The sequence below is a fragment of the Duganella violaceipulchra genome (assembly GCF_019166075.1).
GTDB classification, from domain to species: Bacteria; Pseudomonadota; Gammaproteobacteria; order Burkholderiales; family Burkholderiaceae_D; genus Rugamonas; species Rugamonas violaceipulchra.
The window spans coordinates 279992-337264 of sequence record NZ_JAHTGR010000006.1 but is presented as its reverse complement, the minus strand read 5'-3'; the positions used below and the strand labels follow the sequence as shown (position 1 = coordinate 337264).

Here is a 57273-nt window from a genome sequence, read left to right as displayed (position 1 = left end):
GTGGGCCTGAGCATGGCGACCATGGGCGCGCTGGCCGCGCTGGCGATGTTCTGGTCGCTGCCGTCCGCCTTCCTCGGCAGCGCGGCGGCGGCCGGCGGCCTGGCGCTGATCAACTCGCTCGGCCAGATCGCCGGCTTCGTCAGCCCCTTCCTGGTCGGCTGGATCAAGGACGCCACCCAGAGCACCGATACGGCGCTGTATATTTTGTCCAGCGTGCTGCTGCTTGGTGCGATACTGGTGCTGCGCGTACCCGCCAAACTGGTCAACCGTTGATAGAGTTCTGATGAAAATAGTCATTGCGCCCGATTCGTTTAAAGAGAGCCTGACCGCGCTGGCGGTCGCCAACGAAATCGAGGCCGGCTTCCGCGAGTTCTTCCCCGACGCGCAATACGTCAAGCTGCCGGTGGCCGACGGCGGCGAAGGCACGGTGCAGGCGATGATCGACGCCAGCGGCGGCCGCCGCGTGGAACTGCAAGTGTCCGGTCCGCTGGGCGAGCCAGTGGCCGCGTTCTACGGCCTGATGGGCGACGGCGCGACGGCGGTGATCGAGATGGCCGCCGCCAGCGGCCTGGAGTTGGTGCCCACGGCGCAGCGCGATCCGCTGCGCACCAGCAGCCACGGCACCGGCCAGTTGATCCGCGACGCGCTGGATGCCGGCGCCCGCCGCTTCGTGCTGGGCGTGGGCGGCAGCGCCACCAACGACGGCGGCGCCGGCATGCTGCAGGCGCTGGGCGGACGCCTGCTGGACGCGGCCGGCCGCGACCTGCCACCCGGCGGCGGCGCGCTGGATGGCTTGCAGCACATCGACCTGTCCGGCCTGGACGCCCGCATCAAGGACTGCGTGTTCGAGATCGCCTGCGATGTCAGCAATCCGCTGGTGGGGCCGCAGGGCGCCTCGCATATCTTTGGCCCGCAAAAGGGCGCCACCCCGGCGATGGTCGAACAGCTGGACGCCAACCTGCGCCATTACGCCGACGTCATCGCCCGCGAACTGGGCCGGCAGGTGGCCGACGTGCCGGGCGCCGGCGCGGGCGGCGGCATCGGCGCGGCGATGCTGGTGTTCCTGGGCGGTAGCTTGCGTCCCGGTAGTGAGATCGTCGCGGCGGCGGTGGGCCTGGACGCGGCCGTGGCCGACGCCGACCTGGTCATCACCGGCGAAGGCCGGATCGACAGCCAATCGATCCACGGCAAGACGCCGATCGGCGTGGCGCGCGTGGCGCAGCGGCACGGCAAGCCGGTGATCGCGATCGCGGGCTGCCTGGCGCCGGGGGCGGCGGTGGTGCACCAGCATGGCATCGATGCGGTGTTCGGCGCGGTCAGCCGGCCGTGCACGGTCGAGCAGGCGCTGGCCGAGGCGGCGCGGAACGTGCGCAGCGCCGCCCGCAATATCGCCGCCGTGCTCAGCCTGGGCGCCAGGCTGTAGAACAGGCGGCTAGGGGCCGTCCATCTGTGCTAGAGTCATTCTCGTCCCAGCCAACGACACCGAGAATGAAGCCAGTAGTCCGCCGCCCCCTGCCATCGATCCGAGCGCAAATCTACACACTGGTGTGGGCCTGCGCTCTGCCGGCCGTGGTCGGAGTCGGATTGTTGGCGCATCATTTTTATCAGCGGGAACGAGCCCAAATCCAGCAAGGAACGCTGGTCACGGCACGCGCATTGATCCAGGCGGTCGACCGCGACCTCAATACCGGCATCACCATGGCGAAGGCGCTGGCCAATGCGCCCAGCCTTGACAGTGGCGACCTGGCAGGCTTCTACACCTTGGCCAGCAAGGCCCTGCGCCCCGAATTCCCCGGTTTTAATTTCGTGTTGAGCGACCGTGATTCGGTCCAGTTGCTCAACACCGCGCGTCCTTTCGGTCCAACGATCGCCGATCCCGCCAGCCGGGAGCGCATCCACCAAGTGTTCGACACCGGCCGGGCGGTGATCTCCGACGTCTTCATCGGCGGCGCCTTGAAGCGGCCGCTGGTCGCGGTGCATGTACCGGTGATCAGGGAAGGCAAGGTGATTTACTGCCTGTCGGTGGGGTTTGTGCCCGAGCGCCTGGGCATGGTGCTGCGGGAGCAGAACCTGCCCGGCGACCGCGTGGCCGGCATCTTCGATTCGCGCGGGGTGATTGTGGCGCGCTCGAAGGATGCGGAACAATATGTGGGCCAGCCGGCGTCAGCCACCTTGCGGGCCAGGATGTCCGGTGGCGGCGAGGCGGCGTTTGAGTCGGTCACGCTGGACGGCACCCCGGTGTACTCGATGTACAGCCAGTCGAAGGTGTCCGGCTGGACGGTGGCGATCGGCGTGCCGCGCAGTACCATGCTGTCGGAAATGCTGGCTTCGATCCGGTGGATCATCATCGTCGTGGCCGGGCTGCTCGCCCTTGGCATGGGCGTCGCCTGGTATTTCGCCCGCCGCATCAATGGCTCGGTCGGCGCGTTGTCGCGCGCCGCCAGCGCCCTTGGCAAGGATGGCGACCTGCGGCTGGAGGGCATGAAGCCGGCGTTCCGCGAAGTCGACGACGCCATCCGCACCTTGCAGGCGGTGGAGTCCGAGCTGCAGCAGTATCGCAACCGCCTGGAGAGCGCGATCGAAGAGCGCACCCTGCAGCTGCAATCGGCGCAGCGCGAAGCGATCAACAAGGAGCTGCGCACCCGCACCGTGATGGACAATATCGGCGACGGCATCATCACCATCAATGCCGACGGGGTTATCGAAGCCTTCAACCACGCCGCCTGCGGCATCTTCGGCTACACGCCGGAAGAGGCAATCGGCGCCAACATCATGCGCATGATGCCGGCCAGTTTGCGCGGCGCCCACCATGCCGGCATGGGGCGCTACCTGGCCGGCGGCCTGCCCAAGGTGGTGGGCAAGAACAACGTCGAGCTGCAGGGGCTGCGCAAGGATGGCACCACGTTTGTCCTGGAGCTGTCGATCCGCGCGCTGCTGGTCGAAGGCCAGCATCTGTTCGTCGGCATCGTGCGCGACGTCACGGAACGCAAGCGGGCCGAGAGGGAGCTGCGGCTGGCGATGGAGCAGGTGCAGATCGCCAGCGCCGCCAAGGATGTCTTTGTGGCGAACATGAGCCACGAACTGCGCACGCCGATGAACGCGGTGCTGGGCATGGCGCACCTGCTCAACACCACCGGCTTGTCGCCGGAGCAGGGCCGCTATCTGGAGATGATACGGGCCTCGGGACAAAGCCTGCTCGGCATACTGAACGACATCCTCGATTTCTCCAAGATGGAAGCCGGCAAGATCGAAGTGCATCCGGTGCGCTTCCTGCTGGAGGACGTGCTGCATTCGCTGGCCAGCATCATGAGCGTGACGGTCGGCGAGAAGAATCTGGAGCTGTGCCTGGGCGTGGAGCAGGACGTGCCGCGCGCGCTGGTCGGCGACGCGCTGCGCCTGCAGCAGATACTGGTCAACCTGGCCGGCAACGCCATCAAGTTCACCGAGCAGGGCGAAGTCTCGGTGCTGGTGGAGCGCGCGGGCGGCGAGGGCGCGGCGCTGCTGCTGCGCTTTACGGTGCGCGATACCGGCATCGGCATGAATGACGAACAATTGGCGCGGTTGTTTTCGCCGTTCACGCAGGCCGACCTGTCCACCACGCGCCGCTACGGCGGCACCGGATTGGGGCTGACCATCTCCAAGGGGCTGATCGAACTGCTGGGTGGCGCCATCGAAGTGCGCAGCGCGGTCGGCGCGGGCAGCATGTTCTCCTTCACGCTGCCGATGAAACAGGCCGACCAGGCCGAGGCGCCGAGGACCGGTCGCCGCCGCCACCTGCTGGTGGTGGATGATAACGCCACCAGCCGCGACTTCCTCGGCAAGACCATCGAAGCCTGGAACTGGCGCTGCGACGTGGTCGCCTCGGGGGCGGAAGCGCTGGCGCTGATACGCTCCGGCCGCGTCTACGATGCGGCGCTGGTGGACTGGCAAATGCCGGGCATGGACGGCCCGGCCACCATGCGCACCTTGCAGGAGGAATCCGGCATGCCGGTGATCTGCATGGTCAACGCCTACGGTCGCAGCAAGCTGGTACAGGACATGGCCGGCGTCAGCGCGCCGGTGTTCCTGACCAAGCCGGTGACGGCGTCCAGCCTGTATGACGCGGTGCAGACCGCGCTGGCCCATCGCCAGGAAGATGTCGCCGATGTTCCTGCGCTGGCGGACGCCAAGGCGCTGGCTGGCGTGCACGTGCTGCTGGTGGAGGACAATCCTATCAACCAGCAGGTGGCGAAAGGCATATTGGAGCTGGCCGGCGCCACGGTCACGCTGGCGGAACATGGCGAGAAGGCGCTTCAACTGCTGCGTGGCGATCTGCGCTGCGACCTGGTGCTGATGGATGTGCAGATGCCGGTGATGGACGGCTTTACCGCCACCCGCGCGATCCGCGATGAACTGCGCTTGACGCTGCCGGTGATCGCGATGACGGCCGGCGTGATGGAGTCCGAGCGGGAACAATGCATCGCCGCCGGCATGGACGATTTCATCGGCAAGCCGGTGGACGTGGAGCAGATGTTCGCCACCATCGCCAAGCACCTGCGTACCATGGACGGCTAGAAGAAGGTGTTGACCGCGCCGCGCACCTTGTAGTCGTCGTCCACGGTCAGCAGCAGCGGCCATTTGTCGAATGTGGTGCAGGGGTGGGAGATGCCGCAGCCTATCAGGTCGCCGACCGCCAGTTCGCCGCTGATGGCATGCCCCGCCGGCAGCCGCAGGTAGGCATGCTGGTCGTTCATCTTCTCGATGCTGCACCCGTCCGGCAGCGCCGCAGGCGCGCTGGCGCCGGGACGGTGCGACACCAACGCGCGCGGCAGCTCCATGTCATACGAAGCGTCGCGCTTGCCCATGCCGAGAATGGCCAGCGTGGGTTCGGGCCGCGACAGCACCATGCTCCAGACTTCCAGCGCCGGCCGCAGGCCCTGGCCAGGCTCCAGGCCTTCGCGCGCGTTCAGTTGCTCGATCAGGCCGTGATAGAAGCCGTGGTCATTGGTCAGGTAGCAGCCGCTGCGCAGCACCGGCAGCACCGGGCGGGACAAATTCTTCACCTGGGCGAAGCCGCTGGCGACAAAATCGAAATAGGCCGAACCGCCGGCCGATAGCAGGATCTCGCCGCGCTTGAACAGCTGCTCGGCGTCGGCCTGGCGCAGGAGGTCGGACAGCTGGGTGACGAAGTGGCGGACCGCCTCGTGGTCCTGGTCGCGGTCCGGACCGACCAGCAGGCCTTCGTAGCCTTCGATGCCGGCCAGTTCCAGTCCCGGCGCGGCGGCGACTTCGCGCGCCAGCGCCAGTGCGTCGTCCATGCTGCGGCAGCCGGCCCGTTTGCCGGCCAGGCCCAACTCCACCAGCAGCGGCAGCCGCCTTTCCATGCGCTGCTGTTGCGCCGCCTGCGACAGGCGCGCCACGCCGGCGCTGGAATCGACCAGCGCGTAGAACTCGAACGAAGGATCGCGGTGCATCAACGTCAGCACGGCCTTGATGTCGGCCGGCGCCACCAGCTGGTTCGCCAGCAGCACGCGGCGCACGCCGTAGCGGTAGGCGATCTGCACCTGCGCCGCCGTCGCCAGCGTCATGCCCCAGGCGCCGTTGGCCAGTTGGGCGTCGAACAATTGGGGACTCATAGTGGTCTTCCCGTGTGGCGCCAGCTGCACGCCGTATCGCTCGCAGAAGCCGCGCATCCACTGCAGGTTGTGCTCCAGCGCGGACGCCTTCAACAGCGCGACCGGAAAACTGGTGTCGGCGTGCAGCACGCTCCACTGGCGGGCGCCGATGTCGCCCTGGCGCAGCGGCTGCGTGATCGGCAGGCCCTTGACTCCGGGGTGCAGTAGTTGGTCTTCCAGTTTCATCATGGCGGCGGTGCGATTCAAGTGTGGCTCCTGCTGTCGAAAGTGTGTAACGTGGCGCCCAGCGCCTGGAGGCGGTCGTGGCGCAGCATGCCGTAATTGTAGAATCCGAAATGGCGGATGCGCAGTTCCCGCAAGCCCTGTAACGCTTGCGGCAATTGCGCGCCATCGGTCAGGTCCGGCGGGCCGGGACGCAAGATGGCGCGGATGCGGTCCGGCGCGCCGATGCGGCGGATGCAGTCCCAGGCATCGCTGCGGGCGGCGGCGGCATCGGCTTCGTAGAACGGTATCTCCAGCCAGTCCGCAACACTGGACAGTGCGCGCAGGTCGGTGCCTTCCAGCCAACCCTGGGCGGTAGGACGCTGCACCGTCGCCACCACGGACAACTGTACCTGTGGCGGCATGGCGGCGCGGATGGCGCCGACCAGTTGCGTGACGCGGCGCCGCCGCAGGCGGTTCAGGGCGGCCAGGTCGTCGTCTTCCAGCAGGTCGGCGGCCAGCCACGCCGCGGCCTGGGTGGGCGTGGCGTCGACGGGCGCGTCGAGATAATTGTCGATGTCGCGGCGGATGCGGCTGCGCAGGCCGTCCATGTCGATGTCCGCCGCTTTGCCTGCGGCCATGCAGGCGTCGCAGAAGCACAGGCCAAGCAGGGAGTCGAGCCAGAGGTTGCCGCGGACCTGGGCGAATTCGTGATGGTAGCCGTGGACGTAGGGCAGCCAACCCGGTGTTTCGATCACCACGCTGGCGACGCCGCGTGTGGCCACGTCGGCGCTCAGCGCCACCGCGAAGTCGAATACCGGCTGCTGCATCGGGCAAAGGCTGTACAGATAGCCGTCGCCATAGGCGTTGCGCGCGGTGTACCGGGGATGTGCCGCGCCAAGGCGGCTGTTGTGCAGCAGTACCGTCCAGGCGTGTACCGCGACGCCGCCGTTGGCGACCAGCTGCGGCAGCACCGCGCGCATCGCCGGTTCGGAATGGGCTTGCGGTTTGAGCTCGCCGTAGCGCGCCAGGTCCGGTTCGAAATAGACCACGCCATCCTCGGGGAAGATGACGCGCGGTCCCTTGGCCGCGCGCGGACGCAGGAATTTTCCGGCATGGTAGCTGACGGCGAGCGTCGCACCGTTCATGCCCAGGCTGCGCGCATGGTCTACAAATTGATCCACATCCGCGACATCCCACGGATAGCAATACAGCGAAGTATGGTTGGGAGAATTCATGCGCGCCATTCTAGCCTATGCATCGCCGGTCGGTGCTATATTGAGCCCACCAGATCGCCGACAGGAGTACGCATGCTCACACGCCGCAGTTTTTTTCATGTTGCCGCCGGGGTCGCCGGCGGATCGCTCATCTCGCCGGCCGCGATGGCCGAGCTGCCGCCGCTCGCCGAGGCGCTGCCGCGCAATGAAGCCTACTGGGCCAAGGTCGCCGCGCAGTACGATCCGGCGCCGGACTTCATCAATCTGGAGCAAGGCTACTTTGGCATGATGGCGCGCCCGGTGGCGGAGGACTACAAGCGCAATATCGATTACCTGAACGCGCACAGCTCGCGCTTCCTGCGCCAGCAATTCGACGGCGCGGGCATCGACGCGATACGGGCGCAGATCGCCGCAGCGGTCGGCGCCGATGTGTCGGAGATCGCCATCACGCGCGGCGCCACGGAATCGCTGCAAAACCTGATCGTCAACTACAAGCAGGTCAAGGCCGGCGATACCATCATGTATGCCGACCTGGATTACGACGCAACCCAATACGCGATGAACGAGCTGGCCTTGCGGCGCGGCGCCGACGTGGCCGTGGTGCGCATCCCCGAGCCGCCCAGCCGCCAGGCCATCCTCGACGCCTACGCCCAGGCGATGCAGCGCCATCCGCGCACGCGCTTGCTGCTGCTGACCCACATCAGCCACCGCACCGGCCTGACCTTGCCGGTGGCGGAACTGGTGCAGATGGCGCGCCAGCGCGGCATCGACGTCATCGCCGACGCCGCCCAGTCATGGGGGCAGACCGACTTCATGGTGGCCGACCTGAAGGCGGACTTCATCGGCTTCAATCTGCACAAGTGGCTGGGCGCGCCGTTGGGTGTGGGCTTTATGTACATCCGCAAGGCGCGGCTGGCGGATATCGGCGTGCACATGTCGGACCAGGATTATGCGGCCACCGACATCCGCTCGCGGGTCCATTCGGGAACAGTCAACACGGCCAACGTCATGACGGTGCCGGCGGCGTTCCGCTTCCATGAGCAGATCGGCGTGGCCAACAAATCCGCCCGGCTCAAGTACCTGCGCAGCTACTGGGTTGAGCGCGTGCGCCACGTCAAGGGCTTGCAAATACTGACGCCGGACGACCCGGCAATGTACGGCGCCAGCACCTCGTTCCGATTCGCCGGCAAGACCAGCAAGGAAGACAACCAGCGCCTGGCCAAACGGCTGATGGATGAACATGGAATTTTTACGGTGTCGCGCAACGGTCCGTTGGGCGGCAGTTGCGTGCGTGTGACGCCAGCGCTATTCACCCAGCCGCGCCAGCTGGACCGGCTGGCGCAAGCTATCGCAACGCTCGCACAGGGGTAGCCCCGCGCGAGCGTTACGGAGCAGGCCTCATCAGGCGGTGACGGCCTTCTTCTGGCGCACCAGGTAGCCCGCGCCCAACGCCGCCAGCCACACCGGTATCAGGTAGACCGACAGTTGCAGGTCCGGCGTCATGTACATCACCACCAGGATGCCGGCCAGGAAGGCCAGGCACAGATAATTGGTCAGCGGGTAGGCCAGGCTGCGGAACGCCGTGGTCTTGCCCTCGGCTTTTTTCTGTGCGCGGAAGCGCAGGTGTATCCAGCTGATCATGGCCCAGTTGATGATCAGCGCCGAGACGACAAGGCCCATCAGGAAGCCGAAGGCTTTGCCCGGCATGAAGTAGTTGACGACCACGCAGACGCCGGTCGCCAGCGCCGAGACGCCCAGCGCGGCCAGCGGTACGCCGCGCCGGTTCACCGTCAACAGCACCTGCGGCGCATTGCCTTGCTTGGCCAGACCGTACAACATGCGGGTGTTGGAATAGACGCAGCTGTTATACACGGACAGCGCGGCGGTCAGCACCACGGCGTTCAGTACGTGCGCAACCAGATCGCTGTTCAAGGCGTGGAAAATCAGCACGAACGGGCTGCCGCCGGTGACCACCTTCTGCCACGGGTACAGCGACAGCAGGATGCCCAGCGCACCGATGTAGAAAATCAGGATGCGGTAGATGGCCTGGTTGGTGGCCTTGGGGATGGTGCGCGATGGTTCGTCCGCCTCGGCGGCGGTGATGCCGATCAGTTCCAGGCCGCCGAAGGAGAACATGATGACGGCCATCGCCATCACCAAGCCGCCAAAGCCGTTGGGGAAAAAGCCGCCGTGCTGCCACAGGTTGGCGACGGTCGCTTCCGGGCCGGCATGGCCGGAGACCAGCAGCCAGGCGCCAAATCCGATCATGCCGACGATGGCGACCACCTTGATGATGGCGAACCAGAATTCCATCTCGCCGAAGGCCTTGACGTTGGACAGGCTGATGCCGTTGATGATGACGAAGAACGCCAGCGCGGACATCCAGGTCGGTATCGCCGGCCACCAGTACTGCACGTAGATGCCGACCGCCGACAGCTCGGCCATGCTGACCAATACGTACAGCACCCAGTAGTTCCAGCCCGACATGAAGCCTGCCAAGTGGCCGCAGTACTTGTCGGCGAAGTAGCTGAACGAGCCGGCGACCGGTTCGTCCACCACCATTTCGCCCAGCTGGCGCATGATGAAGAAGGCGATCATCCCGGCCACGCCGTAGCCGAGCAGCACCGACGGCCCGGCCATCTGGATGGTCTGCGCGATGCCGAGGAACAGGCCGGTGCCGATGGCGCCACCGAGCGCGATCAGCTGGATGTGCCGGCTCTTCAGGCCGCGTTTGAGTTCATTCTTCCCATCTGCCATCTGGTCCCCTGAGTGGTAAGCAAAGACGACGATTCTAAAGCAAAAGCGGCGCGATGGAACAGAAAATCGTGCTTACCGGCGCGGTGCGTACGCCATGCATTCCACCTCCACTTCGCCGCCCAGCGCCAGGCCGTTGGCGCCCAATGCGCTGCGGGCCGGCAGGCGTTCGGGCTTGAAATAGGTGACGTAGACCTTGTTGAAATCCTCCCACCTGGCCATGTCGGCGATCATGATGGTGCACTTGACCACGTCGTTCATGCCCAGGTTGTAGCCTTTGAGGATGGCCGCGATATTGTCCATGGCCTGGCGCGATTGCGCGTCGAAGCCTTTGACCAGGCCGGTGGTGACGGTGCCCAGCTGCCCGGAGACGAACACATAGTCCCCGGCGCGCACCGCCAGCGAGAACGGGCGTCCCGGCTCGTTGCCCTTGTTGTAGTAGTCGATGGCGGCGGCGGCGCCGGAAGCGGTGATGAACAGTGTCAATGCCAGTTTTTTAAGGTGCATGCGCGTCATAAGCAAGTTTCCGGGAAGGTGGCTCAATGATCAGTGGGGCAGGCGACGGTGTTCTGCATGACATGCTGCTGCACTTGCTGCAACAAGTCTTTCAGTTGCGCCACGATGGCGAGGGCGGCCGCCAGCTCGCTGGCCGCCTCCGTCTGCGCGAGTTGCTCCAGATCCTCGCACAGATCGGCCATGCGGAAAGCGCCGACGCTGCGCGCCGCCGACTTGATGCGATGGCCCAGATCCCGCGCCCGCTGCACCTCGCCGTGCGCCAGCGCCGCCTCTATTTCGCGCATGCCTTCCTGCGTACTGAGCAGGAATTTAAAGGCGAATTTACGTACCTTCTGCGGGTCGTAGCCGAGCAGCGCGGCCAGCACCGACAAGTCGATCACCGCCGAGTCGTCGCCGGCAGGGGCCTGGATGACTGGCTCCGCCGGTTGCGGCGGCGGCTGCGGCGGTTGCGGCCCCGCCGACGGCGCGCGCGGCCGCAGCCAATTGGCGACGGTCTGGTACATCAGGGCGGGCTGGACCGGCTTCGAAATGAAATCGTTCATGCCCGCATCGATGCAGCGCATCCGTGCTTCGGTGGTGGCGGTGGCCGTCATCGCCAGCACCGGAAGGTGGGTCAGCCGCGGGTCGTCGCGGATGCGGCGGGTCGCCTCCAACCCATCCATGTGCGGCATTTGCAAGTCCATTAAAACGCAGTCGAAATCGGACCTGCTCAGCAGTTCCAGCGCGTCCGCGCCATTGCTGGCGAGGCAAACCGTGACGCCCGCGTCTTCCAGCATTTCCTGCGCAATTTGCTGGTTGAAGATATTGTCTTCGACCAGCAGAATGCGGGCCTCCCGCAGTGCCGCCATCATGGCCGACGTCTTGGCGCTGGCGAGCAGCTCGCCGGCGGCGTCGCCGATCTGCTTGATCAGCGCGGGCATGGTCTTGTACGATACGCCGAGATGGGCCGTGAACCAAAACGTGCTGCCTATGCCGGACTGGCTGTGGACGCCGACATCGCCGCCCATCAGCTGGGCCAGCTCCTTGCAGATAGCCAGGCCGAGGCCGGTGCCGCCGAATTCTCGCGTGGTCGAGGTGTCGGCCTGCTGGAACGACACAAATAATTTGGCCATTTCCGCCCGGGACAGGCCGATGCCCTGGTCGCTCACCTCGAAACGCAGCAGGCAATCGTTGGCGTCGCCGACCATCTTGCGCACGCGGATCTCTATCCTGCCTTGCTCGCTGAACTTGATGGCGTTGTTGGCGTAGTTGATCAGCACCTGTCCCAGCCGCAGCGGATCGCCCACCAGCACCGGCGGCAACGTGGGGTCGAGGTCGAACAGCAGTTCCAGGTTGCGGGTGGCGGCCTTCGGCGCCACCACCGTGGTCACCGTCTGCACCACCTGGTCGAGTGAAAAGTCGATGTGCTGGATATCCATCTTGCCAGCCTCGATCTTGGAAATGTCGAGGATGTCGTCGATGATGCCCAGCAGGTGCTCGCCGGCGAAGCGGATTTTTTCCAGATAGTCGCGCTGGCGAGGGTCCAGCTCGGTCTTCATGGCCAAATAGGCCATGCCGATGACGCAGTTGAGCGGTGTGCGGATTTCGTGGCTCATATTGGACAGGAACTGTCCCTTGGCCATGCTCGCCGCCTCGGCCAGTTGCTTGGCCTGCTGCAGTTCCTTGTTCTTGGCCTCGAGCTGTTCCTCGTAGTGCTTTTCAGAAGTCACGTCGTGATAGATCGTGACGAAACCACTGACCGCCCCATCGATGCCATAGATGGGGCGACCAATGATATTCAGGACGACGCCATCCACCCGGGCGCGCGTGAAATTATGGGGCTGGAACTTCTTGCAGAGTTCGACCCGGGAGGCCACCAGCGGGTCGATATCGCCTGGCCCATAGTCACCGCGCAAGGCGATGTAACGGAACACTTCGGCCATGGTGACACCGGCATGCATCACCTCAACCGGAAACGCCTGCAATTGACAAAAGGCGGGGTTCCAGAAGCGGATGGTCAGGTCGCAATCAACAATGGTGACGCCAACCGGCATGTACTCCAGTGCCGCCGCCAGCCTGGGAAAATTCAACCTGATGAATTCTTCACTTTGAACTGTCGATTCCATAGGTCGATCATCCATGAGCGGGATCAAGAGAAAACTCTAACCCATCTGACAACGGTTGTCAGGTCAATTCGAAGGCTTGTGGTGCAGGTCGCCAGCGGCGCTGTCCCGATGAAACGCTGGAAACCATGACAAACCTCCTGGTTGATTTTATATTATGTTAATCGAATTTCCTTGTAACTTCCAGTCGAGTGAAAATAGGATTCCATAATCGCTGAAAATGTAAGTATGCTTACGGTCTTTCGGATGTGGGAGAGCTGGATGACAAGCAGTAGATCAGGAAGCAAGGCACGATCGTCGTCGGCGGATGTGGCGTTTGCGCAGTCGCCGTTGGGCCATGTGCTGTCCGGCGTCCTGGCCGAAGGATCGGCGTCGAATCGCAGCATCGCCGATTTCGTCCTGCGCAATCCCATGCGGGTGACGGCCCTGAAGATAGACGAAATGGCCGAAGGCTGTCAGGTCTCCACCGCGACGATCAGCCGTTTTGCGCGCGATATCGGCTTCGCCAACTACGGCGCGATGCGCAGCGCCGTCGCTGAGACGCTGCACTCCGAGATGCAGCCGGTGGACAAGCTGCGTCACACCATTGAGAACCGCGAGGGCTCCGTGTGGCCGGGAGACCAGAGCATGGAATACGCGCTGGCCAATATCAGCGCGACCCGCAACGCGCAATCCCAGGCGGAGATGGAGCACGTGGTGGCCAAGTTGAGCAAGGCGCGCACCGTCTATGTGCTGGGTTTCGGATTGTCGTCCTACCTGGCGGGTTTGCTGTCGCTGCATTTGCAGCCGTTTTGCCCGCACGTGGTGGAAGTGGCGGGCCAGGGCGGCACCGAAGTGGCGGCAGGCCATCTGGCGACGGTCGGCCCGAACGATTTGCTGGTGGTGATATCCTTCCCGCGCTATGCTCTGGATGTGATACGGCTGGCGAAATTTGCGCGCGACCATGGCGCCTGCGTGATCTCGATCACCGACGCTCCGGCTTCGCCGCTGGTCGAAGTATCCGAACATGTGCTGTACGCGAATAGCGGCCATGCCGTACTACCGAGCAGCGCGACGGCGGCGGTGGCGGTGATCGAGGCCCTGGCGGTGTCGCTGATGGTTTCGAACAAGGACAATGTGGCAAAGGCCGCGCGGCTGACAGAGGCTATTTCCGCCTATCTGTATGGCCCGGAAACGAAGAAGCGCAAAGCTGCGAAGGGAAGTAAGATATGAAACGTATGGTTGGGTTGTTGTTGGCTGGCCTGCTCTGGTGCGCGCAGGCTTGCGCTGCGGACGTTGCGCCGCAAGGCTCGCTGGTCATCGTCGGTGGCGCGCTGCGGGCGGATAACGCCGTGGTCTGGCAGCGCGTGGTGCAGTTGGCGGGCGGCGCGGGTGCGCGTATCGCGGTGCTACCTTGCGCCGCGGCCAATCCTGGGCGATCCGGCACCAACCTGGCCGGCTACCTGAATCGTTACGGCGCATCCGCGTTTGTGGTGCCGGTCTCGGTCAACCTGAAGGATCGCGACTATCGGCGCGATGCCGAGGATGCCGCGTTGGCCGGGGCGATCCGCGCCGCCGGCGGCGTCTACTTCACCGGTGGCGACCAGGCGCTGATCACGCAGGCGCTGGTGCGCCCGGACGGCAGCCGTACCGCGGTGTTGGAGGCGATCTGGGATGTCTACCGGCGCGGCGGCGTCATCGCCGGCAGCAGCGCTGGCGCGGCGATCATGAGCAGCACCATGTACTACGACGCCAAAACCGTGTTCGGCACGCTCGCGCAGGGCGTCAACGACGGCCGCGAATTGACGCCAGGACTGGGTTTCATCGGCGCCGATGTCTTCGTCGACCAGCACCTGCTGGCCCGCGGCCGCTTTGCCCGCATGCTGCCGGCCATGCTGAAGAAGGGCTACAAGCAGGGCCTGGGCATCGACGAGAATACCGCGATGGTGATCAATCCGGCGCGGGAGGTGGAGGTGCTGGGCTATCAGGGCGCGCTGCTGCTCGACCTGTCGCAGGCGACCAGCGATGGCGGCAAGGACTTCAATATCTCCAATGTGCGCATCAGCTATCTGGATCGCGGCGACCGCTACAACCTGCGGACACGCCGGTTCACGCCGTCGGCCGACAAGGTTGACGGCAAGGTCGATCCGCAAAAGCCCGCGATCGCGGAGCCGGTCTACTCCGCCGACATCCTTGGCCACAATGCCGTGCTGGTGATGATGGAAAAGCTGATCGACAATACGCAGGCCGAGGCGATCGGCATCGCCACCGCGGCGCCGGGCCAGCCACGCCAGGATCTGGGCTTCGAGTTCAAGTTCAGCCGCCTGGTGGACAGCGTCGGCTACGCGTCCGCCAGCTCGGAGGGCTATTCGATTCTGAACCTGCGGCTTGATGTGCGGCCGCTGCAAATCACACGGCCCTGGTACAAATAGGGCGTTTGTTTAGCGGATACACTAAACAAGTGGCTTGCATGAAGCCATGCGGTTGACCGGTGCGGCGTCCGGGGCTATAAAGTTGGATCGCCCCTACTTTCGGAAGCCGTATGCACGCCACTAAACTGATACCTGCCGGCGCACTGGCGCTGGCGTTGGCCCTTCCTGCCATCGCTGCGGAGCCGGCCAGTCCTGCCGCCGCCGTCGACGTGTTTATCGGCACCGGCGGCGACGGCCATACCTTCCCCGGCGCGGCGCGGCCGTTCGGCATGATCCAGCTGAGTCCCGATACGCAGGTGCGGCCGTTCCGACTAAGCTATCCATGGGCCGCCGGCTACCGCTACGAGGACGACAGCACCCTGGGCTTCTCGCATACCCACTTCTCCGGCACCGGCCACTCCGACCTGGGCGACCTGCTGCTGATGCCATACAGCGGCGAGACCAAGCTGGAACCGGGCTATCCCGAGCGTCCCTTCAGCGGCTACCGCTCGCGCTTCAAACACCAGGATGAACACGCGGAGCCGGGCTACTACGCCGTCAGGCTGATGGACAACGAGGTCGATGTCGAGCTGACCGCCAGCGAACGCGTGGGCCTGCATCGCTACCGTTATGCCAAGGGCGCGGAAGCCAAGGTCATATTGGACCTGCGCAGCAGCATCTACGACTACAAGGCCAAGAACCTGTGGTCGCGCCTGCGCGTGCGCGACAACACGCTGATCACCGGCATGCGCGAAACGCGCGGCTGGGCGGCGGGCCGCCAGCTGTACTTCGCCATCGCGTTCTCGCATCCGCTGACGTCGCGCGCCTTGCGCAATATGGAGGCGGACGTCGAGTACAAGGGCTTCGCCGGTCCGGGCAGCGGTCCCGGCGACAAGGCCATGGTCGAGGGCAAGGCGCTGGTCGGGGCGCTGGACTTCGGCGTGCCGGCGGATGGCCAGCTGGAAGTGAAGGTGGCAATTTCCGCCGTCAGCGAGGAGGGCGCGATCGCCAATCTGGGCGAGATGCCGGGCTGGGATTTCGACGCCGAGCGGGCCAAGGCTTCCGCCGCGTGGAACGAGGCACTCGGCGCGGTGGCCATCGAAGCCGCTCCGGACATGCGCAAGATGGTCTACACGGCGCTGTATCACAGCATGCTGGCCCCGAGCCTGTTCATGGACCGCGATGGCCGCTACCGTGGTCCGGACAATGAAGTGCATCAGGCGCAGGGCTTCCGCTTCCATTCCACCTTCTCGCTGTGGGACACGTATCGCGCGCTGCATCCTTTGCTGACGCTGATCCAGCCGGAGCAGCGCAATGTGGACTTCGTGCGCTCGCTGATCGAATCGCGGAAAGCCAGCCCTTACGGCATCCTGCCGGTGTGGCAGTTCCACGGCCTTGAGACCTGGTGCATGATCGGCTATCACGCCGTGCCGGTGATCGCCGACGCCTACATGAAGGGCCTGAAGGGTTTCGACGCCGAGGAAGCCTTGAAGGCGATGACCAGCAGCGCGGAATATGGCCCGTATGGCGGCCTTCAGCACTACATGAAGCTGGGCTACGTGCCGATCGACCTGGAGCCCGAGGCGGCGTCGAAGACGGTGGAATACGCCTTCGACGACTGGACCATCGCCCGCATGGCGGAGAAGATGGGCAAGAAGGACATCGCTACGCGCTACTACAAGCGGGCGCAGAACTACCGCAATTCCTTCGACACCAAGACCGGCTTCCTGCGCGCGAAGAGGTCCGACGGCACCTTCCGCGAGCCGTTCGATCCGGTGCTGTCCAACTTCGGCAGCGACTACACCGAAGGCAGCGCGTGGCAGTATTCCTGGTATATGCCGCACGATAACGCGGGCCTGATCAAGATGCTGGGCGGCGATGCCGGCTTGCAGAACAAGATAGACATGATGTTCGACGCCAAGGTGGACGAGAAGGTGTATGCGCACATGGAAGACATCTCCGGCCTGATCGGCCACTACGCGCATGGCAACGAGCCGTCGCATCACGTGGCCTACCTATACAACTACGCCGGCGCGCCGTGGAAGACGCAGAAGCGTTTGACGCAGGTGGTGGCGTCGCAGTACAACACGACGCCGGCCGGCTTGTCGGGCAATGACGACCTGGGACAGATGTCGGCGTGGCTGGCCTTTACGGCGCTGGGCTTCTATCCGGTGGCGCCGGGCAGTAACGAGTACGTGATCGGCCGTCCGTTCCTGGACAAGGCGGTGATGAACCTGCCGAACGGGAAGGTCTTCACGATCCGCAGCGTCGGCCTGAGCGCGCAGAACGTGTACGTCGCCGGCGTGACGCTGAACGGTAAGCCGCTGGCGCAAAGCTTCCTGCGCCATGAGCAGATCACGGCGGGCGGCGAGCTGGTATTCACCATGTCGGCCAAGCCCAATGCCGAATGGGGCAAGGGCGGCGCGGCGCGTCCCTACACGCAAACGCCGTATTAAGTCCGGTTGGCGGCGCCCTGAGCGCCGCTAAAAAACACTGTTTTGATAGCGCTAACATAGCGTGGCAGGATTTTCAACTGTGTTGGCTGGAAAACTGACAGCTTGCCCGCCAACGTCCAAGCGCAACCACACTTGCTGCGCCGCAGCATGGAATCTCCTTTACATCGACTCATGAATCGCTACACTACACAACATGTTAGCGCTAACAACAAAGAGGTGAGTATGAACAGTAGTGCGGTGAGTCGGTGGGTTGTCATGGGTGTCAGTGGTTGCGGGAAGAGCGAAATCGGTTCGCGCCTGGCCGCTGAGCTTGGCCTGCCATTCCTTGAGGGCGACAGTTTCCATCCGGCGGAGAACGTCGCCAAGATGTCGGCCGGTATTCCGCTCAATGACGACGACCGCGCCGGCTGGCTGTTGACGCTGCAAGCAGAAATCAGTGAAGCGAAGCAGCGGGGCGAGGGGCTGGTGTTGTCGTGTTCGTCGCTCAAGCGCCGCTACCGCGACGTGCTGCGCCAAGGCGATCCCGACCTGCGCTTCGCCCACCTGAGCGGCGAACGCGCCGTCATCGAAGGCCGGATGCAAGCGCGTGCCGGCCATTACATGCCACCCAGTCTGCTCGACAGCCAGTTGCGCGACCTTGAACCATTGCAGGCCGATGAAGCCGGCCTGCGGCTGGACCTGACCTTGCCGCCACAGCAGCTGGTCAGTCTTATTTTGCAGTACCCATAGCCGCAGCAATAGCGGGCAATCCAACACTTATCTGGAGATACCATGAAAACAACAATGACCACAAAGATTCCAAAACGGCGCTGGGGCATAGGCGCGCTGCTGGGCGTAGGCGTCCTGATCAACTACATCGACCGTATCGGCCTGTCCGTGGCCGCGCCGCAGATCAAGGAGCTGTTCAACCTCACGCCTGTCGAACTGGGCCTGCTGTTCAGCGCCTTCGCCTGGTCCTACTCGCTGCTGCAGATTCCGGTCGGCATGGTGATGGACCGCTTCGGTCCCACCCGCGTCGGTCGCTGGGGCGCTTTCCTGTGGGGACTGGCCGCGACCATCACCGCGTTTTCCAGCGGCTTTGCCGGCATCTTCGCCGCGCGCATCCTGCTCGGCATCGCCGAAGCGCCGGCGTTTCCGGTCAGCGCCAAGGCCACCGGCTACTGGTTCCCGCGCCATGAACGCGGCATGGCCACGGCGATCTTCGACGCCGCCGCCAAGTTCTCCAACGTGATCGGCGTGCCGCTGCTGGCGCTGACCATCGTTACCTTCGGCTGGCGTTGGGGCTTCGGCTTGACCGCCGTGCTCAGCTTCAGCTACTTCATCGCGTTCTATGTGCTGTACCGCGATCCCAGCGCCGATCCCAAGTTGAGCAAGGAAGAGCTGCGCTACATCCAGGAAGGCGGCGCTGCGCCGGAAGGCCCGTCCGAAACCGGCGCGCTGAACATGCTGGGTTATCTGCTGACCAAATCCAAGATCTGGGGCCTGACCATCGGCTTCGCGGCGTATGGCTATTCGTTCTACCTGTTCCTGACCTGGTTGCCTGGCTACCTGGTGCAGACCATGCACATGAGTATTCTGAAGTCGGCCGGTTTCGCCGCGATCCCCTGGCTGGTGGCGACGGTGGCCGATCTGTTTGTCGGCGGCTGGCTGATCGATCACCTGATCTCGCGGGGCAAAAACGAATCGATGGTGCGCAAAGGCGTGCTGGTATGCGGCATGGTGCTGGGCCTGGCGGTGTTTGGCGCCACCCAGACCACTGATCCGGTGTGGGCGATTTTCTGGATCTCGATCGCGCTGGGCGGCCTGGCTTCTGCGGCGCCGGTGGGCTGGTCCTTGCCTTCGCTGATCGCACCGAAGGGCGGCGCCGGCACCATCGGCGGCATCATGAACTTCGCCAACAACCTGATGGGCGCGGCGGCACCGATCGTGACCGGCATGATCGTCGGCGCCACCAACTCCTTCACCAACGCCTTCATGGTCGCCGGCGTTATTCTGCTGGTTGGCATCATCTCGTTTGTATTCGTGCTCGGCAAGATCGAAGCGATTCCCGACCCGGAACCACGCGCCGCCGCACGTCCTTAAATCCCCGGAGACAAAAAAATGAAAAAACGCATATATGCGCTGGGTGCGCTCGTCCTTACCACTTGCAACGGCGCCGCTTTCGCGCAAAGCAACGTGACTTTTTACGGGGTGATGGACATGGGTATCTCCCAGGACCGCGGCGGCATCGCCGGCACTTCCACCCGCGCCACCAGCGGCATGGCGACCCAAAGCCGCTGGGGCTTCCGTGGCAATGAGGACCTGGGCGGCGGCATGTCGGCCTTCTTCGTGATCGAAGGCGGTATCCACGCCGACAATGGCAGCTCGACCCAGAACAACACGCTGTTCGGACGTACCAGCATCGTCGGCCTGGGCAGCAAGTACGGCGCCGTTTCCATTGGCTTGCAGGATACGCCGCTGTTCACGACCCTCAATACGATCGTCGATCCGCTGCGTAACGGCGTAGCGCGCTCCAATAATTTGATGGCGTCGACGGGTTTCCGCGCTGGGAACTCGGTGTTGTACCGCACGCCGACCATCAACGGCTTCAGCGTCGACGCCATGTATGTGGCAGGCGAGGTGGCGGGCGACCAGAGCGCCAATCGCGCACTGGGCGGCTCCTTCGGCTACAGCAATGGTCCGCTGAATGTGCGGCTGGCCTACCACAACAAGAACAACGACACGGCGACGCTGAAAAACACCAGCACGGCGCGCAACACGCTGTTGGGGGCGAATTACGACTTCGGTCCGGCCAAGGCCTTTTTCGGCTACGGAGTCGACCAGGGCCTGAACAGCGCGCCGCTGAATAGTTCGATCATTAATTTCGCAGGTCCGGCGCCGGTCGCGTCCACCGATAGTACCGATATGCTGCTAGGCGTATCGGCGCCGTTCGGCGTCAGCACCGTCGTGGCGACCTACATCCGCAAGAACGACCGCACGGTACGCAACCAGGATGCGCAGCAATACGCGCTGGCCTATATGTACGCGTTCTCGCGCCGCACCGACATCTACACCTCGTACGCGCTGATACGGAACCACAACGGCGGCGGCTACACGGAAGGCAACAGCGAGGAGCCGGGCATCGGCAATCGCCAGTTCGCCGTCGGCTTGCGTCACCGCTTCTAGGCGTTACAGCAGGTCGATGCCGAATCGACGCACCAGTAGCGCAAACAAGCCGAAGCAGACGATCGTGATGACGATGCAGGCCAGCAGGGTCGGCCAGAAGCCTATCCGTGGCAGCAGCACCGGAAACGCCAGGAACATCGGCAGCGTGGGCACCACATACCAGAAGGTGTACCACGCGTGATTGGCGATCTTCTGCTCGGGTTGTTTTTCAATGTACAGCCAGATCAGCGCAAGCAGCGTGACCAGCGGCAGCGCGGCGATCAGGCCGCCGAGCCGGTCGCTGCGCTTGGCGAACTCGGAGACGCCCACCACCACGGCGGACGTCAACAGATATTTGATGATGAGCCAGGCCATATGCCTTGCCTTCCTTTAGTTGTAATGATGCCAGGCACCCGATCAATAGCGCCAGCTTACGCATCGCCGTCTGTGGAGACGAAGGTCAGCCGGTTGCCGGATGGGTCGCTGATCGACATTTCGCGGCTGCCCCAAGGCTTGTCGTCGACGCCAGGGCGGGCGAACTTGAACTGCTTGGCGATCAACTCGGCATGGAACTCGTCCAGCCCGTCGGTGGCGATGCGGATAGCGCCGCCGGGATTGCAGTCGCCGAAATGTTCGGTCAGGTGCAGCGTGCAGTCGCCCTTGGAAACCTGCATGTAAAGCGGGAGGCCAGGCTCGAAGCGGTGTTCCCAGTCGATTTTGAAGCCGAGGAAGTCGACATAGAATTCGCGCGTTTGTGCTTCGTTGCAGCTCCGCAGGACAGGCGTGACGTGGCCGAGGGTCATATCGATGGTTCCTTTATGCCTTGCGGCGTGTTGATGTGGGCGACCAGTTGTGGCCGGTCGCCATGCCGGCACTCCTACAGGTGCTGGTCGATCAGGACGGGATTGCCGTCCGGGTCGGTGAGGATGATGCTGGCGGGGCCGGTGGTGCTTTCGTCCGCCTCGCTGTCCAGGCCAACACCCTGCGCCTTGAGCTGGCGCTGGATCTCGCGCACGTCGGTGAAGCCGTCCAGCGCCTTGGCATTCTGGTCCCAGCCGGGATTGAAGGTCAGCATATTCTTCTCGAACATGCCCTGGAACAGGCCGATGATATGGTCACCGTTCTTCAGGATCAGCCAGTTCTGCGCGGGGTTGCCGCCGAACTCCTTGAAGCCCAGTTTTTCATAGAAAGCCCGCGAGGCGGCCAAGTCTTTGACCGCCAGGCTGACGGAAAATGCGCCGAGTTGCATGTCGATCTCCTTGTATGGTCGATCGGACAACTTTAGCACACAGTACGATCTCAGTACACTTCCGGCACGATGATTTCCTCTGGCACCGGGCGGCGCACATAGTCGTCGTGGTATTCGCGTTCCGGCAGCTGGATCGCCGGATGCTCGACTTCCACATACGGCATCTGTTGCAGCAGATGGTGGATGCAGTTCAGGCGCGCCTTCTTTTTGTCCACGCCTTGCACCACCCACCACGGCGCTTCCGGAATGTGGGTGCGCTCCAGCATGATCTCCTTGGCCTTGGTGTACTCCTCCCAGCGGCGACGCGATTCCAGGTCCATCGGACTCAGTTTCCACTGCTTGAGCGGATCGTGGATGCGGCCCAGGAAGCGCGCGTTCTGCTCCTCGTCCGAGATCGAGAACCAGTACTTGATCAGCTGGATACCGGAACGCGCCAGCATGCGCTCGAACTCGGGCACGGTTTGGAAGAACTCCTCGTACTGGTCGTCGGTGCAGAAGCCCATCACGCGTTCGACGCCGGCGCGGTTGTACCAGCTGCGGTCGAACAGCACGATCTCGCCGGCGGCCGGCAGGTGCGAAGCGTAGCGCTGGAAGTACCATTGCGTGCGTTCGCGGTTGTTCGGCGCCGGCAGAGCGGCCACGCGGCACACGCGCGGATTCAGGCGCTGCACGATGCGCTTGATCACGCCGCCTTTGCCAGCTGCATCGCGGCCCTCGAACAGGATCACCACCTTGTGGCCGGTGTGGACCACCCAGTCCTGCAGCTTGACCAGCTCCGCCTGCAGGCGGAACAGCTCCCGGAAGTATTGGCGGCGGGCTTCCTTGGCTTCTTCGCTGCGTTCGCTCACCAGCACTTCACGCGTGACCGGATCGATCTCGCGGTCTTCCAGTTCCATCTCCAGCTCTTCGTCATAGCTGTCGGTCAGTTCGCGCTGGACGCGCTCCATCAAATCGGTTTCATTCAGTCGCATGGTGCATCCTTGGTTCAGAAAATGTGGGAGAACAGCCAGAACAGCGAGCCCGATAACAGGATCGCGACCGGCAGCGTCGGTACCCAGGCCATGGCCAGGTTGCGGACGGTGGACCATTGCCGGCCGGAGCGGTTGGTCGCCATCGTGCCGGCCACGCCGGACGACAGCACGTGCGTGGTCGATACCGGTATGCCGTACATGTCGGTCGCGCCGATGGTCAGCATCGCCACCAGTTCGGCTGATGCGCCCTGGGCGTAGGTCAGGTGGGATTTGCCGCCGGTGCAGATGAGGGGCAGCAGGCCGCGGATGTACCAGGGTTGCGGCGTATTGCCGACCGGCGCTTCATACAGTTCGCGGCTCTTGACGAAAGCGCGCAGCGCCAGCAGCAGCAAGGCGGCGCAGCCGAAGCCGACCATCGGCGACAGCAGCAGAGAGTAGCCGACCTTGGACGCTTGCGCCCAATCGACGCCGCCGGTGCCGTCGCGGCCATGCATCATTGCGTTGGCGGTGTCGTGGAAGCCGTTGACGAATTCGAAGCCGAGGGCGATCAGCAGGGCCAGGCCGAGCAGCATGTAAGGGAGCCAATTGGTTGCGACCGGGCCGGCTTCGGTGACGTCGGCGCGCAGGCTGTAGGCGCCGAACAGCAGGCCCGCCAGCAGCAGCACGACGAAGATCAGGGCGGTGATGGGGGTGTTCTTGCTATCTGCGGGACTGATGCGCGCGGGTTGGGCGACCGTATTCATGGCATTCAGCTCCAGTGTGAAAGTGGTAGCTGAATGTACTTGTCGAATATGACAGAGGTATGACGACAGTTATGGCGATAGTGTCTAAGGTGACAATACGTGACTAAGTTTATTCGACGCCGCTGTATAGTTCTTCAATGTTTTCCTACCGACGATTTTTACATGAACTCCAGCCCTCTCACCAATTTGTTGTTTGCTTCCGGCCTTCCGACCGAAGGCTATGATTTTCGCGTCGTGTCGTCGTTAGAGCTTCAGCAAATGCGGGACGAAATTGTCGCTATTTCTGACGCGAGCACTTCAGATGGACCGAACTTGACTTTTGTAGAGCTCGAGGCCGAGAAAACCATATGGCTCATTACGCGCGAAGGGCATTTTGCGCATCCATCGATGTTGAAGCGGAGTTTGCTGAAGCACGGAACAACAAGGATTGTTCAGGTATCCGGGGTCACAGCAGGCAGTCCTGAAGTGATGCGGGTCTGGATGGGACAGTTTCGGGAGCAGGATGCGCACATCTCCCGTGGGTTCTCATGATGCAGGCTTCCGATATCGCGAAGATCGAACAGACGACGGCGAAGTGGCTTGCTCATCCGATGGAGTATGCCGGAACTGCCCCCGCCGCCGCCGCGCCGCCGCCGCGCCGCCGGACCCCGCCGCCTGGAACTGACCCTGATGTCCCTTCAGCGGGACGCAGCCAATCTGGCATTTGCTAGCTCAGCGTCGGCAGCTTCCTCCGGCGTTTCCGCCGGCGCTGCTCGGGTGGCCAGCTCCAGTTCTTCGAAGGCGTCGTAGGTCAGCGTCATCAGGCGCTCCGGGTCGGGCACCAGGTCGGTGTCGACGAACAGGGCGAGCTGGATCTGGCCCGCATACGAGATGAACGCCAGGCCCACACCCAGCTTGCCCGCCTGCGGCACCCAGCAGATCAGGTCCGTCATGCGCGATCCGGCCAGGTAGCGGCGGCTGCCGGGACCTTCGATATTGGTCAGCACTACCGAGCCCTTGGACGTGAACAGGTTCAGCGCAAAGTGCTGCAGGGCGGTCGGCAGGCAGCCGGCGATCGACAGGAAGGCCATCGTGGCGCGCGGCTGGTGCGAGCGCTTGATGGCCGTCATGCGCTCGCTGGACTGGCGCAGGCGCACGCAGGGATCGTCCACATTGGTCGGCAGGTCCACCGCCACCAGACCGAATTCGTTCCCCAGCTGGAAAGCGTTGGCCTTCTCGCGCAGGTTGAAGGTGACGGCGGCGCGCAGCGCGCGGCCATCGGGACGCTGCCCGCGTTCACCCAGATACTGGCGCAGCGCGCCGGAAACGGCGGCTACCCACACGTCGTTCAGGGTCACGCCCATGCGCTTGGACATGGCGCGCACGCGGTCCATCTCCAGTGGCGGCAGCCACACCAGCTGTTTGGCGCCGGTCATCGGCGCCTTGAACTGGCTGGGTGCGTCGGGCCACAGCACCGACAGGCGCGCCACATGGAAGGCGATCTTCAGCCACGACACGCCGCGCACCACCGCCGAGCACACGGCGTTTTGCGCCACGGTGGCACGGTGCGGATGGCCAACCGGCGAGGGCGTGCGGCCATGCACACCGTTGTCGTCGGTCAGGTGATTGAGCACGTGCACCAGCCCCAAACCGTCGGTGATGCAGTGGTGGACGCGGAACACGATTGCGTGCCCGCCGTTGACGCGGTCCAGCACCGTCATGTGCCACATCGGCCGGTCGCGCTCCAGCGGCAGGTGGGCGATGCGGGTCATGTGGCCTTGCAGCTCTTCGCGGCTGACTTCCTGCGACATCTGTTCCAGCTTGATGTGCTGCGCGATGTTGAACTGGTCGTCCTCCACCCAGTGCGGACGGCCGCGCCGCTGCACCACCTTCTGCGTGAAGCGCGGGTAGTTGGGCAGGCGAAGGCCGATGGTGGAAATCAGCCGTTCCATGTCGACCGCCCCCTCGAACAGCAGGATGCTATTGATGACCATCAGGTTCTTGTCGGTGTCCATGCGGTGCCATGCATAGTCGCGACGTGTCATTGCCGCCGGTGCTGCGGTTGGTTTGCTCATGTGATGCTGTCTCCTGGTACGGCGTCGAATCTTTGGTCGACGTCCGTTTATATTTTTACTGGTCGTGCTTCAGTTTCCTGCTCTGGAACCGGCGCCGCTGCCGCTGCCGCCTCCAACGATTTGGGTGAACGAGGCCGCAGCGCATAACGGTTCAAGCCCGTCATGTGGATGCGGCACAGGTACTCCGTCCAGTCGATGACGGTCGGGTCGACCATGTAGCGCGCCCGGTCTTCGCTGCCGAAGCGCTGCGCCAGCGCTAGCAGCGATTTGTTATGGAACACGTAGCGCGGCGCGGTGTAGAACGAGAACGTCAACGCCAGCAGCTGCGTGGTACGCAGTGCTTCGAGCTTGGGCGATTCGCCCGCGCCCAGCAGGCGGCGCACGCTGCTCCGGGCGGTCGCGCCCAGGCTCATGGCCCGCAGCATCAACAGGAAGACCGGGCGGCTGACAACGCGGAAGCCGTGTTTCGGCTCGTTGTAGAACAGCCGTTCGTAATTGCGCCAGTTGCGCTGCGATTCGGTCTGGATTAATTCGATCACGCGGCCAACCGAAATCGGGTTGGTGGAACCGGTGCAGGCCTGGTAGATGCGCGTCGCGCCCGGATCGGCCAGCGCCTCGGCGGCGGCCAGTATCACGCTGTTGGCGACCAGGTCGGCCGGCACGATGTCGACGATTTCGTTCGGCTTGGCGGGGAAGAAGTTGGTCTTGCCGCGCGCGTAGGCCAGGATGATGGCGTCCGCCACTTTCACGCCTTCCAGCCAGCCGGGCACCGGCTCCTGCAAGGTGCTCTCGATGATGGACGGGCGCACGATGGTCAGCGTCTTGCCGCGCATGGCCTGCATCGCCAGCTGTTCGCCCATCCACTTGGTGAAGGTGTAGGTGTCGTTCCAGCCGTGGTAGTTGGCTTCGGCGATGCCCAGCTCCGTCAGGCGGCGTGTCTGCTGTTCGGTGTCGCTGGTTTCGGCCTTGATGGCGGCGACGCGGTGTTGCAGGTGTTTGAGTAAACCGTATAAATCATAATGACCGTCGGCGTGGCGCGGGATGGCGGCGCGCGCCGGCGTGACATTCTGCTCCAGCATGGCGCCGCGGTTGTAGCCGTTGACGTAGCAGGTCGATACCTGCACCAGCGGCGCGTTGTTGGCGCGCGCCAGTTCGGCGACGTTCTGCACGCTGAGGGCGTTGATGGACAACGCCACGTCCAGCGCTTCGCGGAAGTTGACGCTGGCGGCGGCGTTGATCACCAGGTCGACGCGGCGTCCGAGCGCGTTGAATTCGGCCAGCGACAGGCCGAAACAGGGTTCGGTCACTTCGCCGGTTACGCACTCGACGCGCTCGGCGAAGAACTCGGCCAGGAAGCCCGGCCGTTCGGCGCGCAGGCGGTCGAAGACGGAGGAGGTGGCGATGTCGCGCTCGAAGCGGGTGCGGGCGTCGCCGTTGGTCTTGCCGCGGCCGCCGCGTATCACCAGCACGATGCGGCCGATGTCCGGCACGCTGCGGATGAGCTTTTCCAGCACTACCTTGGCCAGAAAACCGGTGCTGCCGGTAATCAGTACGCGCTTACCGGACAGTGCTGCGTGTACGTTCAATGCTGGTTTCATAGGGGTTTCTCAGAAACGGTGTCATTACTGCAATGAGCCGATCTTAGAGCGAAACCGGGGAGTGACTGGCGATTATGCAGTGGCTTTGGAAGCCAAACGCATGGCTGCGCGAGTCATGCAGAGTGATCACGAGAGAAACGGATATGGTCCCATTTGCAATATTGAGGCATTTGCGCAACGCTCATATGTTCGTTGGGAACTCAGCCTGGTCTTACACGGGGCGGGGCGGTGCGCCTATACCGGGTTGGGGCCGCCTGGACCATGATGCATCACCGGCAACGCCGGCCTACTCACTTTCACCGGAGATGATCATGACCCAGAACCAGAAGCCACAAGACACCAGCAAACAGTCCGGCACGCCGGGTTCGCAGCAAAGCGGTACGCGCGGCGGCAGCCAGCAGCAAAGCGTGGACACCAGCCGCGATACGAAGAACAAGGAAAACAGCGATCCGGCCCAGCGTCAGTCGGGTAGCCGCGATGAACGTGGCAACCGTGACGAGCGCTAGCGATAGCGCCGTCGTTCCCGCGCACGGGGGAACCCATGCTGAGCCGGCTCCGGGGACTGCCTATCGATTCCCGCCTACGCGGGAATGACGGGGTCCGGGTACAGGCCGTGCACGCGGCCGAACAGCCGGGTAAGTCCCAGCAGGGCGTCGATGTGCGGGGTGGCCAGTTGAAGGCGCTGGCCGATCTCGCGCACGGCGGCTACCAGCGCGTCCAGTTCCAGCATGCGGCCGGCCTCGGCGTCTTGTAGCATGGAGCTTTTGAAGGCGCCCAGCTTGCGTGTGACCAGGTGGCGCTGCTCGGGTGTTTCGGTGATGCGGCAGGCTATGCGCTCACCGATGACGGCCGCCTCGCGCATGGCGGAGCGGCAGAATTCGGCCACCAGCTGGTCGTCCAGGATGCGGTCCGCCGTCGCGCCGGTGATGGCTGACACCGGATTCAAGGTCATATTTCCCCATAATTTATACCAAATGTCGTAGCGGATATCGGCCGATACCTTGACGTCGAAGCCGCCCAGGCGCAGCAGTGCGCCCAGCTTCTGCGCGCGTTCGGAGTCGCCGCCGCCCGGTTCGCCGATGATCAGGCCGTTGCCCATCTTGTGGCTGACCAGTCCGGGTGATGGCGTGGAGGTGGACGCATGGACCACGCAGCCCAGCACTTGCGGGTAGGGCAGTGCGGCCGCGATCAAGCCACCAGGGTCGACGCTGGCCAGCGGTTCCTCGCCGATGGCGGCCACGCCCTGTCCAAACCACCAGGGCACGCCGTTCATGGCGGGGAGGATGAGGGTGTCAGGTCCGTTCAGTGGCGCGATCTGTTGGGCCACCGCAGCCAGGGCCTGGCCCTTGACGGCGATGATCACCACGTCCTGCGGTCCCAGTTCCGCCGCGTTGTCGCTGGCGCTGGCGGGCGCCTGGATCAGCGCATCGCCCTGTTGCAGGCGCCAGCCGTGTAGGCGCAACGCGGCAAGGGTGTCGCCGCGCGCGAAAGCGCTCAGATCACAGGCTTGGGCCGCAGCCAGACGGGCGCCGATAAAGCCGCCAATGGCGCCGGCACCTACTATGCATACCTTCATTCGATACTCCGGGTGGGGTAAAGAATGAAAGCTTAGCAGAAGTATATGTCCGGCGTGCGGCGCCTTGGCGACTAATTAGTTGCGGATGTCGAGCGCGCGGTTCAGGCTCAGTGCCGCCAGCGAGCAGACCGCGCCCGACAGCAGGTACAAGCCCACATACGCCAGCCCGAACTGCGACGACACGCCCAGCGCCACCAGCGGCGCAAAGCCTGCGCCCACCAGCCATGCCAGGTCGGACGTGAAGGCCGCGCCGGTGTAGCGATACTGCGCCGGGAAGTTGGCCGTCACCGCGCCGGCAGCCTGGCCATACGACAGGCCCAGCAAGGCGAAGCCCAGCATGATGAAGGCATCCTGCGCGGCTTCGCCGCCGTTGAGCAGCATCGGCACGAAGCCGCTGAACACAGCGATCAGTATGGCCAGCGAGCCCAGAGTGCGGCGGCGACCGATACGGTCGGCGATCAGGCCGGACGCCACCACGCCGACGGCCATCAGCACCACGCCCACCATCTGCGTGCCGAGGAAGCCGGTCACCGAGCGCGGCGAGTAGATCGTGATCCACGACAGCGGGAACACCGTCACCAGATGGAACAGCGCGTAGCTGGCCAGGGCGGCGAGGGCGCCGATGATCAGGTTGCGGCCCTGCGAGCTGGCCATTTCGATCACGCTGGTCGGCTGCAGCTCGCGCTCTTCCAGAAGCTTGGCGTACTCGCTGGTGGAGGTCAGGCGCAGGCGGGCGAACAGCGCCACCACGTTGATGGCGAAGGCCACGTAGAACGGATAGCGCCAGCCCCAGTCCATGAAGTCCAGGTCGCTCAGGTTGCCGATCAGGTACCAGAACAGGCCGGCGGCGATGAAGAAGCCGACCGGCGCGCCCAGCTGACCCAGCATCGCGTACCAGCCGCGCTTGTTTTCAGGGGCATTGAGCGCCAGCAGCGACGGCAAGCCGTCCCACGAGCCGCCCAGCGCCAGGCCTTGGCCGATGCGCAACACCGACAGGATGACGATGGAGTAAAAGCCATTGTCGGCGTAAGATGGCAGGAAGGCAATGCCGGCGGTGGTGGAACCCAGCAGCAGCAGCGCCCCGGTCAGCTTGGCCTCACGCCCGTAGCGGCGCTGAACGGCCATCGAGATCACGGTACCGATAGGCCTTGCAATAAAGGCAAATGAGAAGATGATGAACGCGTACAGCGTGCCTTCCAGCCGCCCGTCGAACGGGAACAGCAGCGAAGGGAACACGAGTACGGAAGCAATCGCGTAGACAAAGAAATCGAAATACTCGGAAGCGCGCCCGATGACGACGCCGACCGCTATTTCGCCGGGTGAGATGTGATCGTCGTCCCGTGCATTGATGTTGCGTGCATCATTACCGGCCTGAGATGGTTCTTGGGCGCCAACATGCACGCCGTTTGGTGTAGTCGTAGTGGCCATAATCTCTGTCTCTTTTACGTTGATATTTTTATCACGTATATGTCCCGGCTCCTAGGACAAAGTGTCCAATGGCTAGAACATTCCGTGATTGGTACAGTAACACATCATCCACATACTGTAACGTAGATTACCTCATGATTCCTCCTCTCGCGCGTCGTGGACTGTTCCTCGCACCGCTGTTGTGGCTAGCAGGCTGCAACACGGTCGTGTTGAACCCGTCCGGTGATATCGCAGCCCAGCAGGCACACCTTGTCGTTGTGTCAACCCTGCTGATGCTGTTGATTATCGTACCCGTCATGTTTTTGATTTGCCTGTTCGCCTGGCGTTACAGGAAGTCGAACACTTCCGCTGAATACAAACCGAACTGGGACCACTCGACCAAGCTCGAATTGCTGATCTGGGGCGCTCCGCTGCTGATCATCATCGTGCTGGGCCTGATCACCTGGATCTACACCCACTTGCTGGACCCCTACCGCCCACTGAGCCGCATCGACGAAAACCGTCCGGTGGCCGTCGGCGTCAAGCCGCTGGAAGTGCAGGTCGTGGCGATGGACTGGAAGTGGATGTTCATCTACCCGGAACAAGGCATCGCCACCGTCAACGAACTGGTGACCCCGATCGACGTGCCGGTACGCTTCCACATGACGGCGTCGTCCGTAATGAACGCGTTCTACATTCCCGCGCTGGCCGGCATGGTCTACACCATGCCCAGCATGGAGACCCAGCTGAACGCGGTGATGAACAAGGTCGGCGTGTACGACGGCTTCTCGTCGAACTACAGCGGCGCCGGTTTCTCGGACATGAAGTTCAAGTACCACGGCGTCAGCCAGGCCGACTTCGACGCATGGGTCGCCAAGACCCGCGCCGGCGGCGGCACGCTGACCCGCGCCGGCTACCTGGACCTGGACAAGCCGACCATCAAGCATCCGATCATGCACTTCGGCAGCGTCGACAAAGGCCTGTACGACCTGGTGCTGAACCGCTGCGTGGCCGAAGGCTCGACCTGCATGAACGCGCAGATGGAGCAGGACGCCATGCGCATGCAGGCCGCCGCCGCCGCGAAAGAACTGCCGAAAGATGTGTGCGAGCCAAAAGTCGCCACCGCCACGGCCCAACCACTCCGTAAAGAATGACCATGTCTGATCTCAACCTGACCAAACTGATCTTTGGGCGGCTGTCGCTGGAAGCAATTCCGTACCACGAGCCCATCCTGATCGCCACCTTCGCCATGGTGGCGCTAGGCGGCCTGGCCTTCCTGGCCGTGATGTTCAAATTCCGCCTGTGGGGCCCGTTGTGGCGCGACTGGATCACCTCCATCGACCACAAGAAAATCGGCATCATGTACATGGTGCTGGCGATTATCATGATGTTGCGCGGCTTCGCCGACGCGCTGATGATGCGCGCCCAACAAGCGATCGCCTTCGGCGACAACGCCGGCATGCTGCCGCCGCACCACTACGACCAGATCTTCACGGCCCACGGCACGATCATGATCTTCTTCGTGGCGATGCCGCTGGTTACCGGCCTGATGAACTACGTGGTGCCGCTGCAGATCGGCGCGCGCGACGTATCGTTCCCGTTCCTGAACAACTTCTCGTTCTGGATGACCACCTTCGGCGCCATGCTGACCATGGTCTCGCTGTTCGTCGGCGAATTCGGCCGCACCGGCTGGCTGGCCTTCCCGCCGCTGTCGGGCATCGCCGCGTCGCCTGACGTCGGGGTCGACTACTACATCTGGTCGCTGCAGGTGGCCGGGGTAGGGACCACGCTATCGGGTGTCAACCTGATCGCCACCATCGTCAAGATGCGCGCGCCAGGCATGAACATGATGAAAATGCCGGTCTTCACCTGGACCGCGCTGTGCACCAACGCCCTGATCGTCGCCACCTTCCCGATCCTGACCATCACCCTGGCGATGCTGTCGCTGGACCGCATGGTCGGCACCAACTTCTTCACCAACGACCTCGGCGGCAACCCGATGTTGTACGTCAACCTGATCTGGATCTGGGGCCACCCTGAGGTCTACATCCTGGTGCTGCCGGTGTTCGGCGTGTTCTCGGAAATCGTCTCGACCTTCAGCGCCAAGAAGCTGTTCGGCTACACCTCGATGGTGTACGCCACCGTCGTGATCACCATCCTGTCCTACCTGGTATGGCTGCACCACTTCTTCACGATGGGCTCGGGCGCGTCGGTGAACTCCTTCTTCGGCATCACGACGATGATCATCTCGATCCCGACCGGCGCCAAGATCTTCAACTGGCTGTTCACCATGTACAAGGGCCGCGTGCGCTTCGACGTGCCCATGCTGTGGACCGTCGGCTTCATGCTGACCTTCACCATCGGCGGCATGACCGGCGTGATGCTGGCCGTTCCACCTGCCGACTTCGTGCTGCACAACTCGCTGTTCCTGATCGCCCACTTCCACAACGTCATCATCGGCGGCGTGGTGTTCGGCTGCTTCGCCGGCCTGAACTACTGGTTCCCGAAAGCGTTCGGCTTCAAGCTCGACGAGTTCTGGGGCAAGGTATCGTTCTGGTGCTGGCTGGTGGGCTTCTGGGTTGCCTTCACGCCGCTGTACGTGATGGGCTTCATGGGCGTGACCCGCCGCATGAACCACTTCGAAGATCCGTCGCTGCAAAAATGGTTCGTGATCGCCGCCATCGGCGCGCTGATCATCGCCGCCGGTATCGGCGCGATGCTGGTGCAGTTCTATGTCAGCTGGAAAAACCGCGACGCCCTGCGCGACGTGACCGGCGACCCATGGGGCGGCCGCACGCTGGAGTGGGCGACCTCGTCGCCACCGCCGGACTACAACTTCGCCTTCACGCCAATGGTGCATGAGAGCGACAGCTGGGCCGACATGAAGGCCAACAACTACCAGCGTCCGACCAAAGGTTTTGTCGCGATCCACATGCCGAAGAACACCGCTGCCGGCTTCATCATCTCGGCGCTGTCGTTCGCGCTGGGCTTCAGCATGATCTGGCAGATGTGGATCCCGGCCGGCCTGTCGTTCATCGCCATGATGGTCGCGATCATCACGCACACCTTTAACTACAAGCGCGACTACTACATCCCTGCGGAAGAAGTCATCCGCACCGAAGAAGCGCATACTCGTTTGCTGGAAGCCCATGTCTGAATCTATCGCTAACGGCGCCGTGAGCGCCGACCCAAGCGCACGCTACTACGTGCGTGAACACCACCCGGAGAACGGCACGCTGCTGGGCTTCTGGCTCTACCTGATGAGCGACTGCCTGCTGTTCGCCGGCCTGTTCGCGGCCTACGCCGTACTGGGCCGCAACTACGCGGGCGGCCCGACCGGCGCCGAGCTGTTCGACCTGCCGACCGTGGCGCTCAACACCGGCTTCCTGCTGATGTCGTCGATCACCTACGGCTTCGCGATGATCGCGTCGCAGCGCAAGAACCTGAAGGCCACCATCGTCTGGCTGGCCATCACCGGCCTGTTCGGCCTGGCCTTCCTGTACCTGGAACTGGATGAATTCGTTCACCTGATCCACGAAGGCGCCGGTCCGCAGCGCAGCGCGTTCCTGACCTCGTTCTTCGCGCTGGTCGGCACGCACGGCCTGCACGTGACGTTCGGTTCGATCTGGCTGGTCACCTTGATCTGCCAGCTGGCCAAGCACGGCCTGACGCCGGAAAACAACCGTCGCCTGATGTGCCTGTCGATGTTCTGGCACTTCCTGGACGTGATCTGGATCGGCGTCTTTACCTTTGTCTACCTGATGGGAGTCCTGCCATGAGCGCACACAACCACGACCACCACGGTCACGACAGCCACGGCCACGGCCATGGTCACGACGACGGCGCGCCGCACGGCAGCCTGAAGGATTACGCGATCGGTTTCATCCTGTCGGTGATCCTGACCGCGATTCCGTTCTGGCTGGTGATGCACAAGGCCTTCGACAAATCCAGCACCACCGCCGCGGTGATCCTGGGCTTCGCCGCCGTGCAAGTGATCGTCCACATGGTGTACTTCCTGCACATGAACGGCAAGATTGAAGGCGGCTGGTCGCTGCTGGCGACCTTGTTCACGCTGGTGTTGCTGGTCATCGTACTGGCCGGTTCGATCTGGGTCATGTACCACATGAACGTCAACATGATGCCGTCCATGGGTACGGACGTGCACAATATGCGCGACATGCAATGATGGAAGGGGCATCGCGCCCACGTTCCCGCGCCCTGCGCATCAGCCTGGCCATTGCGGCCGGGTTGATGTTTGCAGGGTTTTTTGCTTTGGGGACGTGGCAAATATTCCGCCTGCAATGGAAGCTGGCGCTGATTGATCGCGTCGAGCAACGCGTGCACGCGGCGCCGGTGGACGCGCCCGGCGCCGCAAAATGGCCGCAGCTGAATGCCGAGTCGGACGACTATCGCCGCGTACGGCTCAGCGGCCACTACCTGAAGGGCTCGGACACGCAGGTGCTGGCCTCGCTGGACCGTGGCATCGGTTACTGGGTGCTGTCGCCGCTGTGCACGGCCGATGGCGCCATCGTCCTGGTCAATCGCGGCTTTATCCGCGCCGGTTCCGGCGGCTGGGCGCCGCAGGCCGCACCACCGGCGGCCAGGGCAGACGCCTGCGCCGCCGGCGGCGAAGCCGTCACGCTGACCGGCATGCTGCGTCTGGGCGAAGTCGCCGGCCGTCTGCGCCAGAATGAACCGGCCCGCAACTACTGGTACACCCGTGATGTGCAAGCCATTGCGCGCGCACGCGGGCTCCCGGCGGTGGCGCCGTATTTCGTCGATGCCGACGCCGGCCCTGCGGTAGTAGAGGGCGAGCCGCTCGGCGGCCTGACCGTGGTTTCCTTCCCCAACAACCATTTGGTTTATGCTGTCACATGGTACGCGCTGGCGCTGATGATGGTTGGCGGCGCCGTATGGGTCGTCCGCGATGGGCGCAAATCACAGACTAAAGCATAAATGGCAAGGAAAAACGACAATCCATACGACCGTGGGCGGCCCAACGCCCCGGTGTTCGAGCCGCTGGCGGCGGTGAACGCTTCGGCCAACACCATCACCCACGCGGCCGGCCACAAGAACATGCAGCAGCTGATCCAGCTGCGCTGGATTGCCGTGGTGGGGCAGATCACCACCATCTTCGCCACCACCATGGTGTTCGACGTGCGCCTGCCGCTGCCGGCCATGTTGAACGTGCTGGCCTGCCTGATCGCCTTCAACATCGCCAGCACGCTGCGCTGGCAGGAAAACCAGGTGGTCTCCAACAGCGAGCTGCTGCTGGCGCTGACGGTGGACATCGCCAGCCTGACGGCGCAGCTCTACCTGAGCGGCGGCGCCACCAATCCCTTCGTGTTCCTGTACCTGCTGCACGTGATCCTGGGCGCGGTGCTGCTTGAGGCATGGTCGACCTGGACCATCGTCGGTGTGACCGGCACCTGCATCGCCGGGTTGGCCTTGTTCTCCGAACCGTTGTCGCTGCCGCTGGATCACGGGCGCGGCATCTTCAGCCTGTACGTGCAAGGCATGCTGATCTGCTTCGTGCTGGACGCGGCGCTGCTGGTCATCTTCATCACGCGCATCATGCGCAACGTGCGGGTGACGGCCTCCAAGCTGGCGGACTTGCGCCAGCGCGCGGCCGAGGAGGACCATATCATCCGCATGGGCCTGTTGGCGTCCGGTGCGGCGCACGAACTGGGCACGCCGCTGGCGACGCTGGCGGTGATCCTGGGCGACTGGAAGCACATGCCCGAGTTCAAGGCCAACGCCGTGCTGCTGGAGGAGATAGTCGAGATGCAGACCCAGCTCAAGCGCTGCAAATCGATCGTCAGCGGCATTTTGCTATCGGCCGGCGAGACGCGCGGCGAATCGTCGGCGGCCACCACCATCAACACCTTCCTGGCGGAACTGGTGGCGGAATGGCGGGTGGGGCGGCCGGTGGTGGCGTTTGAATTTGACAACCGCATCGCGCCGGATCATCCGGTGGTGTCCGACTCGACCTTGAAACAGATGATCTGCAATGTGCTCGACAATGCGCTCGAAGCGTCGCCGCAATGGCTGCGCATGGAGGCGAGCCTGGAAGAAGGCCAATTGGTGTTGCAGGTAATGGACGCGGGGCCTGGCTTCGCGCCGGAGATCCTGGCGCAATTGGGCAAGCCCTACAACTCCAGCAAGGGCCGGCCGGGCGGCGGCCTGGGCCTGTTCCTGGTGGTGAACGTTGCACGCACCTTGGGTGGCGCGGTGACGGCGTCGAACTGGCCGCAGGGCGGGGCGCTGGTGCGCCTGACGCTGCCGCTATCGGAAATCGAAATCAAACCGGAATCGAATCACTATGACTACTGAAGAAGAACGCGTGTTGTTGCTGGTCGAGGACGACGCTGCCTTCGCCCGTACCTTGAGTCGCTCCTTCGAGCGGCGCGGCTACAAAGTGCTGCTGGCCGAAAACGTGGACGAAGCCAGCGCGCTGCTGGTCGACCACTCGCCGGGTTACGCGGTGGTGGATCTGAAGTTGAAGGGCAATTCGTCCGGCCTGGCCTGCGTGCAAATGCTGCACCAGCACGATGCCGAGATGTTGATCGTGGTGCTGACCGGTTTCGCCAGCATCAACACGGCGGTGGAAGCGATCAAGCTGGGCGCCTGCCAGTACCTGGCCAAGCCGTCCAACACCGACGACATCGAAGCGGCCTTCGAACACGTGGCCGGCGCGGCGGAGCTGGAACTGACCAACCGCGCCACCTCGGTCAAGACGCTGGAGTGGGAGCACATCCACACCGTGCTGGCCGAGACCGACTTCAACATCTCTGAAGCGGCGCGGCGCCTGGGCATGCACCGCCGCACCCTGGCGCGCAAGCTGGAGAAGCAGCGCGTCAAATAACACCGGGGGTCAAGTCTGACATTCGGACACAAGCTGAACCGTAGCTGGTAATACGGTTGAGTTCGTGTCCGAATGTCAGACTTGACCCCCGTGCGGTTTATTGCGGGAGTTGCGTGACCGTCAGCTGCATTTCCAGACGCGACTTGTCGTCCAGCTCTATCTTGACCTTGCCTGGCTCGCCTAGCGCCACCAGCAAACCTGGTTTGCCTACCTCTTTGCCGCCATGCTTCACGCTGCTGCTGATGAATACCTTGCCGTTGTCGGTGGGCTTAAGCGTGAGCCTGGTCTCCCATTGCTGCGCGCCGTCGCCGCTGCGCAGCGTTGCCGTTTCGCCGGCGTGCGTGTGCAGGTGCGGCGTGGAGCTGGCGCCGCCAACTTCCAATTTGACTGCGACATCGTAAAGCGGACCTGCGGGCGTCTGCTGTGCGGCCCAGGCGGCCCAGCTGCCGGCGGCCATGGCGGAGGCGATCAGAAGGCGGCCGGTCAAACGCAAGGCATACGGTGTGGTGCGGTTCAGGTTCATGATTCTCTCTTTCAGAGGGTGGGTGGATTGCCATTGACATGCAAGCGGCGCGTCGCCGGCGGACAGCTGGGTTTTCAGCATTGCGTTGGCGTAGCTGCGACGCCTGTCGGGATGGCGACGTATCACTTCAGCGTCGCACGCCAGCTCCTGGTCGACGCGCATCAGCCGTTCGGCGATGTGGGCCAGGGGATTGAACCAGTTCAGGCAGCGCAGCACGGCGGCGGCGGCGTTGGCCAGCGGATCGCGACGGCTGGCGTGGGCACGTTCGTGGGCCAGTATCAATTCGCGCTCCTGCAAGCTGTAGCGGCGCTCAAAATCGACCGGCACCACGACCATGGGCCGCCACAGACCGACCAGCGCGGGGCCGGCATGCGCGGCGTCGGCATAGGCGATGTCGCCGTGTCGGTCCAACTGGCCCAAGCCGCGCAAGTAGGCCCGTTGCTGGCCCGTCTGGCGCGCCGCCGTGTACAGGGCGCCGGCCAGCCAGACCAGCAACACGACGCCGCCCAGCTCCGTCGGCGTGGACGTCGGCGTCAGTCCGGACAGGGCGCCCGCCAATGGTCGGGCAGAAGGCGCCGCATGCAGCGCGAGCGGACTGCCGGCCGGCGCGGCGGGCAGCATCGCGGCCAGTGCGCACAAGGGCAAGGCCAGCCACGCCGCATAGGCGACACCGGGACCAAAGCTGCGCCGCAACGGCAAGCGCAGCGCGATCACCGCGATGGCGGCCACGCTGAAGGCGGCGCTGGCGCGCAGCAGCACAGGCAGCAGGGCGGCGAAGTCACTTGCCATCATCGAGCTCTCCGATCAGGCGCTTGAGCTCCTCCAGATCCGCCTTGCTCAATTTGCGGTGGCGGCTGAAGTGCGCCACCAGCGGCGCTACGCGGCCGTCGAACAGGCGATCCAGGAAGCCCTTGCTTTCGCTGTGCAGCCACTGCTCGCGGGTGATCGCCGCCGAGTACAGATAGCGCCGCCCATCCTTCAAGACCTTGACCGCGTTCTTGCGCAACAGCCGGTTCAGCAAGGTCTTGATGGTGGATTCCTGCCACGCGCGTTCGTCGCCGATCGCGATGGCGACTTCCTCGGCGCTGCGCGGGCTGTGCGACCACAAGGCCTCCATGACGACCGATTCGGCTTCGCTGATGTGTGGGATGGGTTTCATCGCCTCTTTCATTTACAGGTGTAATCGCTGGTTATGATTACAGTTGTAATCGCAATTGTCAAGCCGTGCCCGCTGTACTGCGCGGGCCACACTGGGGTAGGATGGTGCGATGGTTAAACCGCAAGACTAACTTTCAAAGTGAGTCCCACATGCTGATCAGACGCTGCGCCGTATTGTTCCTGGAACCCCGCGAGGATTTGGATATCGATTGGACGGCGCTGTTCGCCGGCGACGGCGCGCTCGGCGCGACGATACGCTGGATGGCGCTGGCGCCGCACCTGGGTGAGGAAGTGGAAGTCACCCTGGAAGAGATGGCGGCGCTGGGCGGCATCGGCCTGACGCTGTGGCAGGAGCGCGACACCAGCGAAGGCAAATACGGCGCCGCCGTCATCGCCCGCCTGCTGGAATGCGGCCTGCTGATCGGCGACGATCCCCGCTTCCGCGAACGCGACGAAGTGCTGCGCTCGCAAAACTGGCGGCCGCTGTCTGCGGTCGCCCACACGTTCAGCCGCTGGGGCGACATGCGGGTCGACAAGGGCATGCAGTTCCCCAGCTTTGAAGAGCTGGTGGTCTCGTACGGCACGCCGCCCGGACCTGTCATCGAGCGCTGCGCCGAGGGCGAGGCCATCGCGCTGCCCCATCCCGACCGTGCGCGCCTCGACGACACGCTGTTCCAGCGCTACACCGGCCGCAATTTCGATCCCGCCGCCGTGCTGCCCGTCGCCACCGTCGCGCGCCTGTTGCAGCGCGCCTTTGGCTCGCAGGGCGAACGCGAAATGGCGCCCGGCGCCTTCGTCCTGAAAAAGCTCAGCCCATCAGCCGGCGGCCTGCACCCGGTCGAAGCCTACGTGCTGGCGCAGCGCATTGAAGGCGTCGCGCCCGGCCTGTACCACTATCATCCGGTGCGTCACGCGCTGGAGCCGCTGGCGGCGATGGATACCACGCAGACGGCGGAACTGGCGATGCGCATGGTGGCCGATCAGGATTGGTTTGTCGATGCGCCGATGATGGTGGTGCTGGCGGCGCGGGTGGAGCGCAATTTCTGGAAGTACCGCAATCACGCCAAGGCGTACCGCGCGCTGCTGCTGGACGCGGGCCATCTGTCGCAGACCTTCTATCTGCTGGCGACGGAAGCGGGGATGCCGGCCTTTGTGACAGCGGCGGTGAACGAGATCGACATCGAGCGGGTGTTTGGGCTCGATCCCTTGAAGGATATGGTGATCGCTGTCTGCGGTTGCGGACTGGCGTCCGGCGCGCAGGATACGGTGGAAATGCGCTACGAACCGTGAGCGATCGCGCGGCTTGGCTTAGCGTTGGCCCGACAGGAAGAACGGAATCGCGCCGGCGGCGTTTTCCAGTTTGCCCTTGATGGCGTGGCGGCTGGCGATGAAGACTTCCTTGGCCGGCAGGCTGCGCAAGGCGGGGATCTTGTCGGCGTCGAGCTTGATGCCCAGCGTGCCCAGTGCCAGTTGCGGGTCGTTCAGGAAGCTGGCGCGGAACGTGTCGTCGCCGGACAATTTGGACAGCAGCAGATCGAGATCTTGCGGGGAATGCGTGGCCATGTCATTACCTTTCGTGTGGGTTTGAAGAAATCTCGCGTGTCGAAACGCAAGTTCATCCTAGGCCAAAGCAAGCATTACCTCAAGCAACTTTCGCAAGCGCCGTGCAACTCGCAACTTGCTAGGTAGTCTGGGCCAGGTCGGCCATTCTTGCCTCTTGCTCAAGCATGTCTTGATGCGCACTGTCCATCACGACCGTGTACGACTGAGCGAAAGCGTGCAGCAAATCGGTCAGCGCAGAGGGATCATCGCGTAGCCGGTCCTCCAGCGCGGTGGCGGTTTCAAACAACTCTGTTGCCGAGATATTACCGGCCGCCCCGCGTATCTTGTGCACCTGGTCGGCCGCCTTCAAGAATTCGCCGTGGTGGATTGCATCTTGAATCTGTTGCAAACTCGCACCAAAGTCCTTGGCGAACAGGCCGAGTAGCCGCGACAGCAGGTTGCCGTGGCCGCCCAGCCGCGCCATCGCCGCGTCCAGGTCGATGCCGCGCCGCGCGCCGGCGGAGGGTGTGTAGTCCGGATGGGCGGCCGGCGCCGGTCCTGCGCTGTCCAGCGGCGGCCGGCCCGGGTCAGGCTCGACCCAGGTCGCCAGCACGGCGTACAAGGTGTCGGGGTCGATCGGCTTGGTGACGTAATCGTTCATGTCCATCGCCAGGCAGCGTTCGCGGTAGCCCGCCACCGCGTGCGCCGTCATGGCGATGATCGGCAGCTTGCCGTGGACCTCGTCGGCGCGGATCAGGGCGGTGGCCTGGTAGCCGTCCATGTCCGGCATCTGGATGTCCATCAGCACCGCGTCGTAGTCGCCGGCGGCGGTCATGCGCGCCGCTTCCTCGCCGCTGCCGGCCAGCTCCACCCTGACGCCGGCGCGCTGCAGGATCTCGCTGGCCACCTGCTGGTTGATGCTGTTGTCGTCCACCACCAGCACATGCGCCCCACGGATGCGCTGCACCGCCACCGACGGCGGCGCCGCCAGCTTGACGGCCGGCTGGCCGCTCTCCAGGCCCAGCGCCGCCAGCACCACGCTGCGCAGCAGATAGGGATTGGCCGGCTTGTCGAGGAAGGGCATCAGGCGGCTTTGCTCGGCGGTCTGGCGGTGATGCTCGCGCGCGTAGGCGGTCACCATCAGCACCGCCGGCACCGCCGCCAGCTGCGCATCCTCGGCCATCAGGCGCAGCGTCTCGATGCCGTCCAGGTCCGGCATGTCGGCGTCCATCATCAGGATGTCGTAGTGCTCCAGCTGCAGCGCCGCCACCGCCGCCGTGCCCGAGGCCACCGCGCGCGGCTTCAGGCCCAGGCTCGCCAGCTGCACCTTCATCATGTGGCGCACCGCCTCGCTGTCGTCCACCACCAGCACCCGCTTGCCCTGCACCGACGGCGGCAGCGGCGCCTGGCGCGGCGTCTGGTCGGCGGCCGGTTGCAGCGCCACGGTGAAACTGAAGCTGCTGCCCACGCCGGGTTCGCTGTCGACCTGGATCACGCCGCCCATCTTGCGCACCAGCTGCTGCGAGATCGCCAGTCCCAGGCCGGTGCCGCCGTACAGCCGGGTGGTGCTGGCGTCGGCCTGGGCGAAGGCCTGGAACAGGCGCGCCTGCTGCTCCTGGCTGATACCGAGGCCGCTGTCTTCGACCACGAAGCGCAGCGCGATGTAGTTGTCCGCCGCGCCGCCTGCCGGCAGTGCCGCCGCGTGATCGCGTTCGACGCGCAGCTCGATATGGCCGCGCGCGGTGAACTTGAGCGCATTGCCGACCAGGTTGACCAGGATCTGGCTCAGGCGCAGCGGGTCGCCCAGCAGGTTGGACGGCACGTCCGGCGCCGCCCAGATCACCAGTTCCAGCCCGCGTTCGGCGGCGCGCCACGCAAACAGGTCGGCCAACTGGCTCAGGGTGTCGGGCAGGTCGAAGGGCAGGGCCTCCAGTTCCAGCTTGCCCGATTCGATCTTGGAGAAGTCCAGCACGTCGTTGATGATCTCCAGCAGGCTCTGGCCGGCGCGGCCGATCTTGCGGAAGTAGTCGAGCGGCTGCGGCGGCAGGTCGAGGTGCGTGCCCAGGCCGGCGAAGCCGAGGATGGCGTTCATCGGGGTGCGGATCTCGTGGCTGATGTTGGCCAGGAAGTCGCTCTTGGCGCGGGTGGCCGCTTCGGCGTTGGCGCGTGCCTGTTCCAGCAGCCGCAGCGCGCGCGCCTTCTGGTAAGCCGAGACGAACGGCTCCTTCAGGGCCTTGAGCAGATCGAGGTCGCTCGCGGCGAACACCGCCTGGTACTGGTAGTTCTCGAACACCAGGTAGCCTTCCACCTGGCCGTCGATCACCACCCGCACCGCCAGCAGCGCGCAGACGTCGCCGGGCAGCGAGTGCTGGTGGTGGACTTCGAAGATGTCGGGCGCGATCATGCTGTTGGCCGGCGCGTAGCGCAGTTCGGCCTGGCGCAGGTCGATATTGTAGGCGTCGGCGGCGGCGTCGATGCGGCCCCAGGCCGCGCGCAGCGACAGCGTCTCGGTGCCGGCTTCGCGCACCAGCGCCAGGGCCGAGTCGATGCCCTGGATGACGGTCGATTCGTGCAGGATGGTGTGCAGCAGGGCGTCGAAATCGAGCTGCTCATTGATCGACTTGACGATGGCGTTGAGTTTTTCCAGGTGCTGGGTGCGCGAGTAGACCAGCGCCTGCAGCTGCGCGCCCTTGATGTGCAGCTGGCGCACGCGCCAGCGCACCAGCGCCCAGGCCAGCGCGCACGCGGCCAGCAAGTATCCCAGCCACGCCCACCAGGTCTGGTGCCAGGCCGGCAGCACCACCACATGCAGCTGCAGCTCATTGCTGGTCCACTGGCCGTCGCGGTTGCTGCCGCGCATGCGCAGGAGGTAGGCGCCTGGCGGCAGGCGGTTGTAGCTGGCGATGCGGCGGCTGGCGTCGACCTCCACCCAGCGTTGGTCGAAGCCTTCGAGCAGATAGGCGTAGCGATTGCGTTGCGGCGCCGAGTAGTCCAGCGCCGCCAGCTCCACTTCGAAGTTCCGGTTGTCCGGCTTGAGCGTCAGCGTTGGACCCTGCTCGCCGGCCAGCCGGTCCGGCGTCCACACATGCTGGTCCACACGCACCGCGCTGATGACCAGCGGCGGACGGTAGCCCCAGTCGTTCAGCCGTCCCGGATAGACCACCGCGAAGCCGGCCGTGGCGCCGAACACCAGGTCGCGTTCCGGCGTGACCGCGCTGGCGCCGATGAAGAAGGTGCGGAAGGCCAGGCCATCGGCCCGGGTCAGCGCCCGCGCCTTGAGGGTGGCGGCGTCGATCACGGCGATGCTGTCGGCGGTGGCGGCCCAGACCCGGCCCACGGTGTCGGACTGCAAGGACATGATGGTGCCGCTGGCCAGGCCCTCCGTGGTGCCGACCCGCGCGAATTGCGGCGCGCCCTGCGCATCGCGCCCGGTCATGACGCAGATGCCGCCGCCGTAGGTGCCCACCCACATGCGGCCGCGCGTGTCCAGCACCAGCGTGCTGATAACGGCTTCCGACAAGGCGTTCGGCTTGCCGGGATCGGCGCGGATCTGTTCCACCTTGCCGCTTTCCGGGTCCAGCCGGTTCAGGCCATTGCGGGTGCCGATCCACAGCGCGCCGTCGGCGTCGGCCAGCACCGCGTGGATGCGGTTGTCGGTCAGCCCACCGGCATCGGCCGCGCCCTGCACGTAGCGCCGTACGGTGCCGGCGGTTGGATCGTAGCGCAGCAGCCCTTCGAAGGTGCCCAGCCAGAGTTCTCCCTTCTGGCGCAAGATGGTGCCGATGCGCGGATAGGGACTGTCCTGGGGCAGCGGCACGCGGCGCACGCTGTGGGCCTGGCCGTGCGTGCGGTAGAGGCCCAACTGGGTGCCGATCCAGGCGTCGCCGGGATCGGCTTCGGTCATCGACAACACCATGCGGTTGGGCAGCGCGGTGTCGGGATGGGCGGGGTCGGGGCGCAGCGCGGCGCGGCGCGCGCCGTCCGGCCGCACGATGTCGATGCCCTGGTCGGCCAGGGCGATCCAGACCTGGCGCTGGCTGTCGGTCATCAGGGAACTGACGGCCGCTTCCGGCGCGCCCTCGGCGCCGAATACCGAATCGACGCTCTCATTGTGCGGATCGAACATGTCGACTCCGCGTTCGGTGCACACCCAGATCATGCCGCTGCGGTCGCGCAGCAGGGCGGCGGTGCGGTCGTTGCTGAGACTGAGCGCCACCGCCGGCTGGTGCAGGATGCGGTGGCCCTTGCCGTTGCGGTACTCCACCAGGCCGCCGCCGTAGGTGCTGGCCCACCAGGTGCCGGGCGTGGTCTCGATCACGGCCAGCACCATATTGCCCTGCATTTCCTTCACTCCGGGGATGGCGAGGATGCGCCCCTGGTCCGCCCCAGCGTCGACCAGGCCGACACCGCTCTTGAGCGTGCCGAAGGCGATCTGTCCGAGGCTGTTCTCGCCGAGCGACAGCACGGTGTCGCTCCAGCCGGCGCGGTCCTCGCCGTTGACGGCCACCCGGGTGATGGCGCCGCCCTCCTTGAGCCGGGACAGGCCGGTGCCGGTGCCGATCCACAGCGTGCCGGCGCGGTCCATCAGCAGCGAGCGGACCTGGTTGTCCGCCAGGCCGGGATGCTCCTCGCGGGTGTAGCGGCGCAGCGTGCGTTCGACGGTGTCGTAGTACTTCAGGCCAGCCGAGGTGCCGATCCACAGGTTGCCCCTGGCGTCGCTGGCGATGGCGTTGATCTGCCCTTTGCTCAGTTCTTCGACGGGGCGGCTGAATTGTTCGCGGCGCGGGTCGAACATGGCGAGACCGGCGGCGGCGGTGCCCACCCACAGGCGGCCGCGCATGTCGACATGCAGCGCCTGGATAAAGTCCCCCGGCAGCGACATCACGGCGCCGCTGTCGTGGCGGAAGCTGCGCATATGATAGCCGTCCCAGCGCGCCAGGCCGGCCTGGGTGCCGACCCAGATATAGCCGTCGCCGTCCTGCGCCAGCGCCATGCCGACCGGATGGGGCAAGCCTTGTTCCAGGCCGAGGTGGTCGAACAGGGGCGTGGCCAGCTGGTCCCAGCGCTCCGGGCTGGCGACGGCGGCGCCGCACAGCATCATGCAAGCGGCCAACGCCGCGCACAGCCAGCGGCGGGCGGCCAGACAGGCGAGCGGGGTGGGGGCGTGGACGTTCAAATCGGGGCGCGCTCCTGGAAGGTAGCTTCCAGCATACGGAAATGCCGCCGGAATGTCTACGCAAAGCCACGTGAATCCTGCGCCGCCGCACGCACAATCGGTACAATCGCCACATGGACCATGAAACCAATATCAAACCTGAAATACTGGTGCTGGCGGCCAGCCCGTCGGCGGCCGTGATGGCGCAGCTGGAGCATGCGTTCCACTGCCATCACCTGTGGCGCCAGCCGTGCGAGGCCCAGCCGGAATGGCTGGCCGGTGTGGCGGGGCGCATACGCGGCGTGCTGACGACGGGCGCGATCGGCATCGGGCCGGCGCTGCTGGAGCAGTTGCCGCGGCTGGAGATCGTCGCCGTCAACGGCATCGGGGTCGACGCGGTGGCGCTGGACGCGACCCGCGCGCGTGGCATTTTTGTCACCAATACGCCGGGTGTGCTGACCGAGGACGTGGCGGATCTGGCATTGACGCTGCTGTTGTCGGCGGCGCGCCGCTTGCCGGCGCTGGAGCGCCATGTGCGCAGCGGCGCCTGGGAGCACGGCATGCCGCTGGCGCCGACGCGGGCGTTGCGGGGCAAGGTGTGCGGGGTGTTCGGCTTTGGCCGGATCGGCCAGGCGGTAGCGGCGCGGGCGGCGGCGTTCGAGATGCGCACGCGCTACTTCCAACCGCGCCCGGTGGACGGGGTGGCGGTCAAGCGCTGCGCCACGCTGCTGGAGCTGGCGCGGGCCAGCGACTATCTGGTGGTGTGCGCCCCAGGCGGCGCGGGGACGCGGCACGCGGTCGATGCGGCGGTGCTGGCGGCGCTGGGCCCGGAGGGCACGCTGGTCAACATCGCGCGCGGTTCGCTGGTGGACCAGGAGGCGCTGGTCGCGGCGCTGCGCGACGGCACGCTGGGCATGGCGGCGCTGGACGTGTTCGACAACGAGCCGCATGTGCCGGCCGCGCTGCGCGAACTGGAGAACGTGGTGCTGACGCCGCACGTGGGCAGCCTGACGGTGGAGACGCGCCACGCGATGGGCCAACTGGTGCTCGACAACCTGCTGGCCCACTTCGGCGGCCGGCCGCTGCTGACGCCCGTCGCCTGATCCTATCGTTTCAGGAATGGCAAGGCGCCGCCACATCATCGGCGGCCGGCGGCGTGGACGATGGTTGCGGCGGCGGCAGCTGCGTGTGCAGCTTGACGCAGTTGCGGCCGGCGCGCTTGGCCGCGTAAAGCGCTTCGTCGGCGTGGCTGTAGGCCGTCTCGAAGCTGGTGCCGGCGCAGTTCCAGCTCACGCCCACGCTGGCCGTGACCTGGCGGTCGATGGGCGCGGCGAACACCTGGTCGGCGATGGCGTCGCAGATGCTGGCGGCCACCCGCATCGCCACCTCGATGGCGCTGGTCGGCCACACCACCGAGAATTCCTCGCCGCCGACGCGGCCTATCGCCACCGACGGCCCGAGCAGCTCCTGAAGGCAGCGCACCACGGTCTGGATCACGGCGTCGCCGGCCGGGTGGCCGAAATCGTCGTTGACCCATTTGAAGTGGTCGATATCGAGCACGATCAAGGCCATGTCGCCGCGCTCCAGGCAGCCGGAGGCCTGCTCGATGACGGCGGCGCGATTGAGCGCGCCGGTCAGCGGATCGTGGGTGGCGCGGTATTCCAGCTGCTGCGCCAGTTCGTGCAGCTGGCGGTTCATCTGGTTCATGTCCAGCTCCGCGCGGTCGCTGCGGCGGATCAGGCGCCGGCTCTCGCGCATCAGCCGCTCGTAGTGGACGATCATATCGGCCAGCGCCGCGCGGGCGTCCGCGCGCGGATCGGCGTGGGCCGCCCTGGCGTTGGCCAGCGCCGCGCTTTCCAGCGCAAACAGGTCGGCTTCTTCTCTGCCAGGGATGGTCATCATCAGTTGCTCACTGGGTGGTCGTGGAAATCGAGCGCGCCGAAATCGTCCTGCAACTCCTGGCCGAATTCGAGGATGGTGTCGTCGTCCTCGTCGTGGTACCAGTTCAGGCGCACCTGGTTGCCGGCGATGGCGGCCTGGTTCAGCGCATCGAAGAAGGAGAACAGCATCTTGGTGCTGGAGCTGTTGAAGTAGGCCAGCGAAACGTTGACGGTGATGCTGGCGTCGACGCAGACGTCCAGGTAGGCCTGCACGCGCGCGATCAGCGGGCCGTAGAAGGCCGCCGCGTTTTCGGGATAGGACTCGCCCTTGATCGACAGGGTGTCCTGGTCGAAGCGGAAGTCGATTTCCGGCGAGGTGGGCGAGGCGCTGATGAAGAGGGGTTCCATATTTGTTCCAGTACTGATTTAAATGATCGCTTTGATGCAGAACACCGTGGTGTCAGGGTGCTGCGCTTCCTGTACGAACTCGAATTCCAGCGGCTCGCTGGCGTCGCGCGCCATGGTCAGGAAACCCAGGCCGGCGCCCTTGCTGTCGGCCGGCGTCTCGTCGCGCAGCGCCTTCTTGTAGGCGGACTTGATCTCTTCCATCGTCATCGTGTGCAGCGGCTCCAGGCGGTTGCGGATGCGCTCGACGTTGGCGTTGTCGACTGGATTGGCGCACAGCAGAAAGAAGCTGTCGTCCTTCATGCCGATGCAGAAGGAGCCGCGCCGCATCTGCTTGTCGCTTTGCTCGTGCGGCGTCAGCGTGTCCGACGAGTAGTGCATGATGTTCTGCGACATTTCGACGAAGGACGAGAAGATGCGGCGGCGCGTCGGCCCGGCCGCGCCGGCCGTGTCCAGGCGCGCCTTGATGGTCTCGGAAATGGCGGCCACCACGTGCTGCGAGAAATAGCCCACGTAGAAAAAGATGATGTGGCGCTTGCGGGCCACGTCCCAGAAATCGTTGAATTCTTCGTACAGCAAAATCGGCGCTCCTATGGGCGGAAACAGAAAAAGGTCAGGTCGTCGCGGCGCGGCTGCTCGCCTTGCCAGGCCTGGTAGTCGGACAGCATGGCGTCGCTGACGTCGCGCGCGCCGGCGCCGCGCTGGGCCAGCATGACGTCGCGCATGCGGCGCTTGCCGTAGGCGATTTCCTTGGGGCCGCCGATCTGGTCGATCAGGCCGTCCGTGGTCAGGAACAGCAGGCTGCGCTCGGGGATGGTGACGATCTTGTTGGTCCAGGCGTAGTCCAGCGGCGTGTCGACATAGCCCACGCCCATGCGTTCGCCGTCCACCGTCTGCACCGCCTGCTGGTCCGGGTCGAGCTGGAACAGCGGCAGCTTGGCGCCGGCGAAATGCAGCTGGCGGCTGGCGTTGTCGAACCACAGGAAGGCGGCGTCCATGCCGTCGTTGGAGGCCGGCGCGCCGTGCTGGCTGTGGCGCGCGTCGACCTGGCCCAGCATGCTCTTGACGCCGCGATTGACCTCGGCGATCAGCGCGGCCGGATCGCGCGGACCCAGTTGCTGCAGGGCCTGCGCCAGGGTCGACGACGAGATCAGGGTCATGAAGGCGCCTGGCACGCCGTGGCCGGTGCAGTCGGCGATGGCGGCGAACCAGCCGTCCGGGTAGCGCGCGAAGTGATAGAAGTCGCCGCCGACCACGTCGCGCGGCTGCCATTCCAGGTGGGCGTCGCGCAGCGTGTCGGCCAGCGCCAGGTCGGAAGGTCGCAGCAGAGAGCGCTGGATCACGCTGGCGTAGTCGATGCTGTGCATGATCTGGCGGTTTTTCTCGGCCTGCATATTGGCCACCACGTTCATCAGCTGCAGGCCGAAGCCGACGCCGGCCAGGGCGCCGTCGCGGGTGACGATGAAGCCGTCGGCCAGCGCCTTCTCGCCCGATTCGACGGCGCGGAAGGTCAAGGCCTCGATGCTCATGGCGGCGTCGACGATCAGCGGTTCCTTGTCCATGAAGGCGATGCAGCTCTTCTTGCCGTACAGCTCATGGTAGAAGGGCTTGGACATCTGCGACATGAAGATGTTGCGGCTGATGAGGCCGATAGGACGGTCGCTTTCCAGCACCGGCAAGCTCATCAGATCGCGGCGTTCGGTGAACAGTTCCAGCACGCCGAAATTGCTGGTGTCGGACAGCACCGAGACCGTCTCTACGCACAGGTCGGCGGCGACGGACAGGCGAAAACGGGGCAGGTGCAAACGAGAGGCATTGAACTCCACGGCCAGTAACCTTTGGTTGAGGACAGTGCCGTTAATGCTAATGGGAAATTGTTACGGGCCGATTACATCTTAACCAAAAGAAAAGAATGTTATCAGTCTGCGCATAGCGACAGCATGAAGTTCAGGTGCTGGCTGATGGCGCCCCGTTCGGCGGCGAGACGCGGGTCTTCGCTCTCGCTGGCGAACTCGTCGCGGATGGCGTGGCACTGCGCCAGCGTCGCGTCGAGCGAGCGCAGCACGCCGTGCAGGCCGGCCTCGCTGTACCAGATGCGCAACAACTTGCTCAGCGCGAGCAGGGCGTCTTGTTCGGATTGCAGCAGTTCGGCTTCGGCGGCGGGGAGTGTGCTCACGATTTTCAGGGGAGGCAGGTGGTCAAAGCAGTATATACGGATTCGGGGAAATATTGCTCTTGAAAAATATATATTGTTTCCGCATAAACATATGTGAATAAGTTTCCATGAGGTAATAGTACGGTCATATTCGGCGCGTATATTCACAGTCATCTTGTGCGAACCGCACTTATCTTATTGAAACGTCATGAAAATTCCCCAACTCAATACCGCTGCCCGTGTGATGGCCTCGTTCGCCGCCTTGTTGATCCTGATGGCCTGCATGTCCGGCGTGGCGCTGTGGCGCTTGCAGACCGCGAACGACACCACGTTCAACCTGGTCAACCAGAAATTGGCCAGGCAGCAGCTGACCTCCGCGCTGTTAGGCATGGCCGAGTTGAATGGCTTGCGCACCACCTCCATCGCCCGTAGCGACAGCCTGGAAGTGGGCGACATCTTCCAGGCCCAGCTGACCGCCGGCGAAAAGCAGGCGAAGGCGCTGGAGGCCCAACTCACGGCGATGCCGGCGCAGCCTGCGGAAGCGGAACTGCTGCGCGCCGTGGCGGGCAGGAAGGCCGCCTACCTGGCGCTGCGCGCCGAATTGTTCAAGCTAAAGGACAGCGGCCGCACGCAGGAGGTGGGTGATCTGCTGGACAACAAGATGGCCGCCGTGTTCCAGGCCTACACCGGCGCGCTGGGCAAGCTGCTGGCTTATCAGACGCTGCAGGCGAAGGCGTTGGCCGAAGCGTCCGCCAGCCAGTTCCAGGGCAGCCGTGCGATGCTGGCCGCCCTGGGCCTGACGTCGCTGGTGCTGGGCGCGGGACTGGCGCTGGCGCTGACCCGCAGCATCGTGCGGCCGCTGACGCAGGCGGTGGCGCTGGCCGAGCAGGTGGCCGCCGGCGAGCTGCACGTGGCCATCCAGCATGGCCGCAGCGACGAGATCGGCCAGCTGTTCGATGCGCTCAGCCACATGACCGCCCGCCTGGCCGATACCGTCGGCCGCGTGCGCGACGGCGCGGTGGCCATCGATGCCGCCTCGCGCGAGATCGCCAAGGGCAATATGGATTTGTCGCGCCGCACCGAGCACCAGGCCGGCGCGCTGCAGGAGACGGCGTCGGCGATGGTGGAGCTGACCTCGACGGTCAAACAGAACAGCGGCAACGCGCGCCAGGCCAACCGCCTGGCGGAATCGGCGTCGGCGGTGGCGGGCAGGGGCGGCAAGGTGGTGTCCGAGGTGGCGCGGACCATGGCCAGCATCAACGCCTACGCGCACAAGATCGTCGACATCACCAGCGTGATCGACAGCATCGCCTTCCAGACCAATATCCTGGCGCTGAACGCGGCGGTGGAAGCGGCGCGCGCCGGCGAGCAGGGCCGCGGTTTCGCCGTGGTGGCGTCCGAGGTGCGCAACCTGGCCCAGCGTTCGGCCAGCGCGGCCAAGGAGATCAAGCTGCTGATCAACGAGTCCGCCGAACGCATCGCCAGCGGCAGCGAACTGGCGCAGGCGGCCGGCGCCACGATGGAGGAAATCGTGCTGAGCGTGGAGAAGGTGACCGGCATCATGTCGGCCATCAGCGCCGCCAGCGCCGAGCAGGAGCACGGCATCGAGCAGGTCACCGCCGCCATCGGCGACATGGACGATGTCACGCAGCAGAACGCCGCGCTGGTGGAGGAAGCGGCGGCGGCCGCCGACGCGATGCAGGACCAGGCGCGCGAACTGGCGCAGCTGGTGGGCTCGTTCAAGATCGATGCCGACGGCTGGAGCAAGGGCAGCGTGCGGGCATTCCCGACTGTCGCGCCGCTTCCGGCCCTGCCGGCGCCGGAAGCGGCCCGGCTGCGCCGCGCCGCTTGATGGCATCGGGTGGCGGGGCTGTAGAATGAAGGCGTGCCAACCACGCGTTCATGCCATGACCAATTGCCGCCGCATCCTGATGCCGATTCCACTGCACGACTTCGACCCGACCGAGGTCGCGCTGAGCTGGCGCATCCTGCGCGACGCCGGCCACCAGATCGAGTTCGCCACCGTGGACGGCACGCGCGGCCATGCCGACCCGATGATGCTCAGCGGCGAAGGCCTGGACCCGTGGGGCTGGCTGCCCGGCCTGCGCAAGCTGCGGCTGTTCGGCCTGATGCTGCGCGCCGACCACCACGGCCGCCAGGCCTACGCCGCGCTGGAGTCGGCCCCTGCCTTCCTGCAACCCCAACGCTACCAGGATCTGAACGCGGCACAGTACGATGCGCTGCTGCTGCCCGGCGGCCACGCCAAGGGCATGCGGCCATATCTGGAAGACCGGGTCCTGCAGGCCTTGGTGGCGGAGTTCTTCGATAGCGGCAAGCCGGTGGCGGCGGTCTGCCACGGCGTGCTGCTGGCGGCGCGTTCGATCTCGCCGCGCACCGGGCGCTCGGTGCTGTACGGCCGCAAGACCACGGCGCTGACGTGGAAGCTGGAACGCAGCGCCTGGGACTTGACGCGCTTCCTGGCCCGTTTCTGGGACCCCGGCTACTACCGCACCTACGGCGAGAGCAAAGGCGAACCGGCCGGCTATTGGAGCGTGGAGCAGGAGGTCAGGCGCGCGCTGGCGTCGGACGCCGATTTCGTCGACGTCCCGCCCGGCGCGCCGGACTACCTGCGCAAGACGGGCGGCCTGGTGCGCGACCGTGCGGGCGACGAGCGCGCGGCCTGGGTGGTGCGGGATGGGAATTATCTGTCGGCGCGCTGGCCGGGCGACGTGCATACCTTTGCGCGCCGCTACGCCGACATGCTGGCGTAGCGGCGGCGCTTACATCTTGTACGACGCTTGCAGCGAGATCGTGCGCGGCGCCATCGGCAGGTCGTGCGGCAGGCTCAGCCCGGGCGCGGGGCTCGGTTCGCGCACGTCGGTGTTGAAGGCGTTGCGCAGCGCCAGCGCGAAGTTCCACTGCTTGCGGCCGGCGCGGGTCGCCAGGGTCAGGTCGACGGTGGTGTAGTCCGAGATCGCGGGGCGGGCGTCGCCGAAGGCGCGCATGCGGCCCGCCACCCAGTTCAGCTGCGCGCCGGCCTGGTAGCCGCTGGCGAAGTTCCAGTCGCCGCGGCCGAAGGCGTGGTGGCGCGGCGCATAGCCGGCGTCGGTATGGGTGGTCTGGTCGATGGAGCGCTGCCACGCGTAGTTGCCCGCCAGGCGCAGGTCGCGCGTCACGCTCCAGTTCGATTCGAGCTCGATGCCGTGGCCGGTCTGGTCGCCGGTGTTGGCGTAGGTGGCGCCGGTGCCCGGCACCGGATTGGGCACGGTGCGGATGATGTTCTTCATATCGTAGCGATAGAAGGTCAGGTTGACGGTGGCGTCGCTGCGGGCCTGCCAGTTGAACGCTATTTCGGTGGTGGCGTTGCGTTCCGGCTTCAGGTTCGGATTGCCCAGCGCGACCGGATTGCTGATGCCATAGCTTTCCAGGAAGGCCGGGGCGCGGAAGGCGCGGCCGTGCAGCAGCTTGGCGGTCAGGTCGAAGCTGGCGTCCCACACCAGCGCCAGGCGCGGATTGGTGGTGCCGCCGAAGTCGGAGAAATGATCGTGGCGGATGCCGGCCGTCAGGTTCCAGTCCTTGGCCAGGTTCCACTCGTCCTGCAGGTACAGGTAGTCGACCTTGCGCCGTTGCGGGCGCATGAACGGCGTGGTGTTGGTGGTGTCGATCACCGCCGGCAGCGGGATCGGCGTGCCGTTGGCCGCGTAGTTGAAGTTGCGCCATTCATGGACGCGGAACAGCTCGATATCATCGTGGCCGAGGCCGACCCGCAGGTGGTGGTCGTTGAAGCCGCTGTAGTCGGCATAGCCGGACAGGCGGTAAGTGCGCTCCCATGTCTCGGGTACGCCGATCATGCCGTCCTTGAAGGTGCCGGTCGGGAAGGTCGCGCCGGGCGGCAGCAACTGGTACCAGGTGTTCACTTCCTGCGAATACTGCTGTGTGGCGAGGCTGGCGCCCAGGCCCCAGTCGCGCGTCACCTGCGGCTCGGCCCAGGCCAGGTTGCTGGTGATGCGCTCGCTTTGCTGGCGGCCCACCGGGTCCAGCGCCGAGGCGATGCCGGCGCCGGTGCCCATGTCGTAGCGCTTCTTGTAGCCGAAGCGCGCGCGCCACTGGCCGTAGATCAGGTCGAGGTTGCCGTCGAGCGCCCTGTACTGGTTGTTGAGCGGGCCGGGCGCCAGGCTGGCGTGGGTCTTGAACAGCGTGTCGTTGCGGCTCTGGGCGTCGGCGTCGAGGGTGCGGTCGTTGCCGTCGCTGTGGCCGGCGCGCAGATAGGCGGCCACTTCCACCGGGCCGAGCTTGCCGCCGTGCTGCAGCCAGGCGTCGCGGCTTTGGTACGAACCGGTGCGGGCGCCGAGCTCGGTGCCTTGTACCTCACCGGGGCCCTTGGTGATGATGTTGATGACGCCGGAGAAAGCGTCGGAGCCATACAGCGCAGAGCCGGGGCCGCGGATGATCTCGATGCGGGCAATGTGTTCAAGCGGATAGCCGGCCCAGATGTTGCCCTTGTTGCCGATGTAGGCGGTGGTGATGGGCACGCCGTTTTGCAGCATCAGGATTTGCGGGGTGTAGGCGCTGACGATGCCGCGCACCACGTACAGCGGCGAACTGCTGTTGGGCGTGCGGTTGACGTGCACGCCGGGCACGCTTTCCAGCACCTGGTCGAGGTCGGTGGCGCCCATGGCGGCGATGTCGGCCGCCGTGATCACGGTGGCCACGGCCGGCGCGCGCCGCAGCGTTTGCAGATTGCCGGTGGCAATGCTGACGCTGTCGCTGGAACCGTAGACCAGCGCCAGTTCGTCCTCTTCCGTCACGGGATCGAAACCGGCCTGGGCCATGCCGTGCACCGCGACCAGCGGTAGGGTGAGTGCCGCGCTCAGATACAGCCGGTGGACGCTCAACACTTTCAAAATGCTATCTCCTGTGACGTTTTTTTGATTCTAGCTTGCCCGTTGTTGAGCCGGGGTAAATATCAGCATATCCTTGCTGTCACTGTTGTAGCCATGTCCACATGTCGTCGTACCAGTTCGGCGAATTGTTCGGCCGGCACCGCGGGGCTGAGGTAGAAGCCCTGCATCATGTCGCACTCGCGGCCTTTGAGGAACGCCAGCTGGGCCGCGGTTTCCACGCCCTCGGCCACCACTTCCAGGCGCAGGCTGTGGGCCAGCGCGATGATGGCGCTGATGATGGCGGCGTCGTCGGCATCCTGCGGCACGTCGCGCACGAAGGAGCGGTCGATCTTGATGATGTCGACCGGGAAGCGCTTCAGGTAGGACAGCGAGGAATAGCCGGTGCCGAAGTCGTCGATCGACAGGCGCACGCCCAGCGAGTGCAGGCGGTGCAGTGCGGCCAGCGTGTCCTGGGCGTTTTCCATCAGCGTGCTCTCGGTGATCTCCAGTTCCAGCAGCTGCGGCGGCAGGCCGGTGTCGGCCAGCACGGCTTCGACCGAGGCGGCGAAATCCTTTTGCAGCAGCTGGCGCACCGACAGGTTGACCGCCACCCGCATCGGCGGCAGGCCGGCGCAGATGAACTGCTGCAGCTGGGCGCAGGCGGTGCGCAGCACCCAGTCGCCCAGTGGATTGATGAGGCCGGTTTCCTCGGCCAGCGGGATGAAGTCCACCGGCGGTATCATGCCGCGCGTCGGATGGCGCCAGCGCACCAGCGCCTCCATGCCGATGATCTTGCCGCTGTCCAGGCAGGCCTGCGGCTGGTAGTACACCTCCAGCTGGTGCTGCTGCTCCATGGCGCGGCGCAGGTCGCTCTCGAGCCGCACGTGCTCGGAGATCGAATGCTCCATCGACGCCTCGTAGAACTGGAAGCCGGTGTTGGTGCGCTTGGCGCGGTACATGGCGCTGTCGGCGTGCTTGACCAGGGTGGCGACGTCGGCGCCGTCGTGCGGATACATGGCGATGCCGACGCTGGCGGTGACGAAGATGTCGTGGCCGTCGATCGGGAACGGCGCCGACAGCACGCGCACGATGTTGTGGGCGGCGGTGGCGGCGGCGGCCGGGCTGTCGAGCTCGTTGAGCACGACGGTGAATTCGTCGCCGCCCAGGCGGGCCACGGCGTCGTCGGCGCGCACCGTGTGGCGCACGCGCTGGGCCACCGCCTGCAGCAGGCGGTCGCCGACGTCATGGCCGAGGTTGTCGTTGACGTACTTGAAGCGGTCCAGGTCCATGAACAGCACGGCCACCTGCTGGCCGTCGCCGGCCAGGCGCGCCTGGTCGATGCTGGTGGCCAGCAGCTCGAAGAACAGGGTGCGGTTGGGCAGGTTGGTCAGCACGTCGTTGTAGGCCAGGTGGCGGATGCGCTTCTCGGCGCGGTTGGCCTCGATGATGCGGCGCACCCGCTGCGACAGCACGGCGTAGTGGATGGGCTTGGGGATGTAGTCGCTGGCGCCGGCGGCGAAGGCGCGCTCGACCGACGAGTTGTCCTGCAGCGCGGTGATCATCAGCACCGGCACGGCGCCGGCGTTGGGCAGCTCCTGCATGCGGGCGCAGGCGGTGAAGCCGTCCATCACCGGCATCATCGCGTCCATCAGGATCACGTCGGGCTGGAAGCGCGCCAGCATCGCCAGCGCTTCCGCGCCGTTGGCCGCTTCCTCGACGTGGAAGCCGTCGCGCTGCAAGGTGTGGCGCAGGGTGCTGCGGGTGCTGCGGTCGTCGTCGACCACCAACACTTGCGGGCGCTCGTCGCCGGGCAGCGGGGCCAGCGGGGTGGCGTCGCTGATCTCGGCGTGCAGGAAGGCGGCCAGCGCGTCGTAGTGGGCGCGCAGCGGCGCCAGCAAGGGCGCGATCTGTTCCGCCTGCTGCTCGGCCGCGTAGTGCTCGGCCTGCTGGGCCAGCTGCGCCAGCGTCTCGGCGCCGAAGTTGCCGGACGAACCCTTGAGCGCGTGGGCGCGGATGCGCGCGGTGGCCATGTCGCCGGCCAGCACCGCTTGTTCCAGTTCGTCCAGGCAGGCCGGCGTGTCTTCCAGGTAGGGCGTGACGGCGTGCGGCAGGGTGTCGCCCAGCACTTCGCGCAGCTTGTCGAACACGGCCTGGTCGACCGGGCAGGGGCCGCCGTGAGTGCGCGGCTCGAACGTTGGCGCGGCCGGCGCGGCCTGGTGGGCGGGGGCGGTCAGCGGGCCGCCGTGGGGCAGCCAGCGCTCCAGCTTCTGGCGCAGTTCCACCAGCGTGATCGGCTTGGCCAGGTAATCGTCCATGCCGGCGGCCAGGCATTTTTCAGCGTCGCCGACCTGGGTGTTGGCGGTCATCGCCACCAGCGGCGTGCGCCGGCCCATGGCCAGCTCGGCCAGGCGGATGTGGGCGGTGGCTTCGTAGCCGTCCATTTCCGGCATGCTGCAATCCATCAGGATCAGGTCGAAGCGTTCGCGCTGGGCGGCGCGCACGGCTTCCACGCCGTCGGCCGCGAATTCGCAGACGCAGCCGTTCATCGCCAGCATGCCGGCGGCCACCATCTGGTTGGTGCGGTTGTCTTCGGCGACCAGCACGCGGAACTGGCGCTCCGGCGTCGGGACCGGGCTCAAGGCGGGCAGCGGCGCCAAGGCGGGCGCCGGCGCAGGGTTGGCGGCGGCCGGCGGGCGCATCGGCAGCGGCGGACC

The 57273-nt window shown here is 65.1% G+C and carries 48 protein-coding genes and 1 pseudogene (2 of these 49 only partly in view); 23 read left to right on the top strand and 26 right to left on the bottom strand.

Annotated elements, in window-relative coordinates:
* From KVP70_RS14220 to KVP70_RS14210, 3 genes are all read left to right on the top strand, one after another.
* On the top strand, window positions 1-273 hold the 3' end of the coding sequence (locus KVP70_RS14220; protein ID WP_217942870.1) for an MFS transporter. 1053 nt of this gene lie to the left of the window's left edge; 273 of the gene's 1326 nt are visible here — the last part of the coding sequence; its start codon lies off the left edge, out of view; its stop codon occupies window positions 271-273.
* A gap of 10 nt (window positions 274-283) precedes the next feature.
* Window positions 284-1423 carry a glycerate kinase gene (locus KVP70_RS14215; RefSeq protein ID WP_217942869.1) on the top strand — a complete coding sequence of 380 codons (1140 nt, stop codon included), beginning with the start codon at window positions 284-286 and terminating at the stop codon, window positions 1421-1423.
* Between the two features lie 65 nt (window positions 1424-1488).
* On the top strand, window positions 1489-4554 hold the full coding sequence (locus KVP70_RS14210; RefSeq protein WP_229224811.1) for a response regulator: 3066 nt from the start codon (window positions 1489-1491) through the stop codon (window positions 4552-4554).
* Here the strand turns inward: KVP70_RS14210 and KVP70_RS14205 are convergent.
* Together KVP70_RS14205 and KVP70_RS14200 are read right to left on the bottom strand one after the other, a co-directional pair.
* Window positions 4551-5861: an amino acid deaminase gene (locus KVP70_RS14205; protein WP_217942868.1), complete on the bottom strand. Its 1311-nt coding sequence runs from the start codon at window positions 5859-5861 to the stop codon at window positions 4551-4553. The genes KVP70_RS14210 and KVP70_RS14205 overlap by 4 nt on opposite strands.
* Complete coding sequence (locus KVP70_RS14200) at window positions 5858-7054, bottom strand: hypothetical protein (protein ID WP_229224810.1); 1197 nt, start codon at window positions 7052-7054, stop codon at window positions 5858-5860. The genes KVP70_RS14205 and KVP70_RS14200 overlap by 4 nt, the downstream gene beginning before the upstream one ends.
* Window positions 7055-7126: 72 nt before the next feature.
* On the opposite strand from KVP70_RS14200, the gene KVP70_RS14195 reads away from it, so the two are divergent.
* On the top strand, window positions 7127-8404 hold the full coding sequence (locus tag KVP70_RS14195; RefSeq protein ID WP_217942866.1) for an aminotransferase class V-fold PLP-dependent enzyme: 1278 nt from the start codon (window positions 7127-7129) through the stop codon (window positions 8402-8404).
* 30 nt (window positions 8405-8434) lie between these two features.
* Here KVP70_RS14195 and KVP70_RS14190 read toward each other — a convergent pair whose 3' ends face one another.
* The 4 genes and pseudogenes from KVP70_RS14190 to KVP70_RS35380 form a co-directional block, all read right to left on the bottom strand.
* Entirely contained in the window at window positions 8435-9790 is a 1356-nt protein-coding gene (locus KVP70_RS14190; RefSeq protein WP_217942865.1) for an amino acid permease, read from the bottom strand.
* Between the two features lie 72 nt (window positions 9791-9862).
* On the bottom strand, window positions 9863-10303 hold the full coding sequence (locus tag KVP70_RS14185) for a RidA family protein (RefSeq protein WP_217942864.1): 441 nt from the start codon (window positions 10301-10303) through the stop codon (window positions 9863-9865).
* A 23-nt stretch (window positions 10304-10326) separates the two neighbouring features.
* Entirely contained in the window at window positions 10327-12012 is a 1686-nt protein-coding gene (locus KVP70_RS14180; RefSeq protein ID WP_262311683.1) for a response regulator, read from the bottom strand.
* Between the two features lie 33 nt (window positions 12013-12045).
* Window positions 12046-12336: pseudogene (locus KVP70_RS35380) on the bottom strand (PAS-domain containing protein); the annotation flags it as partial.
* A gap of 330 nt (window positions 12337-12666) precedes the next feature.
* Here KVP70_RS35380 and KVP70_RS14175 point away from each other — a divergent pair.
* From KVP70_RS14175 to KVP70_RS14150, 6 genes are all read left to right on the top strand, one after another.
* A complete protein-coding gene (locus tag KVP70_RS14175; protein WP_217942862.1) occupies window positions 12667-13617 on the top strand; it encodes a MurR/RpiR family transcriptional regulator in 951 nt (316 codons plus the stop codon).
* Window positions 13614-14816 carry a cyanophycinase gene (locus tag KVP70_RS14170; protein WP_217942861.1) on the top strand — a complete coding sequence of 401 codons (1203 nt, stop codon included), beginning with the start codon at window positions 13614-13616 and terminating at the stop codon, window positions 14814-14816. The genes KVP70_RS14175 and KVP70_RS14170 overlap by 4 nt, the downstream gene beginning before the upstream one ends.
* Window positions 14817-14926: 110 nt before the next feature.
* Window positions 14927-17251, top strand: coding sequence for a GH92 family glycosyl hydrolase (locus tag KVP70_RS14165; RefSeq protein ID WP_217942860.1), 2325 nt, complete (start codon window positions 14927-14929; stop codon window positions 17249-17251).
* A 255-nt stretch (window positions 17252-17506) separates the two neighbouring features.
* On the top strand, window positions 17507-17980 hold the full coding sequence (locus tag KVP70_RS14160; RefSeq protein ID WP_217942859.1) for a gluconokinase: 474 nt from the start codon (window positions 17507-17509) through the stop codon (window positions 17978-17980).
* Between the two features lie 42 nt (window positions 17981-18022).
* The gene (locus tag KVP70_RS14155; RefSeq protein ID WP_217942858.1) at window positions 18023-19333 is read left to right on the top strand and encodes an MFS transporter; all 1311 of its coding nucleotides are present in this window, start codon (window positions 18023-18025) and stop codon (window positions 19331-19333) included.
* A gap of 18 nt (window positions 19334-19351) precedes the next feature.
* Complete coding sequence (locus KVP70_RS14150; protein WP_217942857.1) at window positions 19352-20416, top strand: porin; 1065 nt, start codon at window positions 19352-19354, stop codon at window positions 20414-20416.
* Window positions 20417-20419: 3 nt separating this feature from the next.
* Here the strand turns inward: KVP70_RS14150 and KVP70_RS14145 are convergent, their stop codons facing one another.
* The 5 genes from KVP70_RS14145 to KVP70_RS14125 form a co-directional block, all read right to left on the bottom strand.
* The gene (locus KVP70_RS14145; RefSeq protein ID WP_217942856.1) at window positions 20420-20770 is read right to left on the bottom strand and encodes a DUF3147 family protein; all 351 of its coding nucleotides are present in this window, start codon (window positions 20768-20770) and stop codon (window positions 20420-20422) included.
* A gap of 56 nt (window positions 20771-20826) precedes the next feature.
* Complete coding sequence (locus KVP70_RS14140) at window positions 20827-21198, bottom strand: glyoxalase superfamily protein (RefSeq protein WP_217942855.1); 372 nt, start codon at window positions 21196-21198, stop codon at window positions 20827-20829.
* Window positions 21199-21272: 74 nt separating this feature from the next.
* A complete protein-coding gene (locus KVP70_RS14135) occupies window positions 21273-21644 on the bottom strand; it encodes a VOC family protein (protein ID WP_217942854.1) in 372 nt (123 codons plus the stop codon).
* A 50-nt stretch (window positions 21645-21694) separates the two neighbouring features.
* On the bottom strand, window positions 21695-22615 hold the full coding sequence (gene ppk2, locus KVP70_RS14130; protein WP_217942853.1) for a polyphosphate kinase 2: 921 nt from the start codon (window positions 22613-22615) through the stop codon (window positions 21695-21697).
* Between the two features lie 14 nt (window positions 22616-22629).
* A complete protein-coding gene (locus KVP70_RS14125) occupies window positions 22630-23358 on the bottom strand; it encodes an inorganic phosphate transporter (RefSeq protein ID WP_217942852.1) in 729 nt (242 codons plus the stop codon).
* 162 nt (window positions 23359-23520) lie between these two features.
* On the opposite strand from KVP70_RS14125, the gene KVP70_RS14120 reads away from it, so the two are divergent.
* Window positions 23521-23889 carry a hypothetical protein gene (locus tag KVP70_RS14120; RefSeq protein WP_217942851.1) on the top strand — a complete coding sequence of 123 codons (369 nt, stop codon included), beginning with the start codon at window positions 23521-23523 and terminating at the stop codon, window positions 23887-23889.
* 146 nt (window positions 23890-24035) lie between these two features.
* Here the strand turns inward: KVP70_RS14120 and KVP70_RS14115 are convergent, their stop codons facing one another.
* Both KVP70_RS14115 and KVP70_RS14110 read right to left on the bottom strand, forming a co-directional pair.
* Window positions 24036-25412, bottom strand: a complete 1377-nt coding sequence (locus tag KVP70_RS14115) for a wax ester/triacylglycerol synthase family O-acyltransferase (RefSeq protein WP_217942850.1) — start codon at window positions 25410-25412, stop codon at window positions 24036-24038.
* Between the two features lie 47 nt (window positions 25413-25459).
* Window positions 25460-27010 carry a fatty acyl-CoA reductase gene (locus KVP70_RS14110; protein WP_217942849.1) on the bottom strand — a complete coding sequence of 517 codons (1551 nt, stop codon included), beginning with the start codon at window positions 27008-27010 and terminating at the stop codon, window positions 25460-25462.
* Window positions 27011-27321: 311 nt separating this feature from the next.
* Between KVP70_RS14110 and KVP70_RS14105 the strand changes: the two genes are divergently transcribed.
* A complete protein-coding gene (locus tag KVP70_RS14105) occupies window positions 27322-27516 on the top strand; it encodes a hypothetical protein (RefSeq protein ID WP_229224808.1) in 195 nt (64 codons plus the stop codon).
* Window positions 27517-27590: 74 nt separating this feature from the next.
* Here the strand turns inward: KVP70_RS14105 and KVP70_RS14100 are convergent, their stop codons facing one another.
* Together KVP70_RS14100 and KVP70_RS14095 are read right to left on the bottom strand one after the other, a co-directional pair.
* On the bottom strand, window positions 27591-28586 hold the full coding sequence (locus KVP70_RS14100) for a 2-dehydropantoate 2-reductase (protein WP_217942848.1): 996 nt from the start codon (window positions 28584-28586) through the stop codon (window positions 27591-27593).
* 75 nt (window positions 28587-28661) lie between these two features.
* Entirely contained in the window at window positions 28662-30014 is a 1353-nt protein-coding gene (locus KVP70_RS14095; protein WP_217942847.1) for an MFS transporter, read from the bottom strand.
* A 134-nt stretch (window positions 30015-30148) separates the two neighbouring features.
* On the opposite strand from KVP70_RS14095, the gene cyoA reads away from it, so the two are divergent.
* From cyoA to KVP70_RS14060, 7 genes are read left to right on the top strand one after another with little or no spacing between them, the layout of a single operon-like run.
* Window positions 30149-31147: a ubiquinol oxidase subunit II gene (cyoA, locus tag KVP70_RS14090; protein WP_217942846.1), complete on the top strand. Its 999-nt coding sequence runs from the start codon at window positions 30149-30151 to the stop codon at window positions 31145-31147.
* A gap of 2 nt (window positions 31148-31149) precedes the next feature.
* A complete protein-coding gene (gene cyoB / locus KVP70_RS14085) occupies window positions 31150-33150 on the top strand; it encodes a cytochrome o ubiquinol oxidase subunit I (protein WP_217942845.1) in 2001 nt (666 codons plus the stop codon).
* Window positions 33143-33772: a cytochrome o ubiquinol oxidase subunit III gene (gene cyoC, locus KVP70_RS14080; protein ID WP_217942844.1), complete on the top strand. Its 630-nt coding sequence runs from the start codon at window positions 33143-33145 to the stop codon at window positions 33770-33772. The genes cyoB and cyoC overlap by 8 nt, the downstream gene beginning before the upstream one ends.
* On the top strand, window positions 33769-34179 hold the full coding sequence (gene cyoD, locus KVP70_RS14075) for a cytochrome o ubiquinol oxidase subunit IV (RefSeq protein ID WP_217942843.1): 411 nt from the start codon (window positions 33769-33771) through the stop codon (window positions 34177-34179). The genes cyoC and cyoD overlap by 4 nt, the downstream gene beginning before the upstream one ends.
* The gene (locus KVP70_RS14070) at window positions 34176-34949 is read left to right on the top strand and encodes an SURF1 family protein (RefSeq protein WP_217942842.1); all 774 of its coding nucleotides are present in this window, start codon (window positions 34176-34178) and stop codon (window positions 34947-34949) included. The genes cyoD and KVP70_RS14070 overlap by 4 nt, the downstream gene beginning before the upstream one ends.
* Window positions 34950-36326 carry an ATP-binding protein gene (locus KVP70_RS14065; protein WP_217942841.1) on the top strand — a complete coding sequence of 459 codons (1377 nt, stop codon included), beginning with the start codon at window positions 34950-34952 and terminating at the stop codon, window positions 36324-36326.
* On the top strand, window positions 36316-36858 hold the full coding sequence (locus KVP70_RS14060) for a response regulator transcription factor (RefSeq protein ID WP_116989097.1): 543 nt from the start codon (window positions 36316-36318) through the stop codon (window positions 36856-36858). The genes KVP70_RS14065 and KVP70_RS14060 overlap by 11 nt, the downstream gene beginning before the upstream one ends.
* Before the next feature lie 97 nt (window positions 36859-36955).
* Here KVP70_RS14060 and KVP70_RS14055 read toward each other — a convergent pair whose 3' ends face one another.
* Together KVP70_RS14055 and KVP70_RS14050 are read right to left on the bottom strand one after the other, a co-directional pair.
* The gene (locus KVP70_RS14055) at window positions 36956-38173 is read right to left on the bottom strand and encodes a M56 family metallopeptidase (RefSeq protein WP_217942840.1); all 1218 of its coding nucleotides are present in this window, start codon (window positions 38171-38173) and stop codon (window positions 36956-36958) included.
* Window positions 38160-38540, bottom strand: a complete 381-nt coding sequence (locus tag KVP70_RS14050) for a BlaI/MecI/CopY family transcriptional regulator (protein ID WP_217942839.1) — start codon at window positions 38538-38540, stop codon at window positions 38160-38162. Before KVP70_RS14050 ends, KVP70_RS14055 begins: the two co-directional genes overlap by 14 nt.
* Before the next feature lie 149 nt (window positions 38541-38689).
* Between KVP70_RS14050 and KVP70_RS14045 the strand changes: the two genes are divergently transcribed.
* Window positions 38690-39829, top strand: a complete 1140-nt coding sequence (locus KVP70_RS14045) for a putative peptide maturation dehydrogenase (RefSeq protein ID WP_217942838.1) — start codon at window positions 38690-38692, stop codon at window positions 39827-39829.
* Window positions 39830-39847: 18 nt separating this feature from the next.
* Here the strand turns inward: KVP70_RS14045 and KVP70_RS14040 are convergent, their stop codons facing one another.
* Entirely contained in the window at window positions 39848-40102 is a 255-nt protein-coding gene (locus KVP70_RS14040) for an NHLP-related RiPP peptide (protein ID WP_020703021.1), read from the bottom strand.
* Between the two features lie 118 nt (window positions 40103-40220).
* Window positions 40221-45257, bottom strand: a complete 5037-nt coding sequence (locus tag KVP70_RS14035) for a hybrid sensor histidine kinase/response regulator (RefSeq protein WP_217942837.1) — start codon at window positions 45255-45257, stop codon at window positions 40221-40223.
* 113 nt (window positions 45258-45370) lie between these two features.
* Here KVP70_RS14035 and KVP70_RS14030 point away from each other — a divergent pair, with 113 nt between their 5' ends.
* Window positions 45371-46339 (top strand): 2-hydroxyacid dehydrogenase, encoded by a 969-nt coding sequence (locus KVP70_RS14030; protein WP_217942836.1) that lies wholly within the window; start codon window positions 45371-45373, stop codon window positions 46337-46339.
* Window positions 46340-46349: 10 nt separating this feature from the next.
* On the opposite strand, the gene KVP70_RS14025 is transcribed toward KVP70_RS14030, so the two are convergent.
* From KVP70_RS14025 to KVP70_RS14005, 5 genes are all read right to left on the bottom strand, one after another.
* Window positions 46350-47138, bottom strand: coding sequence for a GGDEF domain-containing protein (locus tag KVP70_RS14025; RefSeq protein WP_217942835.1), 789 nt, complete (start codon window positions 47136-47138; stop codon window positions 46350-46352).
* Window positions 47138-47524 carry a DUF1987 domain-containing protein gene (locus KVP70_RS14020; RefSeq protein ID WP_217942834.1) on the bottom strand — a complete coding sequence of 129 codons (387 nt, stop codon included), beginning with the start codon at window positions 47522-47524 and terminating at the stop codon, window positions 47138-47140. Before KVP70_RS14020 ends, KVP70_RS14025 begins: the two co-directional genes overlap by 1 nt.
* A gap of 18 nt (window positions 47525-47542) precedes the next feature.
* The gene (locus KVP70_RS14015; RefSeq protein ID WP_217942833.1) at window positions 47543-48100 is read right to left on the bottom strand and encodes a SiaB family protein kinase; all 558 of its coding nucleotides are present in this window, start codon (window positions 48098-48100) and stop codon (window positions 47543-47545) included.
* An 11-nt stretch (window positions 48101-48111) separates the two neighbouring features.
* The gene (locus tag KVP70_RS14010; RefSeq protein WP_217942832.1) at window positions 48112-49326 is read right to left on the bottom strand and encodes a SpoIIE family protein phosphatase; all 1215 of its coding nucleotides are present in this window, start codon (window positions 49324-49326) and stop codon (window positions 48112-48114) included.
* 113 nt (window positions 49327-49439) lie between these two features.
* A complete protein-coding gene (locus KVP70_RS14005) occupies window positions 49440-49697 on the bottom strand; it encodes a hypothetical protein (protein ID WP_217942831.1) in 258 nt (85 codons plus the stop codon).
* 187 nt (window positions 49698-49884) lie between these two features.
* Here KVP70_RS14005 and KVP70_RS14000 point away from each other — a divergent pair, with 187 nt between their 5' ends.
* Both KVP70_RS14000 and KVP70_RS13995 read left to right on the top strand, forming a co-directional pair.
* Window positions 49885-51528, top strand: coding sequence for a methyl-accepting chemotaxis protein (locus tag KVP70_RS14000; RefSeq protein WP_229224806.1), 1644 nt, complete (start codon window positions 49885-49887; stop codon window positions 51526-51528).
* Window positions 51529-51583: 55 nt separating this feature from the next.
* Window positions 51584-52447: a type 1 glutamine amidotransferase domain-containing protein gene (locus tag KVP70_RS13995; RefSeq protein WP_217942830.1), complete on the top strand. Its 864-nt coding sequence runs from the start codon at window positions 51584-51586 to the stop codon at window positions 52445-52447.
* Between the two features lie 9 nt (window positions 52448-52456).
* On the opposite strand, the gene KVP70_RS13990 is transcribed toward KVP70_RS13995, so the two are convergent.
* Together KVP70_RS13990 and KVP70_RS13985 are read right to left on the bottom strand one after the other, a co-directional pair.
* Entirely contained in the window at window positions 52457-54574 is a 2118-nt protein-coding gene (locus tag KVP70_RS13990) for a TonB-dependent receptor plug domain-containing protein (RefSeq protein WP_262311692.1), read from the bottom strand.
* Between the two features lie 68 nt (window positions 54575-54642).
* Window positions 54643-57273, bottom strand: partial view of an EAL domain-containing protein gene (locus tag KVP70_RS13985; protein WP_217942829.1) — the 3' portion only. Its footprint extends 1509 nt past the window's final position; only the last 2631 of its 4140 coding nucleotides appear in the window; its start codon lies beyond the right edge, outside the window; the stop codon is at window positions 54643-54645.

What these genes read in the sequence shown, in the direction of transcription:
- KVP70_RS14215 (WP_217942869.1), top strand. Translation starts at nt 284, where the DNA reads ATGAAAATAGTCATTGCGCCCGATTCGTTTAAAGAGAGCCTGACCGCG.
- KVP70_RS14210 (WP_229224811.1), top strand. Translation starts at nt 1,489, where the DNA reads ATGAAGCCAGTAGTCCGCCGCCCCCTGCCATCGATCCGAGCGCAAATC.
- KVP70_RS14200 (WP_229224810.1), bottom strand. Translation starts at nt 7,054, where the DNA reads ATGAATTCTCCCAACCATACTTCGCTGTATTGCTATCCGTGGGATGTC.
- KVP70_RS14195 (WP_217942866.1), top strand. Translation starts at nt 7,127, where the DNA reads ATGCTCACACGCCGCAGTTTTTTTCATGTTGCCGCCGGGGTCGCCGGC.
- KVP70_RS14190 (WP_217942865.1), bottom strand. Translation starts at nt 9,790, where the DNA reads ATGGCAGATGGGAAGAATGAACTCAAACGCGGCCTGAAGAGCCGGCAC.
- KVP70_RS14185 (WP_217942864.1), bottom strand. Translation starts at nt 10,303, where the DNA reads ATGACGCGCATGCACCTTAAAAAACTGGCATTGACACTGTTCATCACC.
- KVP70_RS14175 (WP_217942862.1), top strand. Translation starts at nt 12,667, where the DNA reads ATGACAAGCAGTAGATCAGGAAGCAAGGCACGATCGTCGTCGGCGGAT.
- KVP70_RS14170 (WP_217942861.1), top strand. Translation starts at nt 13,614, where the DNA reads ATGAAACGTATGGTTGGGTTGTTGTTGGCTGGCCTGCTCTGGTGCGCG.
- KVP70_RS14165 (WP_217942860.1), top strand. Translation starts at nt 14,927, where the DNA reads ATGCACGCCACTAAACTGATACCTGCCGGCGCACTGGCGCTGGCGTTG.
- KVP70_RS14160 (WP_217942859.1), top strand. Translation starts at nt 17,507, where the DNA reads ATGGGTGTCAGTGGTTGCGGGAAGAGCGAAATCGGTTCGCGCCTGGCC.
- KVP70_RS14155 (WP_217942858.1), top strand. Translation starts at nt 18,023, where the DNA reads ATGAAAACAACAATGACCACAAAGATTCCAAAACGGCGCTGGGGCATA.
- KVP70_RS14150 (WP_217942857.1), top strand. Translation starts at nt 19,352, where the DNA reads ATGAAAAAACGCATATATGCGCTGGGTGCGCTCGTCCTTACCACTTGC.
- KVP70_RS14145 (WP_217942856.1), bottom strand. Translation starts at nt 20,770, where the DNA reads ATGGCCTGGCTCATCATCAAATATCTGTTGACGTCCGCCGTGGTGGTG.
- KVP70_RS14140 (WP_217942855.1), bottom strand. Translation starts at nt 21,198, where the DNA reads ATGACCCTCGGCCACGTCACGCCTGTCCTGCGGAGCTGCAACGAAGCA.
- KVP70_RS14135 (WP_217942854.1), bottom strand. Translation starts at nt 21,644, where the DNA reads ATGCAACTCGGCGCATTTTCCGTCAGCCTGGCGGTCAAAGACTTGGCC.
- ppk2 (WP_217942853.1), bottom strand. Translation starts at nt 22,615, where the DNA reads ATGCGACTGAATGAAACCGATTTGATGGAGCGCGTCCAGCGCGAACTG.
- KVP70_RS14125 (WP_217942852.1), bottom strand. Translation starts at nt 23,358, where the DNA reads ATGAATACGGTCGCCCAACCCGCGCGCATCAGTCCCGCAGATAGCAAG.
- KVP70_RS14120 (WP_217942851.1), top strand. Translation starts at nt 23,521, where the DNA reads ATGAACTCCAGCCCTCTCACCAATTTGTTGTTTGCTTCCGGCCTTCCG.
- KVP70_RS14115 (WP_217942850.1), bottom strand. Translation starts at nt 25,412, where the DNA reads ATGAGCAAACCAACCGCAGCACCGGCGGCAATGACACGTCGCGACTAT.
- KVP70_RS14110 (WP_217942849.1), bottom strand. Translation starts at nt 27,010, where the DNA reads ATGAAACCAGCATTGAACGTACACGCAGCACTGTCCGGTAAGCGCGTA.
- KVP70_RS14105 (WP_229224808.1), top strand. Translation starts at nt 27,322, where the DNA reads ATGACCCAGAACCAGAAGCCACAAGACACCAGCAAACAGTCCGGCACG.
- KVP70_RS14100 (WP_217942848.1), bottom strand. Translation starts at nt 28,586, where the DNA reads ATGAAGGTATGCATAGTAGGTGCCGGCGCCATTGGCGGCTTTATCGGC.
- KVP70_RS14095 (WP_217942847.1), bottom strand. Translation starts at nt 30,014, where the DNA reads ATGGCCACTACGACTACACCAAACGGCGTGCATGTTGGCGCCCAAGAA.
- cyoA (WP_217942846.1), top strand. Translation starts at nt 30,149, where the DNA reads ATGATTCCTCCTCTCGCGCGTCGTGGACTGTTCCTCGCACCGCTGTTG.
- cyoB (WP_217942845.1), top strand. Translation starts at nt 31,150, where the DNA reads ATGTCTGATCTCAACCTGACCAAACTGATCTTTGGGCGGCTGTCGCTG.
- cyoC (WP_217942844.1), top strand. Translation starts at nt 33,143, where the DNA reads ATGTCTGAATCTATCGCTAACGGCGCCGTGAGCGCCGACCCAAGCGCA.
- cyoD (WP_217942843.1), top strand. Translation starts at nt 33,769, where the DNA reads ATGAGCGCACACAACCACGACCACCACGGTCACGACAGCCACGGCCAC.
- KVP70_RS14070 (WP_217942842.1), top strand. Translation starts at nt 34,176, where the DNA reads ATGATGGAAGGGGCATCGCGCCCACGTTCCCGCGCCCTGCGCATCAGC.
- KVP70_RS14065 (WP_217942841.1), top strand. Translation starts at nt 34,950, where the DNA reads ATGGCAAGGAAAAACGACAATCCATACGACCGTGGGCGGCCCAACGCC.
- KVP70_RS14060 (WP_116989097.1), top strand. Translation starts at nt 36,316, where the DNA reads ATGACTACTGAAGAAGAACGCGTGTTGTTGCTGGTCGAGGACGACGCT.
- KVP70_RS14055 (WP_217942840.1), bottom strand. Translation starts at nt 38,173, where the DNA reads ATGATGGCAAGTGACTTCGCCGCCCTGCTGCCTGTGCTGCTGCGCGCC.
- KVP70_RS14050 (WP_217942839.1), bottom strand. Translation starts at nt 38,540, where the DNA reads ATGAAACCCATCCCACACATCAGCGAAGCCGAATCGGTCGTCATGGAG.
- KVP70_RS14045 (WP_217942838.1), top strand. Translation starts at nt 38,690, where the DNA reads ATGCTGATCAGACGCTGCGCCGTATTGTTCCTGGAACCCCGCGAGGAT.
- KVP70_RS14040 (WP_020703021.1), bottom strand. Translation starts at nt 40,102, where the DNA reads ATGGCCACGCATTCCCCGCAAGATCTCGATCTGCTGCTGTCCAAATTG.
- KVP70_RS14030 (WP_217942836.1), top strand. Translation starts at nt 45,371, where the DNA reads ATGGACCATGAAACCAATATCAAACCTGAAATACTGGTGCTGGCGGCC.
- KVP70_RS14025 (WP_217942835.1), bottom strand. Translation starts at nt 47,138, where the DNA reads ATGATGACCATCCCTGGCAGAGAAGAAGCCGACCTGTTTGCGCTGGAA.
- KVP70_RS14020 (WP_217942834.1), bottom strand. Translation starts at nt 47,524, where the DNA reads ATGGAACCCCTCTTCATCAGCGCCTCGCCCACCTCGCCGGAAATCGAC.
- KVP70_RS14000 (WP_229224806.1), top strand. Translation starts at nt 49,885, where the DNA reads ATGAAAATTCCCCAACTCAATACCGCTGCCCGTGTGATGGCCTCGTTC.
- KVP70_RS13995 (WP_217942830.1), top strand. Translation starts at nt 51,584, where the DNA reads ATGACCAATTGCCGCCGCATCCTGATGCCGATTCCACTGCACGACTTC.